The organism is Gammaproteobacteria bacterium (assembly GCA_029882975.1).
Lineage (GTDB): Bacteria > Pseudomonadota > Gammaproteobacteria > SZUA-152 > SZUA-152 > JAJDNG01.
Genome location: JAOUJW010000021.1, coordinates 1 through 57,671 on the forward strand (window position 1 = coordinate 1; position 57,671 = coordinate 57,671).

Below are 57,671 nucleotides of genomic sequence, written 5' to 3' on the forward strand. Positions count from 1 at the left end.
CCATGCCGCCGCCCATGCCGCCGCCCATGCCGCCGCCCATGCCGCCGCCCATACCGCCGCCCATACCGCCGCCCATTCCACCCATAGTCTTTCTCCTGATTAAGTTAATGTTAAGGTTTAAAAGTTAAGGTACAACTTGTTTGGGTGACCGAAACGTAGGTTATCGGATTACAAAAAAAATCACCCACACAGCTGCAATTATGGCTTGCAAAACGAAAAATTCAATATCTAAGTTTGTTAACTTATTGATCAACAATGTATCCCTTGTTTATAAATTCCCAATTAAACTAGTCGGTTAGAGTGGAATTGGCGTTGCAGTTACTGTATTTTGCGCGAAAATGAATAAAATGTATGCGAATCGCTCAAAATAGGTGTCTACGTAAAAGGCTGGCTTTGAGAATGATATATGAAAATCATGTTAGCATTTGAATATTAATGATAAATATCAATTTTCTAAATGGCGCAATTTTTGTGGTGCAAATAAAATAGGGAATACATAGGTATAAAATAATTAAAACTAAGTAGGTATTTTGTGTAACTCACAATTTCTCTAAAGTTTTTTTTCGCCTTCTTGAAATTTTTTAGCCATAATGGCATGAGTGTTTTTCTTTAGAACCAGTCGACCGGTATCTCATATAATGATAAAAATTGCTGCTGCTTTCTTATTACTTTCAGGTATTGCCAGTTTAACCTATCAAGTGGCGTGGGTACGCTTGTTGGGCTTGAGCATGGGTTCCACCAGCGCTTCCATCAGTACTGTGTTAGCCGCCTTTTTTCTCGGCTTGGCGATGGGCAGTTATTTGGCGGAACGTATTACTCGCAACAACATCGATAGCCTGAAAGTTTATATTTATTTAGAAGTCGTAATTGGTTTGGCCGGGCTGGCGCTGTTACCCATTTTGCTAAATCTGGACTCCTATCTGGCTGCGGCGCAACTGGGTTTGACTATCCCCATCAAGTTTGCTTTGACCATGGCCTTACTGATCATACCCACCATATGTATGGGGGCGACTTTCCCGGTGATGGCCTCCTTGCTGATTCGAAGAAATCACGAGGTGGGTTTACGCATGAGCCAGTTGTACAGCCTGAATACAGCCGGAGCGGTGTTGGGTGCAGCTTTGGCGGGGTTTGTGTTTATTCCCAAATGGGGACTGGATGGTGCGGTCTACATCGCATTCTCCATCAATATGCTCATTGTCATTGCAGCGATCTACCTCGACAGGACCTTGAGCTTGCCGCCGTTGGAAGTGAAGCCATCTGATGTTGGTGAAGAAGACGCGCGTGGGGAAGCTCCCTTTCGTGGTCGTGCCTTGATTGTATTATTTGCTACGGGCTTGGTGGCAATTGCCAGTGAGGTGGGTTGGACCAAATACCTATCTATTTTTACCGGAACAACGATTTACGGCTTTGCTGCAATTCTCACTGTGTTTCTCATCGGGATTGCGGCGGGATCCTGGGCGATTAGATCGCATTTGGAGAAGATTCAACGGCCGGATGTGTGGATGGCCTTGGGTTTGCTGCTCTTGGGAGCGTCTCTATTGTTAACTCGGGCAGGTCTTGCGGTGATTCCTCCCTTGTACAGTGCGGTGAATCATCTGCCGGGCTCGGTTGCCAATACAGTGAAATATACCTTGGTTTTTCTTTTACTGTTTCCGCCTACCTTTATATTCGGTGCCTTGTTTCCCTTAAACCTAAAGCTGTATTGCGGCAGCTTGCATGGTGTTCGTACCCGCATTGGTCGAGCTTACGCGGTTAATACCGTGGCCAGTATTTTTGGTTCGGTTATGGCCGGATTCTGGATCATACCGCAGTATGGTACGGATGCTTTGTTAACGGTAGTGGCGATTTTCGTATTGCTAATACCCTTATTATTTGTGCCAACATTTGCCCGTGCGGCGCCACGTTATGCCATTCCTGTGATCGCCGTATTGCTGGTGTTATCCAACTGGGTGTTTCCCCACATCAGCTATAAACAACTCATTAAGTCGGTGCAATACAAGTATGATACGGACGCACTTTCCGGGCGTACACCGGAAGTGGTGTATATTAAGGAGGGTAAAGCCGGGGTCATCAGTATGGTGTCTTACAATGGGCGTCATATGAAGTTGCAAAATAATGGCTTGAACGAATCCCTGATTGACACCGAAGATGAGCGCAATGTGTTGCTGGTGGAAACTTTGCTGGGATTGGTGCCGTATATTTTGGCGGAAAACCCTAAGAATGCCTTTGTGGTGGGGTTTGGCGGGGGAATTACCACCCGTTCTTTGACCTTGACTCAACTGGAGTCCATTAAAGTCGTCGAGTTGGAGCCCGCCGTTGTTGAAGCCGGACGTTTTATTGCCAAAGGTGAAATAGCCGCATTGAAAGATCCGCGAGTGGTGTTGGAGTTTAATGATGCGCGAAACACACTGCTTTTGGAGAATAACCGCTATGACATCATTGTGGCTCAACCCTCACATCCTTGGTTGGCGCGTGCGTCTACAGTGTTTACCCAAGAGTTTTTTCAAATCGTGGCAACCCGCTTGAATCCGGGTGGGGTTTACGGTCAATGGGTGAATCTGTTTAATATGGATGCCACCACCTTAAAATCCCTATTCAATGCGTTTTATGGCGTGTTTGAACACGGGGTGGTTGTCGCCAATATCAGTTCCGGTGATCTGATTATGTTGGGTAGCAAACACAAACTTGTGTTTGATTATGATCGTATGTCGGACCGCATGGCGGAGCCCAAGGTTAAAGACGCATTAAATTTTAGAGAAATTTATGAGCCGCAGGATTTGTTCTGGTATTTCAGCTTAAGTCGGGATCAGGCTCTGCAGGCGGCAGCGGGCGTGGAGGCTAACAGCGATATTAATATTTTTTCCGAGGTGCGTTTGTCTGCATTGCATGGACAACCCAAAGGTGAGGAGGATCCCTATGGGTTTTTAAGAGAGCATTATCGCTTGGCAATTGCGGATTATTTGAATGGTGATGTGACGCGGAAGCTCTATGCGTTTAGCCGTAGAGTCTATGGTTGGAATGAGCCGGAAATGGCAATGCATGTGGCCAGACAGCTGGATTCCCGCGACGAAATTCTGGCGCGCGCGGTGCGGTTTGAAAACGTGTGGCGTACCGGAGATTTGGTGCAAGCGGAATCACAATTTGCAGAACACGAACAATGGTCAGACGACAGTCTCAGGTTATACGCTATGATGTTGTCGGATTACGGTAAAGTGGAAAAGGCGCTGGAAGTTATTGCCCGAATTCAAGATGTCGGTATTCGCAATGCCATGCGTGCCTGGTACTTATATGAACAGCAACAATGGACGCGTTTGTTGCGTTTGAAAACCACCAGTGCAGATGAGTTGAGCTGGCAGTTGCAGGCCCTGGCTCGAAAAGACTTGCTGAAAGCCGGAAAGCGCATGCTGGAAATCAAAGATAATACCTGGTTAACCATACCACACTACCGTTTGTTGGCTCGGTATTCTGCTGCCATAGGTGATACAGCCAATGTGACCTTGTATTCACGACGGATGTTAAAGGAAGTGGACGCGACTGTTAAACGTTTATCTCTATATGTTGAGACGGCGTTGAAGAATGAGCACGTACAGGAAGCGGAGCAGCTTTTGGGTAAGATTGCTCTGTTGAATCCTGAAGCTAAAGAAATCTTAAATCTTAAATCGCTTATTGCCAAAAAGCGCGAAAACTTAAGCAGTCTTCAGGCGAATAACTTCAAATAGCATAATCCAATCCCTGGTAGGGTGGTGTTCCGACCACCCCAAGGCTGTAATTTCCTCTTCGGTTTGTGTCAATATCGACCCTTCAGGACTCTGTTTCTTTTTGCCGCATTTGTAATGGTCAACACCGCCGGTGTTCAGCGTTCGCGCCTTCGGGATCGATTTGCGGGATGGCGCATGCTATCCCGAATGCTATGATGACTCTTTGTTGTAAATTACGTTGTTGTAAATTACGTTGTTGTAAATTACGTCACTCCTAAACGGTGAGGTAATGGTGTCTGGTAGTGTTCCTGTATCTATTCTCTCCCACTGTTTTCTCCGGCCCTTAGCGGTTTTGCAACGGTTCACGCTTGTAGGTCTCGCGGATTAAAATGGCGCGTTATGAAATGAGTATGTAAAGCGTAACCCGCCACCCGGTGGGGTTACTGAGTGTTAAAGCACCATCGTTGTGCAGCTGAAAACTTGCAAAGATAAAATGTGTTCACGCTGAATCGTTGTATAAATGGTTTTGTGAGAGTGGTGGGTTGTGCTTTATTATCGTTCAAATTTTGCTCAGATGTTAAGAGTAAGCTGAACCAAAACTGAAGGGGTTTTATTGCTTGATTGCTTGGTGCTTTATTAATGTTTACGTTACAGATAGAGAACTGTTTTTAAATAAGGCATGACATCAAGCGTTTAGTAAGCTTAATAAGATAATTCTTAAATTCTGATTTACAGATTTGTAACAGTGCTGTTACTTGCTTGCTCTGCGCTAATTTAAAATAGATCTAAATATGATGTGTGGATTCGTCGTTTGTCCCATCGTCGTTTTTCCATATACACAGGACTTGTTTGTTCGACTTTAAACGTTGACATGATATGCGAGATTGGTCTAGCATCTTGGGCTTATTAAATAGTCGACTTATTTAATAAAATTTTTTTTAATAAGAATATACTAATATGCAGAAGCGTACTGAACATGGAGACGCATTCGAATTATTAGAGTCGCTCTCTGATGGCGCGGCAATGAGGACGGTCTTCACGTCTTATGTTAGTGGTTCAAGTAAAGGGCGGGTGAAGGCAATAGGACATTACTGGATACAATAAAAACGTGGGGAGAAATTCTAAGTCACACTGGTTCGTTTTAAGCAAACCATCTTGAATTGTTAATAATAATACGATGGTGAGCTCGCAGAAGTGCTGCACAGGTATTCGTGTTTGGGGAAGCAGGGAATGCAGGGTCTACGCAGTTAGCGTGAAAAAAATGAAACGGGCGGTGCTGTGAACATCAATTGCTTTAGTGGCCACAACCGGATTTACGATGGCTTAAAAGCAGTGATGAATAACTAATCTTTGAGCTTGTTTAAATACAGGATTTTTCGTTGGGTTTAACACCTTTCGAGAAACCAGTGGCCTGTATTGCTTGGCGCTTAGGTAATGTGCGAAGCAGGAATACGCTTTTAAAGAGGTTGGTTTTGGCTTTCCATAAGGGTACGGTTTTGGGCTGATCATAGTGATCTGGTCCTGTAAGTGTGATCTGACTTCGAGTTGGATACGGTAGGGTTGCTGGAGAAACCTCCCGGACTGCGGGTGCGGGAAGTTTGCAAGTTTAGTTTGTAGTTTGAGATCGTGCTGGTACGCGTAGCGCAAAGTGCAAATTAATACGAATTGAAGAGTTGGATGCTAATAAAAATAGAGGGTTGAGATGGCAGTAAACAATCGTTCAAATAGTTCATGGAGACTGATTAAACAAAAGGTGCCGTTACATCCTGGGCGCGATTGCGACCGGTTGAGATGGTTTGGGCACAGAGGTTTAACAGTCGCATTTTTGTTTGGTTTGATGTGGCTGGTGCCAGTGGTGGTATCGGCGGGTGAACCGGTACCTCCGGGTGGCAGTCACAATGGTGAAGATGTCCCTCAGCCTATTGAGTTTCCCCATGACGTTCATGTTAAAAAAGACGGAATCAATTGCATGTACTGCCACACATACGCCAGACGCAGTAAGGTGGCAGGTATTCCTCCCACCAGCAAATGCATGGGTTGTCACAAGCAAATCGCAACAGATAAACCACGCATTCAAAAACTGACAGAGTACTGGACGAAAAAACAGTCACCGAACTGGAAAAAGGTGCACGATGTTCCGGACTTTGTTCACTTCACGCATGAAAAGCATTTAAAGAAATTCGTTTTTGACAGGGATTTCCCCGTGGAAAACGTCAAGGAAGTGTGCGCGTTTTGTCACGGTGATGTTGAAAATATGACCGTCGCCAAAAAAGTTAAGCCGCTCAATATGGGTTGGTGTAAAAGCTGTCATGAAGCTAACGGTGGCCCCGGCGATTGCTGGAAGTGTCACAAATAGAGCGAGTGCGGTTTTAAAAAGGCATTTGAAAGGGCCGGTATGATTGGGCCTGAAACTGAATTAAACGGGTAATATTATGAGCGGAACAATCAATCGAAGAAGTTTTTTGAAAATGATGGGCTGGGGCGGTGCTGGAGCTGCGCTCAGCGGTTGTGACCTGCCAACAACAGTCACCTTAGAAGAAGGTAAGGAAGATGTTGTTTCTTATCTTATGCCGGAGGAATATGTGATACCGGGTGTGGGCGTATGGTATGCATCCACCTGCACTCAATGCGCTGCTGCCTGCGGAACCCACGGTCGCGTACGTGAAGGACGCGTTTTGAAAATGGAAGGTAATCCGGTGTCTCCCCTAAACAAGGGGAAACTGTGCATGATGGGGCAGGCCGGTGTACAGGGGCACTATCATCCTGACCGAATTACCGAGCCGCAGATCCGCAAAAACGGCAGTTTAACACGGGTTAGTTGGGATCAGGCATTTGCTACCATTCAGGAAAAAGTGGGAGCCGCCGGCGAGAAGGTTGCGTGGTTTACCGGAAGCATCAGTGGCCATCAAAAGGTTTTACTGGATAATCATCTGGGTGCCTTGGGCTCCAACAACCATTTTGTTCATGAAGTGTTGAATACCGCGGTATGGCAAGCGGTAAGTAAAGATATGCTGGGTGATGCCAGTCCCAATTTACGCATCGATAAATCGGATTTAGTGTTGTCGTTCGGTGCTGACTTTTTGGGAACCTGGATGAGTTCTCCAGTGCACTTTGCCACTCAATACGCCAAATTTCGCACCAAGAAAGAACGCGGCATGCTGGTACAGATTGAACCAAAAATGACTTTGACCGGCGGTAGTGCTGACTGGTGGTTGCCGTCCAAACCCGGCAGTGAAGGTTTGATTGCTTTGGCCTTGGCCAATGAGCTAATCACCACTTACTCCAAAGATACAACGGCATTGAGTGATGAGACGGTAGCTCTGATTAAGCAAAACGACGTGGCCTCTGTTGCAAAGGCGACGGGAATGAGTGCCGAACAAATTAAGAAATTGGCTGCCTTGGCTGCGCGTAAGAAAAACGTGCTGGCTCTGGCGGGAGCGCCGGTGGAAGGTCACACCAACGGATACGCTGCAGTATCCGCCATTATGGTGTTGAACGTGTTGTTGGGCAGCGTGGGTAAAACCATCGAATCCGGCGGGGCGTTTCCCTTCGCGCAATTACAAGCGCGCAGTGGTAATAGCGGGGATTTACTTAGATTTACTGAGGCTGCCAAAGCATCCAAGCTGGACGTGGTGTTTTTTCATGGCAGTAATCCCGTGTACAGTGCGCCCAACAGTGTCGGCATGGAAGCGGCGTTGAAAAACGTTGGGTTAAAAGTGGCTATCAGCCAATTTAACAACGAGACCACGGCAATGGCCGATGTGATTCTGCCGGAGTCCTCCTATCTGGAAGACTGGGGTACCCATGTTGGTTCGCATCAGGCAGAACAAAATGTCATAGGTATGCAGCAACCCCTTATGGAAAAGCTCTATGAAAACACCAAAGGCTTGGGAGATGTGTTGCTTGCTCTGTTGAAACAGGCGAAGCAAGCCGAGTACGGGCAATACGCAGATTATTATGCGTATTTACGCCACGCCTTTAGCAGCATGCCTGCGTCTTACAAATCGGACCCGGCTTCAGACGAGCACTCCTGGAACAATGTATTGGCTAATGGTGTGATTAACGTTGAAACCACAGATCAGCCCCTAAGTGTCGCTAAAGTGGCTTTAAGCGCCCCTGCGATATCGGCGGATGATTCTCAATATCCATTGCACTTAGTGCCTTCCGGGCGTTTGGGCTTGTGGGATGGGCGTCACGCCAATCTTCCTTGGTTGCAGGAAGCTCCGGACCAGATCAGTAAAGTGGTGTGGGATTCGTGGGCAGAGTTGCACCCCAATACGGCTAAGAAACTGGGAATTAAATCCGGAAATATTATTAAGGTGCAATCCAAACAGGGTGAAGTAAAACTTAAAGCCGTGTTGCTGAAAAGTACACACCCGGATGTCATCGCTATTCCTATGGGGCAGGGTCATACCGAGTACGGTCGCTATGCTACCGGTCTTGGGGTGAACCCCTTAAAAATTCTGGCCACGGAAACCGAGTCCAAAACCGGAGAGTTGGCCATGTATGCAACACGAGTCAAAGTTAGTAAGACTAATGATGATGATGTGGTGGTGAAAATGGGAAGCAGCGATACTCAAATGGGACGTAAGTTTGTGGTTACCGTACCTGTCGCTCAGGTCCGACGTACGGAAGGAGTGTAAGCGATGTCATTGAGCAATGTTTTAAACAACTGGTCGGAATTTAGAAAAGGTGCCGAGGAAGGTGGGCACCATAAATACGAGCATAAATGGGCAATGGCCATTAACCTGGATTTGTGTATTGGCTGTAACGCTTGTTCCACAGCTTGTTACGCTGAGAACAACCTGGCCGTTGTAGGTAAAGAACGTTTCGAAAAAGGTCAGGCTATGCACTGGTTGCGGGTCGAACGTTATTGGGATCAATCCGAGAAAGAGTTTCCGGAGCAGGGTGCCAGTTATTTGCCTATGATGTGCCAGCAATGTAATTCAGCCACTTGTGAGCCGGTGTGTCCTGTGGCAGCAACCTATCACACGCCCGACGGGCTCAATGCACAAGTTTATAATCGTTGTATCGGTTCACGTTATTGTTCCAATAACTGTCCGTTCCGTGTGCGTTATTTTAACTTTTATTCCTACTACGAGTCTTCCTGGCCGGAGCCACTGCATATGCAGTTAAATCCGGACTTAACGGTACGCGACAAGGGCGTTATGGAGAAGTGCACTTTCTGTATCCAGCGTATTCGTACCGCAAAAGACAAAGCCAAAATGGAAGACCGTAAAGTGATTGATGGCGAATTCCAAACCGCTTGTGCTCAAGCCTGTCCCACATCTGCCATAGTGTTTGGTGATTCTATGGACGAGAACAGTCAGGTGAGCCAGTTATGGAAAAAACATGAAGTGAAAATGGGTCTGTACAAGCAGAATAAAACCGAACCGCAAAAACGCGGCTACCGGATTTTTGAGGAGCTGAATGTGGATCCTTCCATCATGTATTTGGAAAGGGTGCGGGAAGAAGCCTAACTTTTTTCAATTCGACAATAATGCAAAAAATGGTGAATTGTTGTTATGTCTATGATTAACGAAAAAGATATAAATGAACAAATTGCGTGGGCAAAGATTAATGCCGATGTCCTGCGCAGTATGGAGAATCCTCGCAAGGCGTACTGGATATCGGTTGCTGTGTGTCTGGCCATGCTGGCCTGTGCAGTGGTAGCGGAAATTTATCAGTATCAGGTGGGGATGGGGCCGGCGAACTTAAATAACCCACACATGTGGGATATGTATATTGCCTCCTTTGTATTCTGGATTGGTATGAGCCATTCGGGAACCTTGCTATCGGCTATATTGCATATTATTCATGCCGACTGGCGTAAGCCTATTTATCGGTTTGCCGAGGCCATGACCACGTTTTCACTCATGACGGCAGGTTTTTTCCCGATTATTCACATTGGTCGTTTGTGGAACATGTATTGGGTGTTACCGTATGTCAGCGACAGGGGGCATTGGCCTAATTTTCGCTCCCCACTGGTATGGGACGCGTTTGCAATCAGTACGTATTTGTCAGCGTCTATGTTGTTCCTGTTTGTGGGTATGATCCCCGATTTGGCTATTTGTCGAGATAACGCTAAAGGCTGGCAGAAAAAATTGTATACAGCCCTGTCATTGGGATGGAGCGGTACTGACCGGCAATGGCGGAACTTCCGTAAAACCTATATGTTGATGGCGTGTTTCCTGATTCCTCTGGCTGTATCGGTGCATTCCATCGTATCGTCCGACTTCGCCATGTCCATCATGCCCGGTTGGCACGTGACTACCTTCCCACCGTATTTCGTGGCCGGTGCTTTGTATTCCGGTTGTGCGGCTATTATCACCTTGTTTGTATTGTTGCGTTATTACTTCCACTTTGAGGAGTATATGACCAAAGCGATTATGGAAAAAACCTGTAAGCTGACTTTTGCGATCGCCATGGTTTGGACTTATCTGAACCTGGTGGAGTTCGCTTCTGTGTGGTATGGCCATGATATCTACAACAAAGAGTTGCTGATTGCCAAGGCGGTTGGACCCTATGCCTGGGTATTCTGGACCATGATTTTCTGTGGTTCCATCTTACCGTTTGCGCTGGCCGTACAAAAACTGAGACGTCACATGCCCACCATGTTCGTGGTATCCCTGGGATTGAACGTAGGTATGTTTTTTGAGCGGTGGATGATTGTAGCGCCTACCCTGTCCATGTCGCATAACCCGCATCAGTGGGATGTTATGTGGGGCAGTATTGTCGAATGGGCTATCGTATTTGGAAGCTTTGGTTGGTTCGGGTTGTTGTTCCTGGTGTTTGTAAAAGTATTTCCCTCCGTATCCATGTACGAAGTGAAAGAAATGGTTTATCACCGTCGCAGACATTTAGTAAATGAGGGTGCAGCCAAGAGTTTGCATCGTAGAGCAAGTGATGCAAAACCATCTGAACCTGGTGTGGAGGGTGCGTAATTATGAAACGGCATAGTGTAATGGCCTTGTTTAGTGACTTCGAAGAGGCTTTTGGAGCAATTTCCGATATACGCCATGCGGCGGTTCCTGGAATCGGTGTGGATGACGTTACTTTAAAGTCACCCATTGAACATCCGGAGATTGAAGAAGTATTGGGCGAACGCCCCGTACATATTCAAAAACTGACCCTGTTCGGCGCGTTGTTTGGTTTAATCTTTGGGTTTTTCTTTCTCTCTGGTGCTCAAGCCACTTTTTTGGTTCAGCCTCAGGGAGGGAAACCGGTTATCCCTTTACCATCCAATTTTGTCTTGATGTATGAGATGCTGATTTTCTTTGGTGTGTGGATTACATTCTTTTCATTCCTGTTTCTATCGGGTTTGTTTAAGAAACGTCATCCCCTCTACAGTGAAAATGTAAGTTTGGATCAGATAGGCGTCCTGTTGGAAGTGGACGAGGACAAGCTGCAACCGTTGAAGGATTTGTTTAATAAGCATAAGGCGGTGGAAATTCGTGAAGGGGTGTTGGAATGAAGAAGTTTAGTCTTGTTTTCGCGGCTGCGATGTTGCCGTCTGTGGTGTTTGCGTGGCCATGGTCTACCGACATGATGAATCAGCCCAGCATTAAACCCCAGGAAGGCCAAATGCGGCCATTTCCAAAACGTTCCGTTCCGGTGATGGGAATACCTACCAAGGTGAAAAATCGGGATGAAGCAGAAACGCTGGCTAATCCCATTGCGGTCGGTGAGGCCTCACTGAAAAAAGGCCGAACGCTGTTTCGTATCTATTGTGCGGCGTGTCACGGACTTACCGGTAAGGGTGATGCACCGGCGGGGGTGTTACTTGGTGCAGCGGATTTAACCCAGGATTATATCCAGCAGTACAGTGATGGCCGACTCTGGGGCACTATCACCTTTGGTAGCGTGATCATGCCTGCTTATGGTGTGGTTACCGAAGAAGGCGGCTCCAACGATTTGTCGGTGGAAGAGCGTTGGCATGTGGTGAATTACCTTAAGAATGCCTTGCGGCAGGAAAAATAGACGGGGCCGGATATGTACTTGGCAGTTCATTTAAATTCAGAAAAATAGGGGTAGAGGATCAATGGAAGGTTTTGGTAGTTGGTCGATATTGACCACAAACTTTTTAGTCGTGCTGTATCTGGCACTGGCGGGTGTAACATTTGCGGCGATCCTTCATTTGGTCAACGGCAAATGGCGCTTTCAAGTCCGGTACTACGCCGTGGCTTTGGCCGCCTTGTTTCCCTTGGCATTTATTCTGCTGATTGTTTTATTGATCGGCGGTGAAAACACATTTCAATGGTTGGGGCATCATGATGGCGGCGGGGAACACCATCTCAATGGATGGCACAATTATACGTTCTTAGTGGCGCGACAAATTTTGGGCTTTTTGGCAGTGGCGGGTTTCTTCGCACTGTTTATCAAGTATCAATATTTGACCAGCACCACTGACTCCTATGAAGTTCATCGCAAGTTTCGTAATATTGCGTTGACCATACCGGGTGTGTATGTGCTTTACGGCACCATGGTAGCGTGGGATTTTGAAATGACAATGATTCCCGGCTGGCACAGCGCCAGTTACGGTGTCTATCAGTTCGTGAGTATGTTTCATGCTTTTCTGGCGTTTTTTGCCATCATGCTGTTTTTCCTCAAACGGTCCGGAAAAATGAACCGTCCCATAGAGCCTTTTGTGTTTAACTTTTTAGCGCAAATGATGCTGGCTTTCACCATACTGTGGACGTATTTCTACTTCACCCAGTATTTGATTATGTGGTACGGACGTCTACCGGAGGAAATGACTCGCTTCCATTCCATGATGCAAAATGACTTGGCGCCAATTTGGTGGACCTTTCTGGCACTGAAGTTCATTATTCCTTTTGTCACCTTTGCTACATGGACCGATAATCGTCATAACCCCTACGTGATCGTGATGGTTGCCACCGGATTGTTGGTGGGTACATGGCTGGAGCGTTATACTTGGATTTCCGGCTCGGTGGATCCTAAGTTCTACCACATTCCCATGACTTCCATTATGGATATCATAGTAACAGTGGTTATCGCCGCGGCAGGTTATGTCTCGGTTAAATGGGCATTAAACCGTTACGGTCTTATTAGAGCCTGACCGAGCACTCAACTCGACTGAGTAACAAAAACCCCGCATCGCGGGGTTTTTTTTGTCTCGTGGAATAGCAAAACTAATTTATACCGTTGCGGTTCAGGAATTTTGCATAGGATTTGTCTTTAGCAAGAATGTGTTCTGTGAGCCAGTTTTTTAAGTATTCCAGCGTATCGGAACAAAGCGTGGGGTTGTCTCCCAGTTCTTGGATAATGGATTGTGCTTTAAGATTAAAAGCATCATTGTGTGATTTGTATTCAGGCAATTCAGGAAACTCCAGACGCTGAAACATTTCCTCTTCAGCAATGAAGTGGTTCATGGCATGCTCCAATAATTGAAACAGCGCATCGCTGATCCGTCCTTGATCCGGTGGGGACTGTGTTGCCATACTGTGCAAATGATTCACGCCATTCATCAATTCCCGGTGTTGTGAATCTATAAATTCAATGTTGACCGCCAAATCATCTGACCACTGTAGCAATGCCATAGTAACGTCCTCTTGTTATTTTGGGTGGATTTGTCGGCCCCCTCGGTTTTAGGCAAACAAGCATGCGGCAGCAATTTATATGAAGGGGGCTTTGTGTTTTTGCTTATCGGCAGGGGAGAGGTGATCTTTGGTTGAATCTTAAATTTTATTTTAGATTTTGCAGCAACTTCGTTACATCGATTTGCTCGGAGATTATTGCGCCATGAGAAGACGTCTAACGTGTTGAATTATTGACTGTAATTCCTTAGAAAAAGAATAGGCCAAGCTTTAATCGCATTAGCTTATCATAATATTAATAAATTAATGGATGCATATTGGTATAAATCTGCTATGCTTTGCACCTGTATTTTGGTCGCCGGGAGTGAATTTATGTTGAGAATACAAAAGGCTGGATAGGCGATGAGCGAGGAAATCGATAAGAAAAAACGTCGGATTTTGCTGGCCGCCGCGGCCGCTATGGGCGGGGTCGGTGGTGCATACGTTGCCACTCCTTTCATTCTATCAATGGATCCCAGTGCCAAAGCTGAAGCGGCAGGTGCCCCGGTCGATGTTGATATCAGTAAACTGGAAGTCGGACAGCTAATGACGGTGGAATGGCGCGGTAAACCCGTCTGGATTCTTCGTCGCAGTGAAGCCATGCTGGATAGTATGAAGACTCTGGATTCCGATTTGCGCGATCCTCAATCGAATGAACTGACTCAGCAACCCAATTACACCAAGAACCCTCATCGTTCTTTAAATCCAGAATTTATGGTTATGATCGGGATTTGTACTCACTTGGGGTGTGCTCCGACCTACCGTCCGGATTTGGCTCCCGCTGATTTGGGCGCCGCTTGGAAGGGCGGGTTTTTTTGTCCCTGCCACGGTTCACGTTATGATCTGGCTGGCCGGGTCTATGCCGGGGTACCGGCACCCTCTAATTTGGTGGTACCGCCGTACCGTTTTGTAACAGGAACCCGTTTATTAATCGGTGTGGATCCGGAGCACGCATAATGCAAAACTGGTGGTTAATCAGTCGTGAATGGCTGGATGCTAGATTTCCCGTTACCCAATTTTGGCGGGATCATTTATCTCACTATTACGCACCGAAGAATCTGAACTTTTGGTACTTCTTCGGTTCTTTGGCGTTGATGATGCTGGTGATACAACTGCTCACCGGTATTTTCCTGACCATGAATTACAAGCCCACCGCCGATACAGCCTTTGCATCGGTGGAGTACATCATGAGAGATGTGAAATGGGGATGGTTGATACGATATATTCATTCTTCCGGCGCTTCCTTTTTCTTTATTGTGGTGTATTTGCACATGTTCAGGGCGTTGCTGTATGGGTCATACCGCGGGCCTAGAGAATTGCTGTGGGTGTTCGGGATGTTTCTGTTTGCCCTATTAATGGCAGAGGCGTTTATGGGATATCTGTTACCTTGGGGGCAAATGTCGTTTTGGGGTGCGCAGGTGATTATTTCACTGTTTGGAGCCATACCTTACATAGGCAGTGATTTGGCTCTATGGATTCGTGGTGACTATGTGGTAGCGGACGCCACATTAAATCGATTTTTCGCCTTCCATGTGATCGCTTTTCCGCTGGTGTTGATTATCCTGGTGGTGTTCCATTTAACCGCGTTACATAAAGTGGGCTCTAATAATCCTGACGGAATTGAAATCAAAAAGCATAAAAATGAAAAAGGCATTCCCATTGACGGAATTCCGTTTCATCCATACTACACCATTAAGGATATGGCGGGAGCAGTAGCCTTCTTGTTTTTGTTTGCCGTAGTTATTTTTTACGCGCCGGAAATGGGTGGCTGGTTCCTGGAAAAAGACAATTTTGTCCCAGCCAATCCGTTAAAAACACCTGAGCATATCGCGCCACTTTGGTACTTCACTCCGTTCTACGCCATCTTACGGGCAGTGCCGGACAAGTTTTTGGGCGTCATGTGTATGGGGGCGTCCATCGCGGTGTTGTTCCTGTTGCCCTGGTTGGATCGCAGTCCCGTGAAGTCGATTCGCTATAAAGGTTGGATTTTCAGAACGGCGCTTGCGCTTTTTACGGTCAGCTTCATTGGCTTGGCCTACTTGGGTACGGTGCCCGCAACACCGCTGGCCACGCGGTTCTCGCAGCTATTCAGTATTTTGTACTTTGCTTTTTTCCTATTAATGCCCTTCTATTCGCGCTGGGATAAATGCAAGGAACCACCGGATAGGGTGACCAAGTAATGGGTGTTCAATATAAGAGTTTTGTGGTGTTGGGTGCCTTACTCCTGGTATTGCCGGGCATGGCGCTTGCTGCCTCCAAGCTGACTTTGGATAAAGCGGATATCGATCCTTTGGATAAGGAATCTCTACGTCGCGGTGCACAGTACTTTGCCAATTACTGTTTCAATTGTCACTCCATCCAATTTATGCGCTATAGCCGAATTGCCAAGGACTTGCAGCTCACGGAAGATGAAGTGTCATCCATGATGATTTTCACCGGGGCGAAGGTGGGCGATCCTATGAATGTGGCTTTGTTGCCCGACGATGCCAAGCGTTGGTTTGGCACAACGCCTCCCGATTTGTCGGTGGTGTCTCGTTCACGAGGAGTGGATTGGATTTATACCTACTTACGTTCGTTTTACCGCGATGATTCCCGTCCCTGGGGTGTTAATAATGCGGTCTTTAAAGACGTGGCTATGCCCCATGTATTATGGGAATTGCAAGGACTACAGGAAGCCGTGTACGGCAGTGTTACTACCCCGGACGGCGTGGAGCACAAAGTGATTGCCGGGCTGAATCTGGTACAAAAAGGTCAATTGGCTGCCAAAGACTACGATGCGGTGGTAAGAGATATCGTCAATTTTCTGGCTTATGTTGGCGAACCCACCAAAAACACACGATTAGCATTGGGCAAATGGGTGTTAATTTTTCTTGCTATGTATTTTGTTGTGCTGGTATTCCTCAAAAAAGAATACTGGAAAGACATCAAATAAATCTGCTATTTTTATACTAATCAAATAGTTGTAATGGATTTGGGGCAATTCTCAAATTTTCATGTATAATGCGCGGTCACTTCCAAATTTTCCGTTAACGTAGAGAGGGATAGATGGCCGTTATCGCCAATAGAAAATCTGTCATGACTCTGTTTTCCGACGCTTCGGATATACACTCCCACAGAGTTCGCATTGTACTCGCCGAAAAAGGCATTAACTTTGACGTAGTTTACGTCGATCCTACTAACCCGCCGGAAGACTTGTTGGAATTAAGTCCCTATGGCGCCGTACCAACACTGGTAGATCGTGATCTGGTGTTATACGACTCTCACGTCATAATGGAATATTTGGATGAACGTTTTCCTCACCCGCCATTAATGCCGGTAGATCCGGTGTCTCGCGGCAGAACCCGGATGACCTTGCGTAGAATCCAAAAGGATTGGGATTCCTTGGTGGAAGCGATTCAGAACCCGAACAATCCGGATCCGGCGAAGTCCCGCAAGGAATTGGCTGAAGGCCTGACTGTGGTCGCGCCGATTTTCCAACAAAAACCGTTTTTCATGAGTAGTGAATTTTCTTTAATGGATTGCGTGGTTGGTCCTATATTATGGCGCTTACCCAAATATGGAATTGAGCTGCCCGGTAGTGCCAAACCGGTATTGGACTATGCCAAACGTTTGTTTGAGATGGATTCCTTTAAGGCCAGCTTGAGCGAAGTCGAAAACGAAATGCATTTGTAACCGGTGTTTTTTTCGAAGCATGAGTTCTGAGAAGAAAATGACCAGTAGTCGTCCTTATCTACTAAGGGCGATTTACCAATGGATTGTGGATAATGAAATGACACCGTACCTGCTGGTGGATGCCACAGCAGAAAATGTGCACGTCCCTGCAGAACACATTTCCAACGGAAAAATTATCCTCAATGTCTCGCCCTCGGCCGTGGTCGGTTTGGATATGGGTAATGATGCTGTGGTGTTTAATGCACGGTTCAGTGGTAAGGCGATGCAAGTGACCACTCCGGTGGTTGCCATTCTGGCCATTTATTCCAAGGAAAACGGGCGTGGTATGGTGTTTACGGAAGAGGAAGAACCCACTCCGCCCACCACTCCCGATGATGATCCAAAGCCGAAACAGCCTAAACTTAGAGTCGTAAAATAATGTTGGAGGTCATCCAGGGTGATATCACCCGCCTGGATGTGGATGCCATTGTCAACGCAGCTAATTCCAGTCTGTTGGGAGGCGGCGGTGTGGACGGAGCGATTCACCGTGCTGCCGGGTCGGAGTTGTTGGCGGCCTGTCGCCCTTTAAACGGCTGTAAAACCGGTCAAGCCAAAATAACTCCCGGATTTAAATTGCCGGCACGCTGGGTGATACACACGGTCGGTCCCATATGGCATGGTGGCGGCCAGGGAGAAGCGGAATCGTTGGCATCCTGTTACCGCAATAGTATCGCTTTGGCGCTGCAGCATTCCTTAGCGTCCATAGCCTTTCCTGCCATCAGCACCGGTGTTTACGGATACCCCAAAGCCGAGGCCTGTAAAATCGCTTTGGACACACTAAAACCCTATGTGGAGCAAATACGTATAGTTTTGTGTTGTCACGGGGATGTGGATTATCAATTGATTCGAGATACAGCGGCACGTTTGGCTTAGTCTATTTTTTTGCTCTCTATTCTTTCTTCTCTCTCTTCTCTCTCTCCGTCTCTTTAAAACCACCTGATCACTGACCGAGGTCAGTGTGTTTTAAGCCAAATCGCGCTATGGTTTTTGTAGTCCCCAAGCACTCTTCCCCGAGGTGTATCATGAATCCGTTTCGACTTTGTCTACTCGCGCTGGTCCTGGTTTTTGGGGCACCGGCATGCGTGGTAGATCCCATTCCACGGCCACCGCTGCCGCATGAATTGCACGATTATCATTTTTATCCCAGTGTTGGGGTTTATTTCGATGTGGTGACCGGGTATTACCATTACCGTCGCGGTAATGTCTGGGTTCAGGTGGATGTATTACCGCCGGGCTTTGTTCTTAACTCACACGACCGGGTGATTTTGCAGCTGGGGCCGCATCCGCATAAGAGGTATGGTGAGCACCATAAGAAATACCGCAGTAAGCGTTACGATAAAGACCATGATGCCGATCGCAGGGAACGCGAAGAGAATAATCGAAGGCATAAGGAGCATAAGCATCGGAGGTGAGACGCGTTATTGTTTTGGTTGGTTCTTTTAACGGTATCTGTTCTAGTTAACTGGATTGAATCTTTTTTACATATGGTTGCCGGGAACTCGCCCCGGCGGGCGAGGTACTTTTTTTGCTCGGCCAAAAAAAGTACCCAAAAAAAGCCGCCCGCCGGGGCGGGACCCGGCAAACATATTTAAAAAAGATTCAATCTAATTGACTAAAACTGATTTCGTTAAAAGAACCAAACCCAAAAAAGCTAACCCCCCCCAAAAAATCGCTCCCTCAATTTTCCCCACAAATAAACTCCTAAGTAAACCACCCCCCCCCATATTGCCCCATACAAATGCGAATCCACGATCACCTTACCCCCGGCACTGGCCTCGGAGCCGGGCAGAGGACCGCTAAACTGCTCGTAAGCCAATTTGGCGCATACGGCCAGCAACAGCCCGGTACCGCCCCAGCGGGATTTCTCTATATCGGCTAAACAACCCAGTATAAAAAAGGTATGCAGAACGCCTGAGAGGCCGACATACCAATGCAGTTCCGGGTTGAGCCACAGCAACATTGCGCTGACGCCCAATGAACCCAGCAGAAATGCTAAGATCCAGACTCGATTGGGATAGTGGGCGCCAAACAAGGCCCAGATCAGGCCTAAGCCCAGCAAGTTCATGAATAAATGCGACCAGCCCAGGTGAGCTAAGTGAGCGCTGATCAGACGCCACCATTGACCGTCCAGAATCGCTTCACGGTCGTAACGTAGGCCCAGCTGCAGCTCTGAACCAATAGCCGCGATTAAGGTCACAATCAACGCAAGGGTAATGGGAGTGATATAATATCTTACTGTTTGCATTCAACTGGTTTGATTAATATGAAATGTTGCCTGTTGGAACAGGATTTGCCGACAGTCTAACGTGTTTGTTTGTGCTGATATAGTGTTGGATGCTCGTTGCAAGTTGAGTGCGTATAAGGTGTGGTTTTGGGTTGAACCGTACTGGTTGTGAAATTGTTCCGTGGTTTGCCATTGCGCACACTGCTATGATGGCGAGCGGAGTGCCGCCTGAATCGTGAAATATAACTAATTGAAAAACAATATAATTTGGAGAGTGATGTGAACATGCAAAAACCCATTGGAAATTCAAAGCTGCGGTTGTCGCAGGGTTTTACTTTGATTGAAGTCATGGTGGTGGTCATTATCCTGGGGATTTTGGCAGCCATTGTAGTGCCCAAAGTCATGGACCGCCCCGACGAAGCGCGTCGAGTTAAGGCACAACAGGATATTCGGGCCATTGAAAGTGCTTTAAAAATGTACAAATTGGATAATTTTGTCTATCCCTCAGCGGACCAAGGGCTGCAAGCGTTGGTACAAAAACCCGGCGGGACTCCGGAGCCCAAAAACTGGAAACAATATATGGATCGCCTTCCCAAAGATCCCTGGGGTGGTCAATATCAGTATTCTGATCAGGGTGTTAAAGGCGAAATCGATATTTTCTCCTACGGTGCTGACGGGCAGCAGGGTGGCGAAGGGCCCAATGCCGATGTCGGTAATTGGGATCTGAATTCCTGATCAAGCCGCCGTCATCCGCTGGTGACGTACGCCATCCTTGTATGAACAGACCAGTCTCCAAACTCAGGTGCTATGATTTTAAGGGCCATGGTTTTATAAGTCATGGTTTTATAAGTCATGGTTTTATAAGTCATGGTTTTACGAGCCATGGTTCCAAAAATCCTTTTAAGAGTTACAGCGTTAAGAACCGCGGTTTTACGCTTATCGAAATGTTGGTGGTGGTTCTGGTTATCAGCATTATTATCACCTTTGCCAGTTTATCCGTGGGGCAACACGGCGACCGTACTGTCGAAGAGGAGGCCAAGCGTATTTACTATTTGTTGGGTCTCGCCAGTGAGGAAGCGGTGTTGCAAGGCAGTTCCATGGCGATGTTGATTCGCAAGAGCGGTTATGAGTTCGCCAAAATCGAAGGCGATAAACTGGTGCCCATTAAGGACTCGGTGTTTCGAAAACGTGATTTTCCCGATGAGTTGCGCTTGGAACTGGAGTATCAGGGGGAACCGGCCTCCTTTGAGGACGATAAAAACCCGCCTCGGGTTTATGTTTTTTCCAGCGGTGAAATGACCGAGTTTACGCTGAAATTGAAGTTTTTTGATACCGAGCCCTATACGGTACGGGCTAACTTTTTGGGGCAAGTGCGTTTGGTTGCCCCCGGAGCTGAGGACGGTTCCGATGTCTAGAATTTCACAGCAAAGGCGGAGCAAGGGATTTACTTTGGTTGAGGTGCTTATCGCCTTGACTATTATCGCCGTTGCCTTAGCCGCGATAATCACCACCGTGTCCGCCACAGTGCGTAATTATGGATTTTTGCAGGAAAAAACCTTTGCCCATTGGGTGGCGATGAACAAAATGGCGGAAATACAGATGATGCGTCAGTGGCCTTCGCCGCGCTCTACCCGGGGTAGTATGGTGATGGCTGAGCATGAATGGTTTTGGGAAATGGATGTGCAAAACACGGAAGATAAAACCGTTCGAAAAGTGATAATCCGCGTCAAACTCAAAGAGGATGATGAAAACAGTGTCACCAGCCTGACCGGGTTTGTGGGGCGGCCGACATGAGTCTGGGTGAAGATTTCGGGAAATCTCTCAACAGTAATCGCGGTTTCACTTTGTTGGAGCTGCTTATTGCCGTCATGATTTTTTCGCTCATGGCGGCAATGGCCTATGCCGGATTGAATAATGTCTTGGATCAGAGCCAGCGTACGCAGGAGTTTGCAGAACGGCTGACCCGCCTGCAGAGCGCATTTACCTGGTTGGGTCGGGATATTGAACAAACCATCGATCGGGGCATTCGCGACGAGTTGAGTGTTGAGGCCGATGCCTTAGTAGGGAATCAGCTGGGAGAGTACCTGTTGAGCTTGACTCGAACCGGTTGGCTAAATCCCAATCCCAACGCCACTCCCAGAAGCAGTATGCAACGAGTGGCCTATACCCTCAAGGATGAGCAGCTAATACGCAGTATTTGGTATGTCCTGGATAGAACTCAGGATAGCGAGCGCTATGACATGGTGTTGCTGGAAGATGTGAAATCTCTGGAATTTCGCTACTTGGATAGCAAACAGAAATGGCATAGCTCCTGGCCTCCGGATACGGCCATTAATCCGCAAACCGGAGCAAAAATGCCCTGGACTGCACCGGCTGGGGTAGCGGTGCAATTGGAAACCAAGAGTTTCGGTAAGATGGAGCGCTGGTTTCGGGTTCCCGGTGCATGATGGGAAAATCAATTCGCCTGCGGCAGCAGGGAGTGGCTTTGATTACCGCCATTTTGGTGGTGGCCCTGGCTACTATTGCGGCCGTAGCGATTCACAACAAACAACAACTCAATATGCGCCGTACGGAGAACTTGGTACACGCAGACCAGGCTTATCTGTATACCCTGGGGGGCGAACAATGGGCGTCCCAATTTTTGTTGAAGGACACGGATATGCAAGTGGACCATGGAGCGGAAGACTGGGCCACACCTTTGCCACCCATTCCGGTTGAAGGTGGCAGCATTAGCGGTTTTATAACCGACGCCAGTTCCGGTTTTCCCATAAATACTTTGGTGGATGCCACCGGTGCGAAGTCGCCATTTCATGTAAAAGTATTTCAGCAGTTATCGGAACAGATTTTTGAAAACAATCCCGGCGTGGCTAACCTGCTGGTGGATTGGTTGGATAATAACAGTGATGTAACACTGGGTGTGGGAGGTAACGGTGCTGAGGATACGGATTATCAGAACTTGCAACGTCATCCATTTCGAGCCGCTAACCGGCCGGTGAGCAGTGTCAGTGAATTAATGTTGATTTTGCGCATGTCCGAAGATGCGGCTAATCTCCGTAATGACTATGCCGCAATGTTTCCCAAGTCCGGCCCGCCACTGGTGAATGCTCTGCCTGGAGATGCAACGATTAACATAAACTCTGCCAGTCAAGTGCTGCTGACCAGTATGGTGCTGGCTGTGACGGATGTGGACCAAACCATGGCGCAGGATATTGTAGCCAAAGTAATTACGAAAAGAGATGAGGAAGCAAAAGATTTCAAAGGCTTGAAGGATCTTACGGTGCTTCTGGACGAGTTGAACGGGCAATTGCAAAATAAGCTGAAAAACCCTGATACCAATCCCACTGGCGCATTACAGGATGTCCATAAACAGGATATCGAAGCCTTAAAGAAGCTATTGAGTACAGGCAGCAAGTACTATCTGGTACAATCTCAGGCAAAAATCGGTCGGATGGAAATGACCTTGATGAGCCTGGTCAAACGGGATCAAAATAAAGTTACCACCTTACGTCGTGGTTTGGGAACTCTGTAAATGAAACGCAAGATTTTCATAAAAATACCTTCTAATTTTGCTGCCGAGGGTCAGAGCCGTCTGGCCTGGGTGGTACAGGAACCGGGGCAAATGCCCGGACCGCTGTTTTATGGTGATGCGGCCACGGCGTCCAATCATGCCACTGCTTGTAAGGTCATTGTGCTGGTGTCAGGGTTTGATATTCTACTCACGGATGTGGCTTTACCCGTGATGAACAAGCAACGCTTGACCAAAGCATTGCCCTTTGCAATGGAAGAGCAGTTGGTAAGCGATCTGGACTTGCTGCATTTTGCCACCGGCCGACGTACTGCGACTGGAACGATTTCGTGCGCCGTTTTGGAGCGCACTGTACTGGAGAGCTGGTTACGGAAGTTCAAGCAAGCCGGGTTGCATCCGGATGTGATTTGCAGCGAGGCGGAACTGTTGCCTTATGAGGAAGGTAACTGGAGTGTGGTGGCGGACACAGGGGATTTGGGGGAGCTCAGAATATCATTGCGCTTGGATGAACAAAAAGCGTTGACGCTGGATCTGGAAAACCTGCCTCATTTTCTTGCCGGGCAGTACGAAGCCTTAGATGACGAACAACGACCCGAAAAGCTCAGTTTGGTTTTAACTGAGGACCAATCCAACCGTCAAACCTTGATTAGTCTGGATGACGCCATTTTGGTGGATGGATCGGAACCTACGATCGATCAGCCCGCGGGGGTTCATAACGGTAACGCTATTGCCCAGGAAGTGTTGCAAGAGCTAAAAGAATTTTGTAAAAAACACGATATCGCCTTTGATTTTACTCCCAGTGAGCAATCGCATCTTTCTGTATTGGCGCAACAGTATGAGGATGGCCGTGTTACCAATTTACTCCAAGGGGAGTACAGCCGTAGTGAGCAATTGGGCAAAATGCTGCGTCCCTGGCGCGCCGCCGCAGCGGTGCTGGCAGCTTGGATGTTATTGCAGAGCGGCTTGTTTGTCAGCGAGTATCGACAGTTGGCCAGTGAGGAGCAGGAACTGAGAAATCAGATTACGCAGGTTTTTAAACAAGCTTTTCCCGAAACGAGATCTATCGTAGATCCCAAGTTACAAATGGAAAAAGGCTTGCGTCAATTACAACAGGGCAGTGTCACTAACGTCAGTCTGTTTTCCTTGTTGTCCCAGGCCGGCAAGATTTTCAATGAGACTCAGTCGGTCACATTAAACAGCATACGTTTTGACGGCGGTAAACTGGATGTGGATATTCACATCGCCGATTTGGAGTCCCTGGATAAATTGAAAGCCCGGCTGATTAATGAAGCAAAACTGGAAGTGGACATCGTCTCTGCATCATCGCGGGACCAGAAAGTGGAAAGCCGTTTACAATTAAAACAAAGTTCATAGCGGTCTAAAAAAGTATTTAACGGTCGGAATGAGTCATGGATCAATACATCGAACAGATTACCCAGTGGTTTAACAGCAAAGAGCAAAGGGAACGGCAAATTCTTGTTGGCGGCGTCGTCAGTGTGGTGTTGTTGCTCCTGTATGCTATGGTGTGGGATCCCATTGTGGGTGGTAAAGCGAAGTTGGAACAACAAGCCGAGCAAATGCGTCGGGACCTCACCTGGATGCAGGAACAGGCATCCAAAGTCAGAGTGCTCAAGGCCGGTAGCGCGCCGCTTGGGCGGATACAACCGGGCCAGTCTTTGCTGGGAATCATCGACCGTAGCGCCAAATCCAGTCAACTGGGCAACTCCGTTAAACGGGTAAAGCCTGACGGTGAGAACAAAGCCAGGGTGTGGTTGGAGAATGCCAATTTCAACGACGTAATTCGCTGGGCGGAAAGTTTGAAGCGCAGCTACAACGTGGAAATTGAGTCGGTTTCAATTGAAAAAGAAGAACAAGCGGGCTTAATATCAGCCCGATTTGTATTCCAGGCAGCAACGCAATAGGACTTGGATGAAAACGTACAAATATATCATTATCGGGGTGGTGAGTTTTTTCTTTTTTGTCATCGCCGGTTTGCCTGCCGGCACCGCATACGGTTATTGGAAGGAATATCTAGGTAAATCCGTACCCGTTGAATTACAGGATGTACACGGCAGTTTGTGGAACGGAAAAGCCGGGCAAGTCAGAATACAACGGGTACAGTTGCAGCGGGTGCAATGGGATTTTTCCTTTTTTAGTCTGTTAACGGGTAAGTTGAAACTGTATCTGGATTTTGGTTTAAAGGAAGGGCAGGGCAAAGGCGCCATTGCCAAAAGCCTGTTTGGGGGGGTTTCTCTGCAGGATGTTCAAGCAGGTTTATACCTAAAAGACGTGGCTCCCATGTTGGGTTTGCAATCCTTGAGCCCTGCAGGTGTTGTGCGGCTCAATCTGCAAGAGTTGCAAATCGAAGACGGTTTTATTGTCTCCGCCGAAGGTAATGCTATTTGGCAGAATGCGGAGATTGCCCTATTTAAACCGCTGCAATTGGGTACCTTGGAAATTGAAGTCAAGCCCGATGAAAATGGCATCAAAGGTGTGCTCAGTGATAAAGGCGGTCCCTTAGAGGCTCAGGGATTGCTTAATCTTGATACCGAAGGTAAGTACAATCTTAATGGCAGTGTTCGTGTGCGTGACCCGTTGAAAACGGATTTGAATTCCGCCATCAATGCCATGGGCCGTCCGGGGGCCGATGGAAAAATTCCGCTGAAGTATTCGGGAAAGATGCAGGCCTTGCCATTGTAATTCATGTTGAGGTCTGGTTTTAGAGGCAAAAGAACTCGGCCCGATCATGATAAAATAAAATAAAAACAATAAATTACACTCCCCCATACCCGTCTATTCAATAAAATGCTAATATACATCCTCCTGAAATAATTATTATCAACCAGTTGGAGTTCACATGGCCTTCGATAAAATCAAAATCCCTACCGATGGTGAAAAAATAAGCGTTAACGCGGATCATTCTTTAAGTGTTCCCGCCCGTCCCATTATTCCTTTTATTGAGGGTGACGGTATCGGTGTGGATGTGACTCCGGCGATGCGTACGGTTGTGGATGCTGCTGTTGAGAAGGCCTATGGTAGCGAACGTGCTATCGCTTGGATGGAAGTGTATGCCGGCGAAAAAGCAGTGAAGACTTATGGCGGCGATACCTGGTTGCCCGAAGAAACGCTGGAAGCTGTTAAGGATTATGCCGTATCCATTAAAGGCCCTCTGACCACTCCGGTAGGTGGCGGTATGCGGTCTTTAAACGTGGCGCTGCGTCAACTTTTAGACTTGTATGTGTGTCTTCGACCGGTGCGTTATTATGACGGTACCCCTACCCCCGTTAAAGAGCCGGAAAAGACCGACATGGTTATATTTCGTGAGAACTCAGAAGACATTTATGCAGGTATTGAGTGGGCGGCCGGTACTCCTGAGGTGCAAAGGGTTATTCAGTTTCTGCAGGATGAAATGGGTGTGGACAAGATACGTTTTCCCGAGACTTCCGGTATCGGAATCAAGCCCGTCTCGCGCGAGGGCACGGAACGTCTGGTTCGTAAAGCCATTCAATATGCCATAGACAATGATCGTTCCTCCGTCACTTTGGTGCACAAAGGTAACATTATGAAGTTTACCGAAGGGGCATTTAAGAATTACGGTTATGAATTGGCGAAGAAAGAGTTTAATGCGGTAGAGATTGATGGTGGTCCTTGGTGTCGTTTTAAAAATCCGAAAACGGGCAATGAAATTGTGATCAAGGATGTTATCGCGGATGCGTTTTTACAGCAGATTTTATTACGTCCAGACGAGTACAGTGTGGTCGCTACCTTGAATTTGAACGGCGACTATATTTCGGATGCCTTGGCAGCCCAAGTAGGTGGCATTGGCATTGCTCCCGGTGCTAATCTGTCTGATACGGTAGCCATGTTCGAAGCCACTCATGGCACGGCTCCCAAGTACGCCGGTCAGGATAAGGTCAATCCCGGTTCGGTCATTTTATCAGCAGAAATGATGTTGCGACACCTGGGGTGGATAGAAGCGGCCGATTTGATTGTCAAAGGTTTGTCAGGCGCCATATCCGCCAAAACAGTGACATATGATCTTGAGCGTTTAATGAGCGGTGCTACCCTGGTGAGTTGCTCAGGATTTGCCAAGGCGATTATTGATAATATGTAGGGGGCAGTTCACCAATGACCTTATGAGTTGTCGGATTCTCGTCAAAGAGTCAAATCTTAAACGGCGAGTAGTGTCAAAATTGTAAATTCTGACATTGTAAAATGGTGATTAGTTTTATAAATGATTAATAGTTTAAACTTTGTATAAAACTGTGAACTTATTCAAGCAGTTTTTTACCGGCTTGAAATGGTGGTTTCAGTATCATATTTTTTATACAAAGAGTTCGGTAAAAATTATGATGTTATGGAGTTTATCTTGACTAAACTGATACCCGTTCATTCCGGTGAGGAAACTCTTGGGGACGACGGCTTAGTCGTACAGGAGGCGCGTCCCAAGTTAAAACCGCCACCCATGTATCAAGTTTTGCTGCTAAATGACGATTTTACTCCCATGGAGTTTGTTGTTCATGTATTGGAGAAGTTTTTCCGGATGGATCGTGACAAAGCCACCCGGATTATGTTGCATGTACACACTCAGGGTAAGGGATTGTGTGGAGTTTATGTAAAGGAAATCGCTGAAACTAAGGTGGCACAAGTGAATGAGTACTCCAGAAGTAACAAACATCCACTTTTATGCACCATGGAAACGGTTTAGGTGATTTCATGGCACACTCCTTGTACTAGAACGTCTAAAAGACAGTGAAAGTAAGAGGTAGGTTATGTTAAGCGAGGAACTGGAGCTCACACTCAATCGTGCGTTTAAACAAGCACGTGACAAACGGCATGAATTCATGACCGTTGAGCACTTATTGTTAGCCTTATTGGATAATCCCACCAGCAGTAACGCTTTACGTGCCTGCGGTGCGGATATCGATGTGCTGCACGATGAAATCACCCGGTTTCTTGATGAAACCACTCCTATATTACCGGAAGAGGATGAAAGGGAAATTGAACCCACCCTTGGGTTTCAGCGGGTCTTACAACGTGCGGTGTTTCAGGTACAGTCGTCCGGCAACAAGGAAGTGACAGGCGCCAATGTTTTGGTGGCCATTTTCAGTGAACAAGAATCACAAGCTGTTTATTTGTTGAGCAAACAAAGTGTGGCCCGTCTCGATGTGGTCAATTACATCGCTCACGGAATTTCTAAAATTGAAGACGATCACGAAAGTGATCCGGTGGCACCGACCCAGGAAGAGGAATCCGATGCGGAGAATACCTCCAAATCACCTCTGGAAAGTTTTGCTATCAATTTGAATCGTCTGGCAATGGAAGGGAAGATCGATCCCTTAATTGGTCGTAAACAGGAAATAGAACGTACTTTACAGGTGCTCTGTCGTCGTCGTAAAAACAATCCCTTGTTTGTGGGGGAAGCCGGCGTGGGTAAAACCGCTTTAGCCGAAGGTTTGGCCAAGCAAATCGTGGATGGTGAAGTACCGCCGGTGTTGTCTAACGGTGTGGTGTATTCCCTGGATTTGGGAGCCCTGTTGGCCGGAACGAAATATCGCGGTGATTTTGAAAAGCGTCTGAAATCCGTGTTGTCCCAATTGCGTAAACAACCGGGTGCTATTTTGTTCATCGATGAGATTCACACCATCATTGGTGCCGGGGCCGCATCCGGTGGTGCGATGGATGCTTCCAATTTGATCAAACCGGTATTGGCGTCGGGGGATCTGAAGTGTATCGGTTCCACCACCTATCAGGAATATCGTGGTATTTTCGAAAAAGATCGGGCTTTAGCACGGCGCTTCCAGAAAATCGACGTTCCTGAGCCCACTGTACCGGAAGCAATACAAATTCTGGAAGGTTTGAAATCCCGCTTTGAAGAATACCATGACATTAAATTTACCCGACAGGCGTTGAAATCAGCGGTGGAATTGTCAGACCGCTATATCAACGAGCGCCATTTGCCGGATAAGGCCATTGATGTTATAGACGAAGCCGGTGCCACTCAACGTTTGCTGCCGCCGTCCAAGCGCAAGAAAACGATTGGTTGTAAGGATATTGAGTCCGTCGTAGCCAAGATAGCCCGTATTCCTCCTAAGCAGGTATCCAGCAGCGATAAGGAAGGTCTACGTAACTTGGAGCGGGATTTGAAATTGGTAGTGTATGGTCAAGATGATGCCATCACTAATCTGGCGACAGCCATTAAAATGTCTCGAGCCGGTTTGGGTACAGAGCAAAAACCCATTGGTTCCTTTTTGTTTGCCGGTCCTACCGGTGTTGGAAAAACCGAAGTGACCCGGCAATTGGCCAAGATTCTGGGTATAGAATTGATTCGTTTTGATATGTCCGAATACATGGAGCGCCATACGGTTTCCCGCTTGATCGGTGCACCTCCCGGTTATGTGGGTTACGATCAAGGCGGTTTATTGACCGAAGAGATCAACAAGCACCCTCATGCTGTAGTGTTGCTGGATGAAATTGAGAAGGCCCATCCGGACGTTTTCAATCTGCTGTTACAAGTCATGGACCATGGTACGTTGACGGATACCAATGGACGAAAAGCGGATTTTCGCAATACGGTTCTGGTGATGACCACCAATGCCGGTGCCGAGCAGATTGCGCGGCCATCCATTGGTTTTATGCATCAGGATCACACCACCGATGGTTCCGAGGTGATTAAAAAGACGTTTTCGCCGGAATTTCGTAACCGTCTTGATGCCATTGTTCAGTTTAAATCCTTGGACAGCTCCACTATCTGTCATGTTGTGGACAAGTTCCTGTATGAGCTGGAAACTCAATTGGCAGAGAAGAAGGTTACCTTACATGTGGATGACGAAGCCCGGCTGTGGTTGGCAGAACATGGCTATGACGAAAAAATGGGTGCGCGTCCCATGGCCAGAGTGATCAAAGAAAACATTAAGAAACCGCTGGCGGAAGAGTTGTTGTTTGGTCGATTGGTTAACGGTGGTGACTGCGAAGTGACCGTCGAGGATAATCAATTGGTTTTCAGGATAGAACAATTGGTTACCGTCAACTAAGCACTCCGCATACAAGTGATAAAAACTGTGCCCGAGAGTTGCCGCTCTCGGGCATTTTTATGTCTAGCAAAATCAGAGTGGAATCCACACAAGATTGCTTGTCGGATTACCATCCGTCTACCGTAAAGCATCAAACTTCTTTGGATTCGATGTAAAACGTCTTGAAATGCTTTGAGAGGGATTAACGCACTCGGAATACGATACGGCCTTTACTGAGGTCGTAGGGGGTCAGCTGAACTTTAACGCTGTCTCCAGTGAGGATGCGAATGTAGTTTTTTCGCATTTTACCGGAAATATGGGCTGTAACCACATGGCCGTTTTCCAGTTCCACTCTAAACATGGTATTGGGCAGGGTTTCAACCACCTTGCCTTCCATTTCAATGTGCTCTTCTTTTGCCATAAATGATAAGTGTAAACCTGTTTGATTTCCCATACAATTAGTATGGATAGAATGCAGGCAAATCCTTTACAAATCCGCCTGATACGCCAAAACGCAGACAGTATAGCTACTTATTGTTTAAATACCAGAGAAAAATTCAAATATTTTGCCGGGGACGAAGTGCCTGGTACAAGTCGGAGGCGATTGCACAAAGTATTGCAGAGGTAAGAGCCCAAGGATAGGTAAAGCAGGGATTGTCGAGAGCCGAGAGAGGCTTTTGCCGGAGAGTCTAGTTTCTGGCAAAAGCCAAAGGTTGTTACAACTGGGGGGTTATACGTAAACGGCTTCTTTCCACGGTGCATGGGCCCAACCCACATAGGGTGAGTTGATGTTAGGCTCCAGGATCAATTCCATTCCCAGAAATACTAATATGGCATTGAAGTCACGCGGGTCCTCAAGCTGTTGTTTGAGGCATTCCAGATGCGCATAGTTCATATATACCAAGTTAGGGCTATAACCGTGTTCCGCTTCGAACTCTTTCGCTACCGAATATATAGTGCTCAACATAGTTATTATTACCCCTTGCGTTATTGCGCCGCTGTGATGGCGGTGCTCTAAGCTTTGTATCGTCTGGGGTAGTTTTTTCTTAATAGAGGGGCGGGAGCGGTACAAAAGTTTTACATTAGAAAACAGATTGTGAATTCAATGGTTTACGTATAATTACGTAAGGTCGGATTAATTTCTCAGTAGTGTTCCCCAGCGGCCATCCTGGTAGCCCTGTAAAGGTTGATAACGGCTTTTGTAGCGCATTTTGTCGCAATCAGAAATGTAATAGCCTAAATATACCCAAGGTTTATTCAGTTGTTGCGCCATTTTGATTATGTGCAAAATAGCTAAATGTCCCAGACTGCGTTGCTGCTGTTGCGGTTTGAAAAAGGTATACACAGCGGAAAGGGATTGTTCCAGTTCATCCACCACAGCAACGGCCAATAGTTGCCTATCTTGCCTGAACTCGTAAAATCCGGTGTTACACCATCGGCTGCTTAAGAAATTCTCATATTCCTGTTCCGAAGGGTTTTCCATTCCACCGCCTTCGTGGCGAGCACTGACGTATTCACAATAGAGTTCAAACTGTTCTTGATTGAACCGGGCCGGTGTGCGAATGATATGCAGATCCGAATTTTTACTTAAAGTGCGTTTGTGGTTGCGGCTAAAGCAAAATGCTGCTGCCGGCACACGTACTGAGATACAATCGCTACAAGACGGGCATTTGGGTGTGTAGATATAATTGCCGCTACGGCGAAAACCCAAGGTTAACAAATGCTCGTACAATTTGGTGTTCATGGGTACATTCGGATCGGTAAAAACAGTGATCGCATCACGATCTGCCAGATAGCTGCAGGGGTGTATGTCACTTTGATACAGGTTTAACAGATTAACCATGGTTGTCGTCGAGGTTACAATCCAATAGATCGGCCTGCCAGGTCCGCGCATGGGTAGGGGCGCTACAAAACTGATCCAGATGTTGCAGAAATTGCTGTCTCGGTATGAGTTCAGACCCCAGGCTCATGAGGTGAGGGGAACTGACCTGGCAATCGATGAGTTGAAAATCTCTGTCGATCAAGTATTGAGTTAAATGATACAGAGCCACTTTGGAGGCATTGTCCATGCGGCTGAACATGGATTCCCCGAAAAAAACCTTGCCAATGGCAATACCGTATAATCCACCGACTAATTTTTCTTCGTGCCAACATTCGATTGAGTGGGCATAACCCATTTGGTGCAGTTGCAAATAGGCGTACAGCATTTCCGGCGTAATCCAAGTGCCGGGTTCCGTTCCTCGAGGTTGCGCACATTGCACCATGACCTGTTCAAATTCACGGTCAGCTGTTACATGAAACTTTGCTTTTTTAATTACTTTACGCAGACTTCTGGAAACCTTGAGATGCTGCGGGTATAAAACGGCGCGGGGGTCCGGGGACCACCATAGAATGGGTTGATCTTTATTGTACCAGGGAAAAATACCATTGGGATAAGCCGACAGCAGACGTTGCGGGTGCAATGAACCACCGACAGCCAGCAAGCCATCCGGCTCACTTAATGCCAGCTCGGCATGAGGAAAGCGGAAGCTAGAGTCATTGGGGTCGATCCAAAATGGGGCTTGTCCTCGCATCAGTTGGCCTGTTTGTAAGGAGAATGGGCGATGAGACTGTCGCGATAGTGCCGGATACCTTTTTGTTCCCGTTCCAGAAAGGCGGCGATGATCTGTCGGAATTCCGGATGGGCGATCCAGTGCGCAGAATGGGTCAGTGTGGGTAAAAATCCGCGACTGATTTTGTGTTCCCCTTGGGCGCCGGGCTCAAATCGCAGCAGTTGCTCTCTAATACAGTACTCAATACCCTGATAATAGCAAAGTTCAAAATGCAGGTTATTGTACGCTTCATCACAACCCCAGTGGCGTCCATAAAGATGTTGCCGATCGCGCATACAAAACGCGCTGGCAATGATTCGATTACCGTCATAGGCCTGAAACAATAAAGTTTCCTGGGGAAGGGTTTGCGCAATTTCCTGGAAAAACTCCAGGGACAGCGTGGGGTATCCACCCAGACGATAAAATGTGGAGCTATAGTGGCGGTGGAACTGCTGCCATTGTTCTTCAGTGCTTTGTTCACCGTTGCTGATTCGAAGCTGCAATGGGGTTTGTTGCACGGTTTTACGTTCCCGCACAATGTTCTTGCGCTTGCGTGAACTGAGTTGTTGCAGGAAATCGTCAAAGTCCGCATAGACCCGGGGTTGACGATTATGCCAATGGAACTGGCAGGCGATGCGCGGTAGAAGCCCTATGGATTCCAGTTGCCGTGCCATTGATGCTTCTGGAAATAAGACGTGCAGGGAAGAAATGTTTTCCGATAGAGCATATTCCAGTGTGCCGTTGATTATTTGCTTAACAATTTTTTTGGCTTCGATCTGTGGTACGGACGGGTCTATCAATAGTCGTGGTCCGGTGATAGGTGTGTAAGGTACCGCACTGACCAATTTAGGGTAATAGGCGAGGCCGCTGCGTTCGTAAGCATCGGCCCAGGACCAGTCAAAAACGAATTCGCCATAGGAATTGTTTTTGACGTACATGGGCATGGCTGCGAGTATGCGATCCTCGTCCTTATGAATCACGTGACGCGGGAACCAGCCAAAGGGTTCGCAACTGTGGTTCTCCAGGGCCAGGAGAAAGGCGTGACGCATAAATGGCGTGTTGTTGTCTCCCAGCATTTGATCCCAACGATGGGCATCAATGTCTTTAATGCTATGGAGAATCTCGGTGCTCATACGTCGTGGATTGAATGCACGATCTGCAAGGCTCAGTTAAGCGGCCGGATCCGCTGTGCAGGTCCGGCTGGATTGTTAAAGATTATCGAGGTAACGCTCAGCATCCAGAGCAGCCATGCAACCGGTTCCGGCCGAGGTGACTGCCTGCCGATAAATATGGTCGGCAACGTCACCGGCTGCGAAGATACCGGGAATACTGGTGGCTGTGGCATTACCTTCGCGGCCACTGTTCACCTTGAGATAACCGTTTTCCATCTCCAACTGACCTTCAAAGATGGCCGTGTTGGGTTTGTGGCCGATAGCGATAAAAACACCGTCTACGCCGATATCCTTGGTTTGGCCCTGCTGGTTTTTGATGCGCATTCCCGTAACACCGCCGGCATCACCCAGCACTTCATCCAGTGTGTGGTTCCATTCAATCGTGATGTTGCCGTTGTTGGCTTTTTCCATGATCTGATCGATGAGTATTTTCTCTGAAGTAAAATGATCGCGTCGGTGTACGACGGTGACTTGTGATGCGATATTGGATAAATACAACGCTTCTTCCACTGCCGTGTTACCACCACCGATCACGGCAACCGGCTTATTGCGGTAGAAAAACCCATCACAGGTGGCGCAACCGGAAACCCCACGTCCTTTGAATGCCTCTTCACTGTCCAGTCCCAAATACATGGCTGAGGCGCCGGTGGCTATAATTAGGGCATCGCAAGTGTATTGGCCGCTGTCCCCTGTGAGTGAAAAAGGCCGTTGTGATAGATCACAGGAGGTGATCAGGTCGAAAATAATCTCAGTGTTAAAGCGCTCGGCATGCAAGCGCATGCGTTCCATGAGTTCGGGGCCTTGTACTCCGGCATTGTCGCCTGGCCAGTTGTCCACTTCGGTAGTGGTGGTGAGCTGTCCGCCTTGTTCTAACCCTGTGATCAGTACCGGTTTCAAATTGGCCCTCGCTGCGTAGACTGCCGCAGTATAACCGGCAGGTCCGGAACCCAGTATCAAGAGGCGACAGTGTTTGGTTTCACTCATTTAACATTTCCTCAAAGATCAGACGAAAAAGATGGTCTTCAGCTACAATTGTACGAGATGTGATTCTTACGCTAAAGGAGACAAAATGCAAATTGGTATTCCCAGTGAAGTAAAAACTCTGGAAGGTCGTGTGGCCTTAATTCCGGAGGCGGCGGGGGAACTGGTTAAACAGGGACACGAGGTTTTCATTCAACGCGGGGCAGGTAAGCACAGCGGTTATAGTGATGACGATTATGAGGCTGTGGGTTTGAGCGTGGTTGAAAATGCGCAAGTCTTATTTGAAAAATCCCGTCTCATTGTCAAGGTAAAAGAACCCCAGGCCCAGGAATTGTCTTTATTTCGACGTGACCACATTCTATTTTCCTATTTACATCTGGCGGCGGAATTGCCCTTGATGGAAAAATTACAGGCGATCGGCCTGACCGCCATTGCTTTCGAAACGGTGGAAACCGCAGACGGTCGTCTGCCTTTGCTGGCCCCCATGAGTGATATTGCAGGACGCATCGCAGTGCAAGTGGGTGCTACTTTGTTGCACCGGCCTCAAGGGGGCAAGGGTTTGCTCCTGGGGGGGTTGCCGGCGGCTCCGCGGGGACAGGTGGTGATTTTAGGCGCGGGTGTGGCCGGGGGTAATGCAGCCCTGTTAGCAGCGGGTATGGGGGCCAATGTCACCGTGTTTGATCGAAATCGCGACAAATTGGAAGCCATGCGCCGATTAGGGGCGAATGTGACGGCTCTGTATCCTTATCAAGCCTCTTTAAAAGAGGCGGTGCGGCAGGCGGATTTGCTCATTGGAGCCGTTTTAGTGACAGGCGAACGTGCACCGCATTTGGTGGATGCGGAGATGGTGAAGTCTATGCAGGCCGGCAGTGTTATTATCGACATTTCCGTAGACCAGGGTGGTTGTATTGAGACCACCAAACCCACCAACTATAAAAATCCCACTTTTTTGTGGGAAAACGTGGTGCACTTTGGTGTTACGAATATGCCCGGAGCAGTGCCCCGCAGTGCCTCACAGGCTTTGTCGGCTGCCATTTTGCCCTATGTCAGTGCCCTGGGTGGACCGCAGTGGCGCGATCATGCGGAGTTGTCTGCGGGAATTAATGTAAAAGACGGTGAAATTCTGCATCCGGCGCTTAAGCTGGTAAAATAGATAGAACACAAGTGCTTTATTGATGGTCCAAACAGCAAACCAACAACAGGGATTCTAATTTGCCTTCATCTGTTACGAAGAAATCTCCCCCGCTGGCCGGGCACATGATCCGGGGACTGAAAGAAGCCGCCTTGATCGTATTTTGGGCCGTAGCGCTGTACATGAGTGCGTCTCTGATAACGTACACCCAAACCGACCCCGGCTGGTCCCATAGTGACACCACCGAGGTGGTGGCGAATGCGGGAGGGCCTGCCGGAGCCTGGTTTGCCGATGTGTTTTTGTATTTGTTTGGCTATATGGCTTATTTGTTTCCTATTATGGTGGCATATACCGGTTGGCTCATATTTGCCGGACGCAATGAGGACCAGGACTTTGATTTGCGCATGGTCTCTTTGCGTTTTATTGGATTTGTGCTCACTTTATGCGCCGGAACCGGCTTGGCAACCCTGCATTTTCAGACCCAGGTAACCCTGCCTTTGGATTCCGGGGGTATCCTGGGGGACGTGGTGGCCCAAGGTTTGGTGGGAGTGTTCAATTTCATGGGCGGTACCTTGTTGTTAATTGCCCTGTTTCTTACCGGTATCTCTTTATTTACCAGTTTGTCCTGGATTGTATTGATGGATAAAACCGGGGCCATGACACTGGGTTTGTTGGATCGGTTGCTGGAACAGTGGTACAACTTTAAAGAAAACTGGGCGACCCGCCGTGCCAAAATGGAACGGGAACAAGTGGTTAAGGAAGTCAAAAAAGCCCGGACTAAGCGTTTACCTCCGCTTATAGAAGCCTTGCCTGATCCCATCGAGGAATCCGAGCGCGCCGGTAAGGAACGGCAGATACCGTTGTTTGAGAGCGACAGCAATTTACCGTCACTGTCTCTGTTGGATGTCGCGGACGCGCCCAAAAACCACATGGCTAAGGCCGCTTTGGAAGCCATATCCCGCCAAGTGGAGCTTAAGCTCAAAGATTTCAATATTGAGGTCCAGGTGGTTGCGGTGCATCCGGGGCCGGTGGTGACCAGTTTTGAGCTGGAACCGGCTCCAGGTATAAAGGTCAGTCAAATCAGCAACTTGTCCAAGGATTTGGCGCGTTCTTTGTCGGCTATCAGCGTTCGTGTGGTCGAGGTGATTCCCGGTAAATCTACCGTTGGTTTAGAGGTACCCAATGAAGTGCGGGAAGTCGTACGCCTCAGTGAAGTGCTGAAGTCCAAAGTGTTTGATAAGGCCCGCTCTCCACTGAGTATCGCATTGGGTAAGAACATCAGCGGTCATCCCGTGATTGTGGATCTGGCTAAAATGCCCCACTTACTGGTAGCAGGGACCACCGGTTCCGGTAAGTCCGTGGGTTTGAATGCTATGGTGTTGAGCTTGTTGTACAACTCCACGCCTAACGAGGTTCGCATGATCATGATTGATCCGAAAATGCTGGAGCTGTCCGTTTATGAGGGCATTCCTCATTTATTGGCACCGGTCGTTACGGACATGAAGCAAGCTGCCAATGCCCTGCGTTGGTGTGTGGCGGAAATGGAGCGGCGTTATACTCTGATGGCCTTATTGGGGGTGCGTAACCTCAATGGGTATAACACCAAGGTGAGTGAGGCGATTCAACAGGGCGAGCCTATCGTGGATCCCACCTATAAACCCGATGTCCTCAGCGATCCCGATGAGGTTCGACATCTGGAGCCCTTGCCTTATCTGGTGGTTGTGGTGGATGAATTGGCCGATTTGATGATGGTGGTGGGCAAGAAGGTGGAAGAGTTAATTGCTCGTCTAGCGCAAAAAGCCCGTGCTGCCGGTATGCATTTGATTTTGGCCACCCAACGACCGTCAGTGGATGTATTGACCGGTTTGATCAAAGCCAATATTCCTACCCGTATTGCTTTCCAGGTTTCGGCCAAGGTGGATTCGCGGACCATATTGGATCAGGGTGGGGCTGAACAATTGTTGGGACACGGGGACATGCTATATCTGGCTCCCGGTACAGGTATCCCAACTCGCGTTCATGGTGCATTTGTGTCGGATCATGAAGTACACCGGGTGGTGAAGGATGTGCGTTCTAAAGGAGCCCCCGAGTACATTGAAGATATTCTGGAAGGACCCTCCAACAGCGATGGCGGGGATTTTTCCGTTTATGATGATCCGGACCAAGTGGACGAATTGTACGATCAAGCAGTGGCTTTTGTCACAGAAACCCGTAAAGCGTCTATTTCCTCGGTACAGCGGCGCCTGCGAATAGGGTACAATCGTGCCGCTCGAATGGTAGAGGAAATGGAACGCGCCGGTGTGGTGAGCTCGACCCAGGCCAATGGCACTCGGGAAGTGCTGGCACCGCCACCCCCCAGTTTGGATTAAGAACCTCTAATTGGTGTATTCAATGTTTAAACAATATTTTCAAACCGGCTTACGCCGGATGCTTGTGGGTTCTCTTGTTTTTGCGGCAATGACAGGAAGCGCTGCGGTTACAGCGGAATCTGCAGATATGGAGCGATTGTCGCGATTCTATAAACAAGTAAAAAGCCTGCAAGCTACTTTCGTACAAAGAGTGGATGCCTCCGGTTTTTCATCCATTGAGGAATCTGCCGGTGTGTTTTATTTACAGCGCCCGGGGCGATTTCGCTGGGATTACACCAAACCCTATAAGCAACAAATTATCGCCGATGGTAAAAAGCTCTGGGTCTATGACGTCGACATGGATCAAGTGATTGTGAAAAAACTGGATCTGGCATTGGGAAGCACCCCGGCGGTGCTGTTGAGCGGAACTCAGGAATTGAAGCAGCAATTCACGGTGGATCGTATACGCGATTTGCAGGGGCGTCCTGCCGGTCTGGTTTGGTTGCGTTTGTTACCTAAAGATAAGGAATCCAATTACCAACATATCGTTCTGGGGTTTAATCAGGATAACCTGGAGGTGATGGAGTTGTTGGATAACTTTGGACAGGCTACCGTCATGCGTTTCAGTGACATTAAACGTAATCCCAATTTGGATGCGTCGCTATTCCAGTTTACGCCGCCTTTGGGTGTGGATGTGATTGGTGCCGAGGACGTTCTGGGCCAATGAGACACCGAGACGATGCGCTATTGCCCGGCCACTTTGTGAGACGCTGAGATGCAGTGGTTAGCAATAGCCGCCGGCGGAGCTTTGGGGTCGTTGTTGCGGTTTTTATCTTCCAGCGGTTTGCATCACTGGTTAGGGCGTTCGTTTCCCTACGGTACTTTGTTTGTGAATGTGACAGGCTCACTGATAATGGGATTTTTGTACATTCATTTCACCAGCCGCATGGAACTGGGGCCGCAGTGGCGGGCTTTTTTTCTGGTGGGCTTGCTGGGGGCTTTTACCACTTTTTCTACATTTTCTTTGGAAACGGTGCAATTACTGGAAGAGGGAAGGGCGCTTCAGGCTTTATTGAATATGCTGCTTAACGTAGGTGTATGTGTCGCCGCGGCATGGGCTGGAATCTGGTTGGGCCGAGCGGCATAAGCGGTTTGGAACAGGACTGTAAAACAGAGATTAAGGTAATCATAATACATGTTAGATCCTAAATTAATTAGAACCGAATTGGAACAAGTGGCACAGCAACTTGCCGTACGCGGATTTATATTGGACACGGCACGCATTTCTGAATTGGAAAGCCGGCGCAAAACTTTACAGGTAGAGACGGAGAATCAACGCCGGCAGCGTACCACCATGTCTAAGGAAATCGGCAAAGCCAAGGCCCGTGGAGAAGATGCTGCGGCTGAGATGGCGCAGGTTTCCTCTCTGGGGGATCAACTGAAGGCCGGTGAAGCTGAGTTAGAGCAAATCCAGGCGGAATTGGAAGACTTATTTAAAGCCGTACCCAATATTCCTCACCATTCTGTACCTGTTGGTAATGACGAAAAAGACAATGTTGAGGTACGTACGTGGGGAGAACCCACCCGCTTTGATTTTGAGCCGAAAGACCATGTGGATTTGGGTGAAGCCAGCGGTCATATGAGTTTTGACTTAGGAGCCAAGATTACGGGCAGTCGCTTTAATGTACTCACCGGCTCCATGGCTCAGCTACATCGGGCCTTAGCACAGTTTATGCTGGATCTACACACCCGCGAGCACGGTTATACGGAAACCTATGCGCCTTATATTGTCAACGCCAAAAGTCTGGAAGGGACCGGGCAGTTACCCAAGTTCGAGGAAGATTTGTTTAAGCTGCATCATGAACAGGATTTTTATTTGATTCCCACGGCTGAGGTGCCGGTGACCAATATTGTACGGGATACAATCCAGGAAGGCAGGGAGCTACCGTTGAAGTTTGTAGCGCACACCCCTTGTTTTCGTAGTGAAGCCGGTTCCTATGGTAAAGATACCCGCGGCATGATTCGACAACATCAGTTCGACAAAGTTGAACTGGTGCAAATCGTTAGGTCGGAAGACTCCTACGATGCTTTGGAGCAACTGACTTCACACGCAGAGAAGGTTTTGCAACTGTTGCAACTGCCTTATCGGGTGATGAGTTTGTGCAGTGGTGATATTGGTTTTTCTGCTGCTAAAACTTATGACTTGGAAGTGTGGTTGCCGGGTCAGCAGGCATACCGGGAAATTTCCTCCTGCAGTAATTTTGAAGATTTTCAGGCTCGCCGCATGAAAGCACGTTACCGCGCTGCCGAAGGTGAAAAACCACAACTGGTTCATACCCTGAACGGTTCCGGTCTGGCGGTAGGGCGCACCTTGGTTGCTGTGTTGGAAAATTACCAGCAAGCTGATGGTACAGTTCGGATACCGGAAAAACTTCAGCCCTATATGGGTGGCCGGGAAATTCTTTAAGGGTTAGGTTAGAGTAGGACGGAATAAAACATGCAATATTTTCCCATGTTTGTCAGCTTACAGCAGCGCCCTTGCGTTGTGGTGGGTGGTGGAGAAGTGGCAGCCAGAAAAGTGGCGCTGTTGGTTAGAGCCGGTGGAGATGTTACCGTCATTGCACCGAAATTGTGTGAAAGCCTGCAGCGCCGTTTGGATGATGCCCAAATCAAGCATCATTCCAAAACCTTTGAGGATACCGATATTGAGCGCTGTACAGTTGTCATTGCGGCCACCGATGACAGAACGACCAACAAGCGGGTTTCCGAGATTGCCCGGCAAAACAATATTCCGGTAAATGTAGTGGATCAGCCGGAGCTGTGTACTTTTGTAGTACCGTCAATTATTGATCGTTCGCCGGTTCAAGTTGCCGTGTCAACCGGTGGCGCTTCACCGGTGCTGGCGCGATTGCTGCGTTCGCGGTTGGAAACCATATTACCTGCAGCATATGGCAGCCTGGCTTCGCTTATGGAAGAGTTTCGGGATAAGGTCAAGCAGCAGTTTTCCGGCGGAGATAAGCGGCGGCGATTCTGGGAAACCGTCATACAGGGACCTATCTCGGAGCTTGTGTTTGCCGGTAAAGAAGAGGCTGCTCGTGAAGCTATGCATACCGCCATAGACGAGGGTGAGCATACTGTGCCCGATTTTGGCGAAGTGTATTTGGTGGGGGCCGGACCGGGAGATCCCGATTTATTGACCTTTCGAGCCTTGCGCTTGTTACAGCAGGCAGAGGTTATCGTTTACGATCGCCTCGTATCTGAGGAGATACTGGATCTGGCAAGACGAGACGCTGACCTGGTCTATGTGGGTAAGGAAAGGGACAAGCATACCCTGCCTCAAGAGGATATAAACCAAATGTTGGTACGCATTGCCAAGAAAGGTAAACGGGTATTGCGTCTGAAAGGGGGCGATCCGTTTATTTTTGGTCGCGGCGGTGAGGAAATACAGACCTTAATGGACGAGGGAATTCCGTTTCAGGTGGTGCCCGGCATAACGGCAGCCAGTGGTGCCGCCTCATATGCCGGTATTCCTTTAACACACCGGGATTATGCTCAATCGGTCATGTTCGTAACCGGGCACCTTAAAGACGGCAGCATGGATCTAAACTGGACCGCGTTGACACAACCAGGCCAAACGGTGGTGGTGTATATGGGCTTGTTGGGCCTCCCTAATCTGTGTAACAAACTGGTGGAAAAGGGCTTGAGCGCGGATACACCTATGGCCCTGGTACAACAGGCTACCACCAAGCGCCAACGGGTTTTGGTTGCAACCGTAGGGACTATGGTGAAAAAAATGGTCGATCAAGATATCAAACCGCCTACCTTGATTATTATCGGTGAGGTTGTGGCGTTGCATGAGAAGCTGGCCTGGTTCCAACCAGTAGAGTGATGTGGTATTAAGCTACCCCAGGGAACCTCTGATAAACGCCATGAATGGCATTTATAAGAACTAAATTGTCAATTGCTTCGTTGCCTGCAGGATGTAGGCAAGGGCCTTGAGCACGACGCGGAAGCTTTTCGCTTTGCACTGAACAGTTTATTTTTCATCTATGCTTATCCAGGAATTAATCAAAGGTTCCCCAGTTAGAACAATTCAATGTCGGCATTGAAGGGTTCGTCTTCTTTATCTTTGTTTCCTTTCTCGCTCCAGTCGCTTGAGTCGGGGTTTTGTCGATGCAGCATATTGTCCACCAGTTGAATTTGTTCTTCGGTCAATTGTTGTAAGCGTTTTAGATCATCGATTATGGTACTGCCGCTTTGCTTCGACGAGTAACTGAATTTCAGTGCGTTATTCACCGCGTCTCCCACCAATTGTGAAATCCGGTCACAGCGGCTCGCGTCGGTAGCGCTGGGTAGCAGTTGCGCCAATCGGGTTTGCATATCTCCCAGCGTGCCGGCGCTGCGTTGTTGGTCCTCTCTAATGGTGTTAGCCAATGCCGCTAGACCGGTTTGGATCTCCGTAAACGATTGTATGCTGGATACGTATTGCTTAACTAATTGATGTTCGGAGTTGAACATGCTGATTTTGGCATCCGCAGCAGCCAGCAAGGACGGAAAATAGTCTTTGTAACGACCATACAGTTCCATATTGTCCAAGGGCATATTGTTGATTAGCAGGGATATGTGTGGAAAGTTGATTTGAGTGCGACAACCAAAATCAATAAAACGGCGCTCATCGTGTAATTTGGAAATAAGCTCACATTCCAACGGGCTGGCGGTTCCACGGCTGCTGAAAAATTGTCGACCCTCATCGGTCTTCATCATTACGGAACTGTTGAGGGCAAACGTACTCAGGATAGAGAAGAGTTTGCGAGCCAATTCTTCATAGCCTCTGATATCCATAATATCCATGGAAAATTGCGCTACTTTTCCCATATCACTACTACCAGACATAGCTGCCATGGCGGCGCGGCGAGCACGTTCAGCTTCTTGCAGTAATTTGTCTTGTTTGCTGCGAAACTTGTTGATAACTGTAATTTTGGCCAACATATCTTCGGTATTGAAGGGTTTAACCATGTAGTCGTCTGCCCCCATTTCATAGGCTTGCATACGTATACGTAAAGATTCGTGGGATGACATAAATACAACAGGAATGTGGGCGGTTATATCGTTTTGCTTGAGTTGGTCGCAAACCTCATAACCGTTTAATCCGGGCATTTCCAGATCCAGCAAGATAATATCCGGGTTACATTCCTGAGCCTTGGCCAAGCCATCATGGCCGTTGGCGGCTATTTGTGAATGGTGAACATTTTGTAAAGCACACTTGATGTAGGTGTGCTGAAAAGGATCATCATCAATGACAAGAATATTTAGAGCGCGCATACGAATGAGTTATGTCCGTGTAAAAGTGTGTGTGCGTTAATGTTTTTTCGGTTACTTTGGGTTTTACTTTATGTTTAATGGTAAATTCTTTATATATTTTGTAACAGGTCGATGACGGTCCGGTTAATGTTGCAGAAATGTCTCCTTTTTAGGTTTGAACCGGTATTTTTATCGGGAAACGATGATGAATGTGACACAGGCAGTACGACGGCGAAAATCCGCCCGGGCTTTTCCGGATAGAGTTGTCGAAGCGGTTCCAGTGCGAGAGATTTCTGTTCGATTATTTGGTTAAGGGGGGCTAACCGATAACCTAGCTGCTCTTGCGTTCCTCCCTGTGGAAAAAACAATGGGTGTTCTTACCCAGTTTTTTGGCATGGTACATGGCTTGGTCGGCATGTTGCAGCAGACTTTCCCCAGTGGTGCCATCGTCGGGGTAGATGGCCACACCAATGCTGGCAGTAACCTCAAGCACTTGTGTGCCGGATTCTTTGCGAGCATGCAGGTTTTGGGAAAGTCTGGCAACAATGGAATTGATTTCTGACAGCGATGCGAGTTCATGTAGGATTACTGCAAATTCATCCCCGCCCAGGCGTGCAACCGTATCATCCGAACGAACTTGATTCTGGATTTTCTGTGCCATATCAATCAGTACTTCATCGCCCGCCGCATGGCCCAGGTCGTCGTTTACTTTCTTAAAACCGTCCAGATCGATGTACAAAACAGCAAACAACAGCTGTTTACGGTCAGCGCGTTGTAATGCGGTGCGCAGACGGTCATGAAATAGAAAGCGGTTGGCCAGGTTTGTTAATTGATCAAAGTGAGCCAGTTGTTCCAGTTTTTCCTGGTTTTCCTTTAAGGTAGAAATGTCCAGTATGATCATGGCATAGTGGGTAATCTCACCTTTACTATTGAGTACTGCGGATACAGATGTTTGACAAGGCTTGGCGCCACCGTCTTTGTGCCGACTCCATATTTCCCCCTGCCACTGGGTGTGAGCTGTTATTGTCGGCCATAAATGCTCAATAAAATCCTGATTGTGGTTTTTACTGCTAAACATCAGCGGTACATGGCTGATGAGTTCCTTGCGAGTATATCCGGTGAGTTTGCAGAAAGCCGTGTTACTGTCCAGGATACTGCCATACGCATCCAGAACGGTAATAGCTTCCTGGCTATTGTCGAATACGACCTTTGCCATACGGAGTTTTTCTTCGGTGTGGCGTCGCTCGGTAATATCGCGTACGGTACCCACCAGGCGTTGAGCGTGTCCATTGACATCGGCATACACTTGTCCTGATATTTTGACAATTCTTTCCCGGCCATTGGGCCGGACGATGGAATGTTCCAGGGTGAAGCCGCAACGGTTAGCGAGAGCGGATCCAATCTCGTTTTGAACACGGTTTTTGTCACTATCCGCTACCTGCTGATAAAAAGCTTGCATGCTGGGTTCTGTTGTATCGGGATGGGTTCCTAAAATGCGGTGAAGTTCTTCAGACCAACTGACGGTATTGTTGTTGAGGTCTTGAACCCAGCTGCCCAGGTGGGTAAGTTGCTGAGCTTTGTTTAACATATCAGCCTGGTTTTTCAGATCCTGTTCAGCCTGTTTTAATTGGCTGATATCCCGCAGACTGACAATGCCTGTAGTGATTCCGTTATGCTTGGAGAAACTGAGGCTGATGTGAACCGGAATTTCCGTGCCGTCACTCAGTAGAGCACTAAATTCCTTCAGATCGTTTTTGGAGCGGTTGGTAGCGGAATGAAACGCGTTTTGTCGCCATTGGCCGTGGTTTTGTCGAAAACGTTCCGGGATCAGACATTCGATTTCCATCCCGATGATTTCATCTTTGTGGTAAGCAAATAATTGGGTAGCTTGGTAGTTGGCTTGAAGAATTTTTCCTTCGGTGTTGACAATGAACAGGGGGTTGGGCACTGATTCCAATAAATCGGTGGTGTATTGGTTTTGGTTATCCAATAGTTTATGAGTGTAAAAGAGTTTTCGTAAACCAACCAGGATGATGAAGGCGATGGCGATCACAATCGGTACCAGGGCAAAAATACTTCCGCTCATGCTGCGCAACTCTTCGAACAACATTTGATTGTGTTGCGTATCCTCTGATTCGCTGTAATGCCGGTTCAGGGCGTGGATGGCCATCATGCCGGGGCCGCTGCCGAAGGTTTTTTGTTCAATGGCGGAATTGGTTGCTGTGATAGTCAGGCGTTTGGCATATAGCTGTAGGACGGTATGGAAAGCCTTAAGTTGCTCTTGAGTTTCGTGATGATCGTGCTCCAGGGTTTTTAATGTTTCCACATCCCGAAAAACAATGTTCAATTGTTTTTGAGCTGCAGCCACTACGCTAGTATCGCCTTGTTCCAATTGTTCGAAGAATTGCAAAAAACCCGGCTGAGAATTATTGCCATGGCTGAAGTGATCTTCCAGATGCTTCAGTGTGGTGTGCATTTGTTGGTAAACACGATGCCACTGCTCCACTTTTTTTAAGTGTGCATTCAAATGGTTACCAAACTGGACAACCGCGGCAGAAAGTCCGGTGGTCAAAATGATCACGGCTATGATGTTGAGTGTAAACGAATTTAGGACCTTCGGGTGTTTCATAGGCAAATCGGGCTTTTGTGTCTGAATATCTTTATAGCGGCAATCATTTAGCAATCATTGTAAAAGGTGATTTACATTTGTGGTGTCGTAAGGCGTTGATGTAGTGGGAAATACAGTTGTGAGAAAACGGCGGCTTGACAGCAGGTGGGAGCTGGATCATAATTAAAACGAACACTCGTTCTTTATTAAAGGTGAAAAAGAATGGCTCCCAAAGTTTCTGACCAGCATCAAGAGGCCCGTCGACAACAGATTCTCAAGGCGGCCTTGGTTTGTTTTGCGGCGAACGGCTTTCATAAGACCACCATGCGGGATATCTGCCGCGAAGCCGGTCTTAGTACCGGTGCGGTTTACAGCTATTTCGAAAACAAGGAAGTCTTGATTCGAGCCTTGAATGAATGGGGAAGACAATTGAATCAGGCGGCATTCAACGCCGGTACAACGGAAGCAGGCTCACAGGAGACACTGTCCCCGCAAGCGGTCATGTCTAAAGTATTGCGGGCGTTCATACTTCGAGCGGGCGATCCCACCATGCGCAATGCCATACGAGCCGATGCCATGTTTATGACGGAGATGCTCACGGATGACAAACTGGCGCATATGGGTTGTGAGGAATACGAACAACAACTGGTGGGAACTATAATTAACATCGTAACTCAGATGCAGGAGACTGGATGCATGGATGCTCAGTGCAACAGCCGTGCCGTAGCGGAAGTGTTGTTCAGTTTAGTGCAAGGGGTTTATTGGCAAATATTGATCAATCCCAATTTGGACCTGCATGCCTATGCAGATGCTGTAGAAGCAACTGTGTTCGGCCGGTTGTGGATATCAACACCGGGATGTGTTGAACCCAATGGCGGTCCGGAGAAGGACTAAACCACAAGTTAGTAAATGGAAAAACCGATGAAGAAAATGCTGAGTGATTTGGGAAGGGTTTTTGAACGTCTGCCGGACGGGTTAAGGAATAGGCGCTGGTGGATCTGGTCCGGGTTTCTGCTTAGTCTGGTGTTGTTGTTGCCCGGAGCAGGTAAATTCGAGCTGGATTTATCGGATGAGCAGTTTTTTCGGGAACAAGATCCGGTGCGTGCGGCTTATGACAGATTTCGGGCCCACTTTGGTGGAGATGAGTCCATCTATATTGTGTACCGTCCCAAAGACGGTGATTTGTTCTCCGATGCTTCTTTGAAAGCCTTACAGGGAATACAAGAAGAGTTGCTCAACTATCGGGCTCAATTAGCACCGGGGGAGTCTTCGCCGTTTGATCGTGTTACGGATGTGACCACTTTGCTAAATGTGAGTTATCTGGAAGCCAGTGACGACGCACTGATAGCCCGGCCGTTTATCGGGCAGGATTTGCCGGTAACACAAGCACAACGTGCGCTACTGAAGCGCCAAGCCCTGGAGCACCCTATTTATCCCATGGTCTACATATCGCCGGATGGTAGCTATGGCGGTATTTTGATACATACGGATTTTAAGGCAACCAAGGTCCGTCCGGCAACGGAAGTCAGTGATATTAGTCTGGACAATATCGACATGGACGCTTTTGATGTAACCAAAGCTCAAAGTTCTTCAGAAACACTTTATGCCAATTCCGAATTCGAATTTGTCACCATGGAAGAGTACGCCAGGGTGACCAAGGCCATTTATGCCGTTATCTATAAAAGCCAATACCTCGATGTCCTGGAATATTTTCCTATGGGGGCTCCGGTTGTAAATACGTATGTTCTGGATGAGATGGCACCGCAGGTCAATATGGTCATGGCTATTTCTCTGCTGTTGATCATTGTAATTCAGTGGTTTCTCTTTCGATCCTTGTCTGCCGTGGTGTGGCCTCAGCTGATTATCATTGTATCAGCCGCCATGGTTGTAGCGACTCTGGGGTGGTTGGGTATAACCATGAACCTGATGATTAACGTGGTGATTCTGCTGGTGATGGTGGTGGGTGTGGCCGATTCGGTGCATATCTTGTCCGGCTATATGTACTTTCGAAACCAGGGGCAAGTCCATGAGCAGGCTTTACGCTCCACTTTCCGAAAATCGGGGGTGGCGGTTTTACTGACTACATTAACAACGGGATTGGGTATGTTGTCCTTGACCATTGTCCCGTTGGTACCAATTCAAAATATGGGGATCGCGGCCGCCTTGGGAGTGTTTTTCGCCTTCGTTATGAGTATTGTGATTTTGCCCTTGATGTTGGATATTTGGAATCCCGTAGGCAAACGCGGTGTCGCCGGACACCACAGAGTGCAAAAATGGTTGCGCCGGATAGAGCACTGGGGTTACGAGCAACCGAAGTTAAATATTACCGTGTTTGCCGTCATTATGGTGGTTTTCCTGGTGGGCGTGAGTAAGGTTGAAGTGGATTCCAATTTTATGGAATTGTTTGATACGGACTCTCCCATACGCATTGCGCAAGAAACGGCAGAAGCCAAAATGGGCGGTACCATGGGAATGGAACTCATGGTGAGTTCTGAAACTGACGATACGTTTAGGGATCCACAAGTGCTCAATGCCATGGATGGTTTTCAACAGTGGCTGCGAACCACGTATCCGGATGTCATGGTGCGCATTTACTCTATTGTTGATGTTGTGAAAGACGCCAATCGTTCCCTCAACGGTGGCCGTGAAGAAGCCTATAGTGTGCCGCAGGATGAGCAGGTATTACGCCAGACCTTGTTTATGTTCTCCAATGCCAATCCTAAAGAACGCAGACGGGTGGTGTCAGATACTTACCGGGATGCCCACATTACTTTGCTGATGAAAAATCGTGGTACCAAGTCATACATTGCCATGGTGCGGCATATGCAGCAGGAGTTGGAACAACGATTTGCGCCACTCAAAGAGCGTTACCCGCAATTGAACGTTACGCCAACCGGTGGTTTGGTTTTGATGATTAAAATCCTGGACTTTGTCAGTTGGTCCCAGATCCGGGGTTTTAGCCTTGCTCTGCTGGCTATTAGTGTGGTTCTGTTGTTGACCTTCCGTTCCGTCAGGGTGGGGTTGTTGGCATTGTTTCCCAATTTATTGCCTTTATCCGTCGTGTTCGGATTAATGGGGTATTTGGGAATTCCTTTGGATGCGGACACCTTGATTGTGGCGCCGGTTATGATTGGTATTGTGGTGGATGATACTATTCATTTTCTCACACATTACCGGGCTTTGATGGAAGAGAAAGGGGATATTGATGCAGCGATAGTTGATTCGTTTAGGGAAGTTGGTCAAGCCATTACCTTTACTACAGTGATATTGCTGGGAGCATTTTTGGCCTTTGGCTTGTTGGATCATCAGGGAATAAAGAACTTTGGATTGTTGGCGGGGGTGGCTGTTGCAACCGCTTTGGCCGGGGATTTGTTGTTGCTGCCCGCTCTTTTGAAAGTAACACGCAGTACCTTTGGCTTTGGCCCGGCACAAACTGCTTCACGAAGAACTCAGTCAGAGACGGTTGCCTCGTCGCCGGGTATTACAGGAGAAACCAAATGAAACAAGCTTTTTTTTACGTATGTGCTGCACTGATAGGAATGGGCTTGAATTTTGGAATCGGTTCCGCTCACGCCGGTCAGGCTGAAGATATTATGCAACGGGTCGTGGATCGCGATGACGGTGCAAGTAATTATTCCAAGCAAATAGTGGCTACCTGTCGCTATACCATTAGCGCTGGACGGTTGGCTTGTGCGGATACCCCCAGAGTAAAAGTATTGGAAAGCGTGCAAAAGGATTTTGGTGACAATGGGAAAGACAGTCGCAGTATCAGTTTTATACAAAAGCCGGTGGCAGAGCAGGGTATTGGGTTTTTACAATACGATTATGATGATCCGCTAAAGGATACAGACCAATGGATGTATTTATCGGCACTGAATAAAGTCAAACGCATAGTGTCAGGTAAGCAAAATCAACCTAAGGAAGGTACCTTGTTTGGCTCGGAAATCGCGTATGAGGATGTCGAACGTCCGCATCTGGATGACTATTCCTATCGCTTGTTGAAGGAAGAGACTTTTCAGGGACGTCCTTGTTGGGTGATAGAGGCGGTCCCAAAGCCGGAGCGGGCTCGTAAAAGCAATTACTCAAAGTCAGTGCAATGGATCGATAAAGAACGGGACATGGCTTTGAAAATAGTTTCCTATGACCGACGTCAGCGTGAGGTTAAGCAGGTGACTTTTGCTGCAATTAAATTGATAAATAATATCTGGGTGGCACATAGGATTAATTTCAATAACGTGCAAACCCGACGAATCACGACCATGAAAACGGATGGGATAAAAATGAATATAGATGTGGAAGATGAACTGTTTGGGCAAAGGGCGCTTACGGATGCAGGCTATCGCGCCGGCCGGCTACAACAATTGCGCGGTCAATTGTAGACAGGGTATGAGACAATTACTCTATACCTTGGTGCTAGGGCTGTTGGTGCCTTCATTGTTCGCGGCAGAAGAGTTGGATATGAATTTTGACGTTACCGGCACAATGGAAACCGACGCGCTGGATGGTCTGGAAAATCAAAAACCTTGGCGGTTGCACATCAGTTATTTGCAAAACTGGCATTTACCGCAACGACAAACCGACTTGCAGCATCTGGATTTAAAACTGCAGGTGGAGACGCTGTTGGCTGAACAACTTTACGCAGTAGTGGATGCGACCCTGGTAGCAAGGATAGGCGATGATAGTCAAATCGATGCTAGTCAAGCGCTGGACTGGGATTCGAGGGTTCAGGCTTTGTATTTGCAGGGTAGATTGGATCAGTTCAGTATGAAAGCAGGTTATCAAACTGCGGTTTGGGGAAAAATGGATATGCTTGGCGTTACGGATCGCTTAAGCCCCTGGGATTTTTCCCAGTTTGCTTACACCGCACCACAGGATGCGCGTATCGCTCAAGGAATAATCACCGCATCGCATTTTATCAACTTCGGCACGGAAGCGGAGTTTGTTTATAATGTCGCTCCACAGGTGAACCGATACCCTGGTGGCGGTGCTCGGTATTTGCTGGAACAGCAACTGGGGTACCGTAACTTTTCTCTTGACGAAGCCAAACCGCAAACGTTTTCCGATTATGAGCTGGCTTTGCGCTTAAAGCTGAGTAGAGGGAGTTTTGACGGTACGTTTACCATTGCCCGTTTGTTGCAAAATGACCCGTATTTTGAATTCGTTGCGACCGATCAGTTTCGCGCCCTATATCCGGATTACTATTTGCTGGCGTATTCATACAATTTTGCCGGTGATGGGGTATTGTGGAAGTTGGCCTTGGCTTATTCTGCCAAACGCAGTTTGTTTCTGAATGACAAGCGTACGGAGATGGACTCCATTCAATGGGGTGGGGGGGTGGATTTGAATTTAGGAAACGATTTAATATTAAGTGCGGAAGCGACCTACGCATTCCTGGACCTACCCGGTACAGCCCCGGTTCAAAGAAACGATTCCCGGTTGGCGACACGAGTGTCCAAATCTTTCATGCATAAAGATTTGGAAACAGTTTACTATTTTCAGTACCACGTAGAAGATCACGCCCAAACCCACAGCGGTTCACTCAGCTATCACCTGAACGACGAGTGGTCTGTGGATTTGGTTTGTACCGTGTTTGAGGTTAATGACTCGCAGGCACCTACCCAATTTATGGACGATTGGGATAGTGTAAGCATAAAAACCACCTATTCCTGGTAATTCTTATCACGGTCAGGCGGCGCCTTTGATTCGCATGTCCATGTAGTGTTTCAGTTGCTCCGCCAGATCGCGGCCGTTAATGCTTTCGGCAATAGTGATTTTGTTGTTGTCGTGTTTTACGGCCCGTATATTAAAATGTTCAATTTTTTTCACCCCTTGTCCGGTACTGCCGCTGCGATACAGCTCCAGTTCTTTCAGTTCATCACTGCGAATGTGATGCTTGCCAATAGGGACAATAAATAAACGCCTCGATACAGCAATTTCTCCCGGGCGAATGCGAGTACGCAGATTGTTTAAGGGGACATAAATGAGAGCGATAGTGGCAATCAGTGCCACAATGGCAAAGGGTATGGAGAATACACCGGTAAAGATGCTAAAGGCACCGTCACCGAATTGCGTGTTTATGCTGTAAGTGGCAAAACCAAACCCGGCGGCAAATACAAACGCAAACAACGTCAGGATCTTGCCGCGGAACATGGGAAAATAAAACTCATGCTGGTCGCCGTTGTTGATATACCGCAGGACCGGTGCCAAGGCTGTATCATCCAGATCTCCTCGATTGATGGCGGCCTCAATTTGCTGAGCCTGGTCTTCGCGTTTTTGTTGCATTTGTGCGCTGAGGTCGTGGAACACGGTGGACGAGACTTTGCCGGTTTTAAATACGGGTATGTTGTACTGACGCTTTAAATCAACTCCGGGTAGGTTTGCGCGCAGGTTCAAACGCCAGAAATTATATGCCTCGCTCCGAGTGACATCGGCTTCGGGCAAATTATCGGGTACGTCAAATCGGAACGATAAGCGGATGCCATTACTTTGGGGGCTTACGCCCGCTGTACCGGCTTCCGCCCATTTAATGGTTTCACGGCGGCGACGGTTGTCACCGCTGCCTGATACATAACTATGGACGCATTCCAGCTCCACTTTGTATATGGCGTCGAGTTGGTGCAGGTTTTCGATATACAAATGGCCGCCCACGTGCCCACCTATAGAACCGGGGAAGGGATCCATAACCAACTTGATTACACCGAAACGCTTCCATTCACGGGTCAGGTTGACTGCTTTGACAGTGAGAAATATCCCCGCCAGGGGGAATAGCAGGCCGGCCAGTGCCCCATAGTTCGATTTGGCCAGTTCCTGTGGTAAAACGAAAATCAAAGGAAGTGTGAGGGCATTCCACAAGCCCGCGAACACCCACATTGCTATCATCTGGGTGTTCGCATTGGAACGGATTTCGTTGTTACGCCACTCTTTTTTGTGCTGCCAATACTGGTGGTCATTGGCGCTGGTGTGGGGGTTGTTATCCGAAACCAGGTCGCGTCGTTGTTGTACGAATTCCTTAAATTCCATTGATGAACCTGTCTCGGCGCTATGGTGTTGCCATTGTTGCTTCAGTTGTCGCAGGGACGGTTGAGGGTTTTTCCGGGTGGATCGAAGTCCGGCATAGGCGACAACGGATCCAATGAGTATAAACACAGAGCAAAAAATCGTCACGAAAACCAGCAACCCCCAACGCATGTCGCGGTCAATAACCGATTGCGAGGGGTTGGCAGGGTCAAACCACACAGTGATAGAGTTTTGAGCACTTTGAGACGATTCCAATCGATGTTGTAGTTGTTCCTGATAGCGGCCGATATTGTCTGAAAACTGTGCTACGTAGACACGCTTACCTCTGTAGGTGGTCTGGTCTACCTGGTATTCATATTCCGCTTCCACACCATTGTCCGGTCGCTCGACGTTAAGGACTATCCCTGATGCAGATTGCCATTGCTGCATAGCTACCCAGTCTTGCACCATGGGTACGGTGGTTTGCCCGAGAAAGTATAGCCCGCCACCGGCAAATGCCAGCCCGAACAGCAAGGTAAAGATAGCGTTAATGCTTCTCATATGATTGATAATCTATATTTTTTCGTTTGTGTATCTATCGACCCGTGGGACAGCAGCTTGATGTGCCCAAAGCGGGAGGTGGTCACAGTTTACTTATAGGAGTTTAAATAAGTAGCCGAAATTCGCAATAAATTGTACACTGTCACCATCTAATAAAAGACAATAAATGTTTGTTTTTGAGGGAATTTATAAAAATGATATCTGGGGGATTTGTGATGAGAGTTATGCGATTTGCTGTCTATTTGACCATATTGCTTACCGGGGCCGTGGTTTCTGCGGGTGTGGCTTTTGCAGATGGGCCGTTTCCAAAAACTGGGGACAAATCAATGGATTTCACATTTGATGGTTTGGAAATCGGAGGCTATAGGTTTGGCGTGGGCGGGACGTACTGGCTTGCGGATGATCTTGGCCTGAATAGCAGCCTGAGTATCGCAAATTCCGCTTCAGATAATTCAGGTGTGGGTGGTTCCTCTTCGCTGGAATCTACCGGTTACGGTTTGTCTCTCGGTCTGCGAAAACCGTTTAAGAAAACAGATAGTCTCGCTATCGTTTATGGCTCTAATATTGGTTACCGATATTCCAAGTCTGAATCGCAAAGTGTGGTTTCCAGCACCAGTCGGTCAAAATTCTATTTTGTAGACGTGCTCTTAGGGGTTGAATATTTTTTCAATCGACAGGTGTCCGTTTCTGCCGACTATGCGGTAATCTATAGTAAATCCAAATCGAAAAATGAAATCAGTACGGTTAGTTCACGCGGCATATCAGACAATGTCAGTGGACTTAACCTGCACGTGTATTTCTAAGCAATACTAAAGCAATACAATACATCGTTACTATGTTTTCTCTGTCACAAACCAGGAAAGGCGGGCGAAAGGGGCATGGTTGTACCTCCGCACACGCGCCAATGTTCGTTTCAGAGCCAATCTAATTTCTGACGTGGTGGGCACGGTTTTTTAACGAGCGGCTGTGCCCACGAAGGCGAATGGTCTTGGCCAATCGAAAAATTGTCCTATTTGCTTTCACTAAGAATCTCCCTGTACTATGGTAGGAAAAGTGGCAGAGATTTATTCAGGGAGTGTCTATGAAATATTCAGTTGTGCTGGGGCTTGTAGTCATTTTGCTTACGGCAACAGCCTGCAAACAGAGCATACGAGAGACTGTAACGCCGTCACCCCAAGGTGATGCTCTGGCCCTACCCCAGGAAAACCACTTCAACAGCTTGAAACAACTCACATTTGGTGGACAAAACGCAGAGGCCTATTTCTCTTATGATGGCTCTAAATTAATTTTTCAGTCTACTCGGGATGCCTTGCAGTGTGACGCCATATTTGAAATGAACACCAATGGCAAAGAGGTTAAGTTATTGTCCTCGGGTAAAGGGGTGACTACCTGCGCCTTTATCTCTCCCGGTGAAGATTCCATTATTTACGCATCCACTCATTTAGCCGGTGAAAAATGTCCGCCAAAACCGGACTATTCAAAAGGCTATGTTTGGTCATTGTACAAAAGTTTCGATATTTTTCGAGCCAAACGGGACGGATCGGAGCTGCAGCAATTAACCCACACTGAGGGTTATGATGCTGAGGCCGTGTATTCTCCGCAAGGAGATCGTATTGTGTTTACCTCCGTACGAACCGGCGATCTGGAATTGTTTTTAATGAAGCCTGATGGTAGCCAAGTGGAGCAGATCACTCACGAGGATGGTTATGATGGCGGAGCTTTTTTTTCTCGGGATGGGCAATGGTTGGTGTGGCGTGCATCGCGACCTAAGGGTAAACAGTTGGAAAGTTATCAGAGTTTGCTGGCCGAAGGATTGATTCGACCGCGCAATCTGGAAATATTTATCATGCATTTGAAGGAACGAAAGCCTATCCAGATTACGAATAATGGTGCAGCCAATTTTGGGCCTTATTGGCACCCGGACGGAAAGCATATTATTTTTTCATCCAATATGCATAATCCTCACGGACGAAATTTTGATTTGTTTTTAGTTAATATAGAAACCCGGCGCTTACAACAAGTTACCTATTATGAAGGTTTTGATGGTTTTCCCATGTTTTCTCACGATGGTAAAAAACTGGTATTTGCATCAAATCGCAATGGTAAAGTGCAGGGGGAAACTAATATTTTTATAGTGGACTGGTCCATGTAATCCAAGCCGGGTGGCGCAGGAAGGCGCTTTAACGGGCGGGATGAAGGAGGGCGTATGAAAAGGGCAGCCATAAGGATTATTGGAACACTAATATTAATTATGTCAGCACCGTCGCGACTCTATGCTGAGCCGCACAAAAGCGTGTTCGGCTTTGAGTTTGATTTACCGTCCGGTTGGCAGGTGTTGGCACCGTCGCCCAAAGGCGTATACAGCAACGAAACCCTGCAAACGCTGGGGTCGGTGAATATCTTCCGCACCAAGACATTCGGCAGTTTGCTCAAAAACGTCAAAGCAGGGACGGCCGAATTTTTGTTTCGTAAGAACGCCGCCGGGGATGGATTCCACAGCAATGTGTTGATTCAGTTAGTTCCGGTGGATACAAGCAAACCGCTTGCCTGTGATTCCATGCAACAAACACTTGAGAAAGCTTATAGTCGTAAACTGGTTCTAAAGGATTGTGGCAGCAAAAGTGTAGAAGGTATGAAGTATTTACAATACGCTTACGAGCGACCCGTGCAGGGAACCACTTTGATTCATCATGAATTGCCCATTGGTAATAACAGTAAACTTCTCATTTCCGGTTCCGGCGAAAGCAGTAACATAAAAGAACTGCGTCGTTTTCAGCCTAAGCTGGCTGCGATCGCTGCGGCTTATATCAACAGCATGCAGGACCTGGGTGAATCGGCCGAGCAAGCGTATCAATCCGGGGAGCATGGGCAGGCATTTCAGTCCTATGTACGTTTGGCTAAATTAGGGGATGCAGCCGCGGAATACAAAGTGGGGTTATTGTATGAACAGGGGCAGGGAGTCGGTCAGGATACACAAAAAGCCATCGACTATTTTCAAGCCGCGGCTGCCAGGAATTACGCCGCAGCTATTACCAAAGTTGCGGAGGCGTATTATCGTGGAACTGTATTAAAGAAAGATCGTGGTAAAGCAGTGCAGTTATACAAGCAAGCAGCGGAGCTGGGTGATGCTGCGGCACAAAACAGCTACGCTTCCTTACTGTATTTGGGCATTGATGTTCGGCGAGATCAAAAACAAGCCAAGGATTGGTTTGAAAAAGCCAGGCGTCAAGGGCACAAACAGGCGGAAAAAAATCTTATCTCAATCTACAAATCCGAGGCACGTTCCACCAGTTTGTCCGACTACGGGTCGGATAATACGCAAACCGATTGAAGCACGGCTCGCTGTAAGCGATGCTCACCCACTTTACGCGTGTTGGATTTACTTTGCACGGAATCTTGTTGCGATTCTTTGCGGATTGAAAAATTGCAGCGTGAAATAGTATGTTCAACCATCTTTATCGCACTGTCTTAAGTAAGTTCAAATACGCTTACGTATAAAATCCGGTTTTCATTTTTGTAAACATTGTCAGCTAAGTGACAATTAATTTTGAGGGTCCTGTTGTTTAATAGGGGCGTCGATAGGCAGTCGTTGTTAAGTGTTAATCAGAGTTTCCCTAGGTCTGTTAATCCTTTCTCAATCTGACTGTTGTGTGAAGCTCAGGGCCTTGCAAAAGCATAGCGTCAAAACAGGCTTACATTGCGAAGTAGAGTTGGAGTCGGTTTTTTCGACGTTTCTTAATCCACCGGTATCGAATGCTAAGTTTTACGTCGGCGCAGTTCCTGTGACCGAATGTCGGCTTGCAGGTTTCTTACTAACAGATAGATTTACATGGAGTAGAAGTAGATGAGTATACAAACAAGAAAAAAGCTAATCTTAGGTCTGGGAATGATCGCAGTGGCAGGCAGTGCAATGGCTCAGCCGGTAGCAGAGCCGAAAAACTATACCCTCAAGGGAGATTGCGCCTTCTTGCCCGCTGCCAGAGCCACCGAGTTTCACGGAAACCCCGTTGATGCCGATCTGCGTCTGGGGATGGCGGGTAACCAGTGGGTGGTGTTTGACAAAGTGATGCAGGCTTTTAATCTGTCCCGTGGAATCACTCCAGCCGGCGAACCGTCTCACCACGCCAACCCTTATTACACCCTGGCAGATTTACAGGCGGAAGCACGTTCTTACTACATCCAGTTGATTCCTCCGGGTCAAATTCGCAAACAA

The 57,671-nt window shown here is 47.7% G+C and carries 51 protein-coding genes (1 of these 51 running past the window's edge); 40 read left to right on the plus strand and 11 right to left on the minus strand.

Features of this window, described 5'->3' with window-relative positions:
• The first annotated feature begins 638 nt into the window (after window positions 1–638).
• From OEY58_14855 to OEY58_14890, 8 genes are all read left to right on the plus strand, one after another.
• Window positions 639–3,719, plus strand: coding sequence for a fused MFS/spermidine synthase (locus OEY58_14855; GenBank protein MDH5326734.1), 3,081 nt, complete (start codon window positions 639–641; stop codon window positions 3,717–3,719).
• 1,816 nt (window positions 3,720–5,535) lie between these two features.
• A complete protein-coding gene (locus tag OEY58_14860; protein ID MDH5326735.1) occupies window positions 5,536–6,054 on the plus strand; it encodes a cytochrome c family protein in 519 nt (172 codons plus the stop codon).
• 76 nt (window positions 6,055–6,130) lie between these two features.
• Window positions 6,131–8,341, plus strand: a complete 2,211-nt coding sequence (locus OEY58_14865; GenBank protein ID MDH5326736.1) for a molybdopterin-dependent oxidoreductase — start codon at window positions 6,131–6,133, stop codon at window positions 8,339–8,341.
• Between the two features lie 3 nt (window positions 8,342–8,344).
• Window positions 8,345–9,178: a 4Fe-4S dicluster domain-containing protein gene (locus OEY58_14870; protein MDH5326737.1), complete on the plus strand. Its 834-nt coding sequence runs from the start codon at window positions 8,345–8,347 to the stop codon at window positions 9,176–9,178.
• A 45-nt stretch (window positions 9,179–9,223) separates the two neighbouring features.
• Window positions 9,224–10,642, plus strand: coding sequence for a polysulfide reductase NrfD (nrfD, locus tag OEY58_14875; protein ID MDH5326738.1), 1,419 nt, complete (start codon window positions 9,224–9,226; stop codon window positions 10,640–10,642).
• 2 nt (window positions 10,643–10,644) lie between these two features.
• Window positions 10,645–11,172, plus strand: a complete 528-nt coding sequence (locus tag OEY58_14880) for a DUF3341 domain-containing protein (protein MDH5326739.1) — start codon at window positions 10,645–10,647, stop codon at window positions 11,170–11,172.
• On the plus strand, window positions 11,169–11,678 hold the full coding sequence (locus OEY58_14885; protein MDH5326740.1) for a cytochrome c: 510 nt from the start codon (window positions 11,169–11,171) through the stop codon (window positions 11,676–11,678). Before OEY58_14880 ends, OEY58_14885 begins: the two co-directional genes overlap by 4 nt.
• Before the next feature lie 61 nt (window positions 11,679–11,739).
• Window positions 11,740–12,777: a hypothetical protein gene (locus OEY58_14890; protein ID MDH5326741.1), complete on the plus strand. Its 1,038-nt coding sequence runs from the start codon at window positions 11,740–11,742 to the stop codon at window positions 12,775–12,777.
• Window positions 12,778–12,850: 73 nt separating this feature from the next.
• Here OEY58_14890 and OEY58_14895 read toward each other — a convergent pair whose 3' ends face one another.
• A complete protein-coding gene (locus OEY58_14895; protein ID MDH5326742.1) occupies window positions 12,851–13,258 on the minus strand; it encodes a bacteriohemerythrin in 408 nt (135 codons plus the stop codon).
• Between the two features lie 399 nt (window positions 13,259–13,657).
• Between OEY58_14895 and petA the strand changes: the two genes are divergently transcribed.
• The 7 genes from petA to OEY58_14930 all read left to right on the plus strand — a co-directional run bounded on the left by petA (window position 13,658) and on the right by OEY58_14930 (window position 18,417).
• Window positions 13,658–14,251, plus strand: a complete 594-nt coding sequence (gene petA / locus OEY58_14900) for a ubiquinol-cytochrome c reductase iron-sulfur subunit (GenBank protein ID MDH5326743.1) — start codon at window positions 13,658–13,660, stop codon at window positions 14,249–14,251.
• On the plus strand, window positions 14,251–15,474 hold the full coding sequence (locus OEY58_14905) for a cytochrome bc complex cytochrome b subunit (GenBank protein MDH5326744.1): 1,224 nt from the start codon (window positions 14,251–14,253) through the stop codon (window positions 15,472–15,474). The genes petA and OEY58_14905 overlap by 1 nt, the downstream gene beginning before the upstream one ends.
• Complete coding sequence (locus OEY58_14910; protein MDH5326745.1) at window positions 15,474–16,226, plus strand: cytochrome c1; 753 nt, start codon at window positions 15,474–15,476, stop codon at window positions 16,224–16,226. Before OEY58_14905 ends, OEY58_14910 begins: the two co-directional genes overlap by 1 nt.
• A 113-nt stretch (window positions 16,227–16,339) precedes the next feature.
• Entirely contained in the window at window positions 16,340–16,966 is a 627-nt protein-coding gene (locus OEY58_14915; GenBank protein ID MDH5326746.1) for a glutathione S-transferase N-terminal domain-containing protein, read from the plus strand.
• A 19-nt stretch (window positions 16,967–16,985) separates the two neighbouring features.
• The gene (locus OEY58_14920; protein ID MDH5326747.1) at window positions 16,986–17,384 is read left to right on the plus strand and encodes a ClpXP protease specificity-enhancing factor; all 399 of its coding nucleotides are present in this window, start codon (window positions 16,986–16,988) and stop codon (window positions 17,382–17,384) included.
• Window positions 17,384–17,878, plus strand: coding sequence for an O-acetyl-ADP-ribose deacetylase (locus tag OEY58_14925; protein ID MDH5326748.1), 495 nt, complete (start codon window positions 17,384–17,386; stop codon window positions 17,876–17,878). The genes OEY58_14920 and OEY58_14925 overlap by 1 nt, the downstream gene beginning before the upstream one ends.
• A 149-nt stretch (window positions 17,879–18,027) precedes the next feature.
• Complete coding sequence (locus OEY58_14930; protein MDH5326749.1) at window positions 18,028–18,417, plus strand: hypothetical protein; 390 nt, start codon at window positions 18,028–18,030, stop codon at window positions 18,415–18,417.
• Window positions 18,418–18,656: 239 nt separating this feature from the next.
• On the opposite strand, the gene rrtA is transcribed toward OEY58_14930, so the two are convergent.
• The gene (gene rrtA, locus OEY58_14935; protein MDH5326750.1) at window positions 18,657–19,250 is read right to left on the minus strand and encodes a rhombosortase; all 594 of its coding nucleotides are present in this window, start codon (window positions 19,248–19,250) and stop codon (window positions 18,657–18,659) included.
• Between the two features lie 264 nt (window positions 19,251–19,514).
• Here rrtA and gspG point away from each other — a divergent pair, with 264 nt between their 5' ends.
• The 11 genes from gspG (at window position 19,515) to clpA (ending at window position 29,789) form a co-directional block, all read left to right on the plus strand.
• Complete coding sequence (gene gspG, locus OEY58_14940; protein MDH5326751.1) at window positions 19,515–19,964, plus strand: type II secretion system major pseudopilin GspG; 450 nt, start codon at window positions 19,515–19,517, stop codon at window positions 19,962–19,964.
• A 41-nt stretch (window positions 19,965–20,005) separates the two neighbouring features.
• Window positions 20,006–20,644 carry a type II secretion system minor pseudopilin GspH gene (gspH, locus tag OEY58_14945; protein ID MDH5326752.1) on the plus strand — a complete coding sequence of 213 codons (639 nt, stop codon included), beginning with the start codon at window positions 20,006–20,008 and terminating at the stop codon, window positions 20,642–20,644.
• Window positions 20,637–21,023 carry a type II secretion system minor pseudopilin GspI gene (gene gspI / locus OEY58_14950; GenBank protein ID MDH5326753.1) on the plus strand — a complete coding sequence of 129 codons (387 nt, stop codon included), beginning with the start codon at window positions 20,637–20,639 and terminating at the stop codon, window positions 21,021–21,023. Before gspH ends, gspI begins: the two co-directional genes overlap by 8 nt.
• The gene (gspJ, locus tag OEY58_14955; GenBank protein ID MDH5326754.1) at window positions 21,020–21,676 is read left to right on the plus strand and encodes a type II secretion system minor pseudopilin GspJ; all 657 of its coding nucleotides are present in this window, start codon (window positions 21,020–21,022) and stop codon (window positions 21,674–21,676) included. Before gspI ends, gspJ begins: the two co-directional genes overlap by 4 nt.
• Window positions 21,673–22,758 (plus strand): type II secretion system minor pseudopilin GspK, encoded by a 1,086-nt coding sequence (gspK, locus tag OEY58_14960; GenBank protein MDH5326755.1) that lies wholly within the window; start codon window positions 21,673–21,675, stop codon window positions 22,756–22,758. Before gspJ ends, gspK begins: the two co-directional genes overlap by 4 nt.
• Window positions 22,759–24,129 (plus strand): type II secretion system protein GspL, encoded by a 1,371-nt coding sequence (gspL, locus tag OEY58_14965; GenBank protein ID MDH5326756.1) that lies wholly within the window; start codon window positions 22,759–22,761, stop codon window positions 24,127–24,129.
• 35 nt (window positions 24,130–24,164) lie between these two features.
• On the plus strand, window positions 24,165–24,677 hold the full coding sequence (locus OEY58_14970) for a type II secretion system protein M (protein MDH5326757.1): 513 nt from the start codon (window positions 24,165–24,167) through the stop codon (window positions 24,675–24,677).
• A 7-nt stretch (window positions 24,678–24,684) separates the two neighbouring features.
• Window positions 24,685–25,455: a type II secretion system protein N gene (locus OEY58_14975; GenBank protein MDH5326758.1), complete on the plus strand. Its 771-nt coding sequence runs from the start codon at window positions 24,685–24,687 to the stop codon at window positions 25,453–25,455.
• 157 nt (window positions 25,456–25,612) lie between these two features.
• Entirely contained in the window at window positions 25,613–26,869 is a 1,257-nt protein-coding gene (gene icd / locus OEY58_14980; protein ID MDH5326759.1) for an NADP-dependent isocitrate dehydrogenase, read from the plus strand.
• Window positions 26,870–27,133: 264 nt separating this feature from the next.
• The gene (gene clpS / locus OEY58_14985) at window positions 27,134–27,463 is read left to right on the plus strand and encodes an ATP-dependent Clp protease adapter ClpS (GenBank protein MDH5326760.1); all 330 of its coding nucleotides are present in this window, start codon (window positions 27,134–27,136) and stop codon (window positions 27,461–27,463) included.
• A gap of 64 nt (window positions 27,464–27,527) precedes the next feature.
• A complete protein-coding gene (gene clpA, locus OEY58_14990; GenBank protein MDH5326761.1) occupies window positions 27,528–29,789 on the plus strand; it encodes an ATP-dependent Clp protease ATP-binding subunit ClpA in 2,262 nt (753 codons plus the stop codon).
• A 181-nt stretch (window positions 29,790–29,970) separates the two neighbouring features.
• Here clpA and infA read toward each other — a convergent pair whose 3' ends face one another.
• The 6 genes from infA to trxB all read right to left on the minus strand — a co-directional run bounded on the left by infA (window position 29,971) and on the right by trxB (window position 34,515).
• Window positions 29,971–30,189 carry a translation initiation factor IF-1 gene (gene infA, locus OEY58_14995; protein MDH5326762.1) on the minus strand — a complete coding sequence of 73 codons (219 nt, stop codon included), beginning with the start codon at window positions 30,187–30,189 and terminating at the stop codon, window positions 29,971–29,973.
• Between the two features lie 309 nt (window positions 30,190–30,498).
• The gene (locus OEY58_15000) at window positions 30,499–30,735 is read right to left on the minus strand and encodes a hypothetical protein (protein ID MDH5326763.1); all 237 of its coding nucleotides are present in this window, start codon (window positions 30,733–30,735) and stop codon (window positions 30,499–30,501) included.
• Window positions 30,736–30,903: 168 nt separating this feature from the next.
• Window positions 30,904–31,611 (minus strand): arginyltransferase, encoded by a 708-nt coding sequence (locus tag OEY58_15005; protein ID MDH5326764.1) that lies wholly within the window; start codon window positions 31,609–31,611, stop codon window positions 30,904–30,906.
• A complete protein-coding gene (gene aat / locus OEY58_15010) occupies window positions 31,604–32,341 on the minus strand; it encodes a leucyl/phenylalanyl-tRNA--protein transferase (GenBank protein MDH5326765.1) in 738 nt (245 codons plus the stop codon). Before aat ends, OEY58_15005 begins: the two co-directional genes overlap by 8 nt.
• Window positions 32,341–33,492 (minus strand): GNAT family N-acetyltransferase, encoded by a 1,152-nt coding sequence (locus OEY58_15015; GenBank protein ID MDH5326766.1) that lies wholly within the window; start codon window positions 33,490–33,492, stop codon window positions 32,341–32,343. Before OEY58_15015 ends, aat begins: the two co-directional genes overlap by 1 nt.
• Window positions 33,493–33,567: 75 nt before the next feature.
• Window positions 33,568–34,515 (minus strand): thioredoxin-disulfide reductase, encoded by a 948-nt coding sequence (trxB, locus tag OEY58_15020; GenBank protein ID MDH5326767.1) that lies wholly within the window; start codon window positions 34,513–34,515, stop codon window positions 33,568–33,570.
• A gap of 85 nt (window positions 34,516–34,600) precedes the next feature.
• On the opposite strand from trxB, the gene ald reads away from it, so the two are divergent.
• The 6 genes from ald to cysG all read left to right on the plus strand — a co-directional run bounded on the left by ald (window position 34,601) and on the right by cysG (window position 41,881).
• Window positions 34,601–35,665 carry an alanine dehydrogenase gene (ald, locus tag OEY58_15025; GenBank protein MDH5326768.1) on the plus strand — a complete coding sequence of 355 codons (1,065 nt, stop codon included), beginning with the start codon at window positions 34,601–34,603 and terminating at the stop codon, window positions 35,663–35,665.
• A gap of 104 nt (window positions 35,666–35,769) precedes the next feature.
• On the plus strand, window positions 35,770–38,013 hold the full coding sequence (locus tag OEY58_15030) for a DNA translocase FtsK 4TM domain-containing protein (GenBank protein ID MDH5326769.1): 2,244 nt from the start codon (window positions 35,770–35,772) through the stop codon (window positions 38,011–38,013).
• 22 nt (window positions 38,014–38,035) lie between these two features.
• Window positions 38,036–38,719 carry an outer membrane lipoprotein chaperone LolA gene (gene lolA, locus OEY58_15035; GenBank protein MDH5326770.1) on the plus strand — a complete coding sequence of 228 codons (684 nt, stop codon included), beginning with the start codon at window positions 38,036–38,038 and terminating at the stop codon, window positions 38,717–38,719.
• 48 nt (window positions 38,720–38,767) lie between these two features.
• Window positions 38,768–39,139 carry a fluoride efflux transporter CrcB gene (crcB, locus tag OEY58_15040; GenBank protein MDH5326771.1) on the plus strand — a complete coding sequence of 124 codons (372 nt, stop codon included), beginning with the start codon at window positions 38,768–38,770 and terminating at the stop codon, window positions 39,137–39,139.
• 48 nt (window positions 39,140–39,187) lie between these two features.
• Window positions 39,188–40,459 carry a serine--tRNA ligase gene (gene serS, locus OEY58_15045; protein MDH5326772.1) on the plus strand — a complete coding sequence of 424 codons (1,272 nt, stop codon included), beginning with the start codon at window positions 39,188–39,190 and terminating at the stop codon, window positions 40,457–40,459.
• Between the two features lie 30 nt (window positions 40,460–40,489).
• On the plus strand, window positions 40,490–41,881 hold the full coding sequence (gene cysG, locus OEY58_15050; GenBank protein MDH5326773.1) for a siroheme synthase CysG: 1,392 nt from the start codon (window positions 40,490–40,492) through the stop codon (window positions 41,879–41,881).
• 194 nt (window positions 41,882–42,075) lie between these two features.
• Here the strand turns inward: cysG and OEY58_15055 are convergent, their stop codons facing one another.
• Complete coding sequence (locus OEY58_15055; protein MDH5326774.1) at window positions 42,076–43,314, minus strand: response regulator; 1,239 nt, start codon at window positions 43,312–43,314, stop codon at window positions 42,076–42,078.
• Between the two features lie 310 nt (window positions 43,315–43,624).
• Window positions 43,625–45,922 (minus strand): PAS domain S-box protein, encoded by a 2,298-nt coding sequence (locus tag OEY58_15060; GenBank protein ID MDH5326775.1) that lies wholly within the window; start codon window positions 45,920–45,922, stop codon window positions 43,625–43,627.
• A gap of 201 nt (window positions 45,923–46,123) precedes the next feature.
• Here OEY58_15060 and OEY58_15065 point away from each other — a divergent pair, with 201 nt between their 5' ends.
• From OEY58_15065 to OEY58_15080, 4 genes are read left to right on the plus strand one after another with little or no spacing between them, the layout of a single operon-like run.
• Window positions 46,124–46,795, plus strand: coding sequence for a TetR/AcrR family transcriptional regulator (locus OEY58_15065; GenBank protein ID MDH5326776.1), 672 nt, complete (start codon window positions 46,124–46,126; stop codon window positions 46,793–46,795).
• Between the two features lie 27 nt (window positions 46,796–46,822).
• Complete coding sequence (locus tag OEY58_15070; protein ID MDH5326777.1) at window positions 46,823–49,402, plus strand: MMPL family transporter; 2,580 nt, start codon at window positions 46,823–46,825, stop codon at window positions 49,400–49,402.
• Window positions 49,399–50,280 carry an outer membrane lipoprotein-sorting protein gene (locus OEY58_15075; GenBank protein MDH5326778.1) on the plus strand — a complete coding sequence of 294 codons (882 nt, stop codon included), beginning with the start codon at window positions 49,399–49,401 and terminating at the stop codon, window positions 50,278–50,280. Before OEY58_15070 ends, OEY58_15075 begins: the two co-directional genes overlap by 4 nt.
• Window positions 50,281–50,287: 7 nt before the next feature.
• Window positions 50,288–51,574, plus strand: coding sequence for a hypothetical protein (locus OEY58_15080; protein MDH5326779.1), 1,287 nt, complete (start codon window positions 50,288–50,290; stop codon window positions 51,572–51,574).
• A 12-nt stretch (window positions 51,575–51,586) separates the two neighbouring features.
• On the opposite strand, the gene OEY58_15085 is transcribed toward OEY58_15080, so the two are convergent.
• Entirely contained in the window at window positions 51,587–53,458 is a 1,872-nt protein-coding gene (locus tag OEY58_15085; GenBank protein MDH5326780.1) for a DUF3592 domain-containing protein, read from the minus strand.
• Window positions 53,459–53,673: 215 nt separating this feature from the next.
• Here OEY58_15085 and OEY58_15090 point away from each other — a divergent pair, with 215 nt between their 5' ends.
• From OEY58_15090 to OEY58_15105, 4 genes are all read left to right on the plus strand, one after another.
• Window positions 53,674–54,261: a porin family protein gene (locus OEY58_15090; GenBank protein MDH5326781.1), complete on the plus strand. Its 588-nt coding sequence runs from the start codon at window positions 53,674–53,676 to the stop codon at window positions 54,259–54,261.
• Between the two features lie 278 nt (window positions 54,262–54,539).
• On the plus strand, window positions 54,540–55,610 hold the full coding sequence (locus OEY58_15095; protein MDH5326782.1) for a hypothetical protein: 1,071 nt from the start codon (window positions 54,540–54,542) through the stop codon (window positions 55,608–55,610).
• Window positions 55,611–55,709: 99 nt separating this feature from the next.
• A complete protein-coding gene (locus tag OEY58_15100; GenBank protein MDH5326783.1) occupies window positions 55,710–56,789 on the plus strand; it encodes a sel1 repeat family protein in 1,080 nt (359 codons plus the stop codon).
• A gap of 513 nt (window positions 56,790–57,302) precedes the next feature.
• Window positions 57,303–57,671, plus strand: the beginning of a protein-coding gene (locus tag OEY58_15105) for a substrate-binding domain-containing protein (GenBank protein MDH5326784.1). Its footprint extends 1,080 nt past the window's final position; only the first 369 of its 1,449 coding nucleotides appear in the window; it begins with the start codon at window positions 57,303–57,305; the stop codon falls past the right edge of the window.

Coding starts and splice junctions, on each gene's coding strand:
- gspJ (MDH5326754.1), top strand. CDS start 21,020: ATGAGTCTGGGTGAAGATTTCGGGAAATCTCTCAACAGTAATCGCGGT.
- OEY58_14880 (MDH5326739.1), top strand. CDS start 10,645: ATGAAACGGCATAGTGTAATGGCCTTGTTTAGTGACTTCGAAGAGGCT.
- rrtA (MDH5326750.1), bottom strand. CDS start 19,250: ATGCAAACAGTAAGATATTATATCACTCCCATTACCCTTGCGTTGATT.
- OEY58_15065 (MDH5326776.1), top strand. CDS start 46,124: ATGGCTCCCAAAGTTTCTGACCAGCATCAAGAGGCCCGTCGACAACAG.
- OEY58_14915 (MDH5326746.1), top strand. CDS start 16,340: ATGGCCGTTATCGCCAATAGAAAATCTGTCATGACTCTGTTTTCCGAC.
- OEY58_14895 (MDH5326742.1), bottom strand. CDS start 13,258: ATGGCATTGCTACAGTGGTCAGATGATTTGGCGGTCAACATTGAATTT.
- gspI (MDH5326753.1), top strand. CDS start 20,637: ATGTCTAGAATTTCACAGCAAAGGCGGAGCAAGGGATTTACTTTGGTT.
- OEY58_15075 (MDH5326778.1), top strand. CDS start 49,399: ATGAAACAAGCTTTTTTTTACGTATGTGCTGCACTGATAGGAATGGGC.
- OEY58_15080 (MDH5326779.1), top strand. CDS start 50,288: ATGAGACAATTACTCTATACCTTGGTGCTAGGGCTGTTGGTGCCTTCA.
- OEY58_15070 (MDH5326777.1), top strand. CDS start 46,823: ATGAAGAAAATGCTGAGTGATTTGGGAAGGGTTTTTGAACGTCTGCCG.
- infA (MDH5326762.1), bottom strand. CDS start 30,189: ATGGCAAAAGAAGAGCACATTGAAATGGAAGGCAAGGTGGTTGAAACC.
- cysG (MDH5326773.1), top strand. CDS start 40,490: ATGCAATATTTTCCCATGTTTGTCAGCTTACAGCAGCGCCCTTGCGTT.
- OEY58_14925 (MDH5326748.1), top strand. CDS start 17,384: ATGTTGGAGGTCATCCAGGGTGATATCACCCGCCTGGATGTGGATGCC.
- icd (MDH5326759.1), top strand. CDS start 25,613: ATGGCCTTCGATAAAATCAAAATCCCTACCGATGGTGAAAAAATAAGC.
- OEY58_14860 (MDH5326735.1), top strand. CDS start 5,536: ATGTGGCTGGTGCCAGTGGTGGTATCGGCGGGTGAACCGGTACCTCCG.
- OEY58_15090 (MDH5326781.1), top strand. CDS start 53,674: ATGAGAGTTATGCGATTTGCTGTCTATTTGACCATATTGCTTACCGGG.
- aat (MDH5326765.1), bottom strand. CDS start 32,341: ATGCGAGGACAAGCCCCATTTTGGATCGACCCCAATGACTCTAGCTTC.
- OEY58_15030 (MDH5326769.1), top strand. CDS start 35,770: ATGATCCGGGGACTGAAAGAAGCCGCCTTGATCGTATTTTGGGCCGTA.
- OEY58_14855 (MDH5326734.1), top strand. CDS start 639: ATGATAAAAATTGCTGCTGCTTTCTTATTACTTTCAGGTATTGCCAGT.
- OEY58_14930 (MDH5326749.1), top strand. CDS start 18,028: ATGAATCCGTTTCGACTTTGTCTACTCGCGCTGGTCCTGGTTTTTGGG.
- serS (MDH5326772.1), top strand. CDS start 39,188: ATGTTAGATCCTAAATTAATTAGAACCGAATTGGAACAAGTGGCACAG.
- OEY58_14970 (MDH5326757.1), top strand. CDS start 24,165: ATGGATCAATACATCGAACAGATTACCCAGTGGTTTAACAGCAAAGAG.
- OEY58_14885 (MDH5326740.1), top strand. CDS start 11,169: ATGAAGAAGTTTAGTCTTGTTTTCGCGGCTGCGATGTTGCCGTCTGTG.
- OEY58_14920 (MDH5326747.1), top strand. CDS start 16,986: ATGAGTTCTGAGAAGAAAATGACCAGTAGTCGTCCTTATCTACTAAGG.
- lolA (MDH5326770.1), top strand. CDS start 38,036: ATGTTTAAACAATATTTTCAAACCGGCTTACGCCGGATGCTTGTGGGT.
- trxB (MDH5326767.1), bottom strand. CDS start 34,515: ATGAGTGAAACCAAACACTGTCGCCTCTTGATACTGGGTTCCGGACCT.
- gspL (MDH5326756.1), top strand. CDS start 22,759: ATGAAACGCAAGATTTTCATAAAAATACCTTCTAATTTTGCTGCCGAG.
- gspK (MDH5326755.1), top strand. CDS start 21,673: ATGATGGGAAAATCAATTCGCCTGCGGCAGCAGGGAGTGGCTTTGATT.
- OEY58_14890 (MDH5326741.1), top strand. CDS start 11,740: ATGGAAGGTTTTGGTAGTTGGTCGATATTGACCACAAACTTTTTAGTC.
- OEY58_14870 (MDH5326737.1), top strand. CDS start 8,345: ATGTCATTGAGCAATGTTTTAAACAACTGGTCGGAATTTAGAAAAGGT.
- nrfD (MDH5326738.1), top strand. CDS start 9,224: ATGTCTATGATTAACGAAAAAGATATAAATGAACAAATTGCGTGGGCA.
- OEY58_15085 (MDH5326780.1), bottom strand. CDS start 53,458: ATGAGAAGCATTAACGCTATCTTTACCTTGCTGTTCGGGCTGGCATTT.
- petA (MDH5326743.1), top strand. CDS start 13,658: ATGAGCGAGGAAATCGATAAGAAAAAACGTCGGATTTTGCTGGCCGCC.
- gspH (MDH5326752.1), top strand. CDS start 20,006: ATGAACAGACCAGTCTCCAAACTCAGGTGCTATGATTTTAAGGGCCAT.
- OEY58_14910 (MDH5326745.1), top strand. CDS start 15,474: ATGGGTGTTCAATATAAGAGTTTTGTGGTGTTGGGTGCCTTACTCCTG.
- OEY58_15015 (MDH5326766.1), bottom strand. CDS start 33,492: ATGAGCACCGAGATTCTCCATAGCATTAAAGACATTGATGCCCATCGT.
- clpA (MDH5326761.1), top strand. CDS start 27,528: ATGTTAAGCGAGGAACTGGAGCTCACACTCAATCGTGCGTTTAAACAA.
- OEY58_14905 (MDH5326744.1), top strand. CDS start 14,251: ATGCAAAACTGGTGGTTAATCAGTCGTGAATGGCTGGATGCTAGATTT.
- ald (MDH5326768.1), top strand. CDS start 34,601: ATGCAAATTGGTATTCCCAGTGAAGTAAAAACTCTGGAAGGTCGTGTG.
- OEY58_15055 (MDH5326774.1), bottom strand. CDS start 43,314: ATGCGCGCTCTAAATATTCTTGTCATTGATGATGATCCTTTTCAGCAC.
- OEY58_14865 (MDH5326736.1), top strand. CDS start 6,131: ATGAGCGGAACAATCAATCGAAGAAGTTTTTTGAAAATGATGGGCTGG.
- OEY58_14975 (MDH5326758.1), top strand. CDS start 24,685: ATGAAAACGTACAAATATATCATTATCGGGGTGGTGAGTTTTTTCTTT.
- OEY58_15005 (MDH5326764.1), bottom strand. CDS start 31,611: ATGGTTAATCTGTTAAACCTGTATCAAAGTGACATACACCCCTGCAGC.
- crcB (MDH5326771.1), top strand. CDS start 38,768: ATGCAGTGGTTAGCAATAGCCGCCGGCGGAGCTTTGGGGTCGTTGTTG.
- OEY58_15000 (MDH5326763.1), bottom strand. CDS start 30,735: ATGTTGAGCACTATATATTCGGTAGCGAAAGAGTTCGAAGCGGAACAC.
- gspG (MDH5326751.1), top strand. CDS start 19,515: ATGCAAAAACCCATTGGAAATTCAAAGCTGCGGTTGTCGCAGGGTTTT.
- OEY58_15060 (MDH5326775.1), bottom strand. CDS start 45,922: ATGAAACACCCGAAGGTCCTAAATTCGTTTACACTCAACATCATAGCC.
- OEY58_15095 (MDH5326782.1), top strand. CDS start 54,540: ATGAAATATTCAGTTGTGCTGGGGCTTGTAGTCATTTTGCTTACGGCA.
- OEY58_15100 (MDH5326783.1), top strand. CDS start 55,710: ATGTCAGCACCGTCGCGACTCTATGCTGAGCCGCACAAAAGCGTGTTC.